The 56,463-nt window shown below is 63.7% G+C and carries 50 protein-coding genes (2 of these 50 only partly in view); 29 read left to right on the top strand and 21 right to left on the bottom strand.

What is annotated here, in order from left to right:
* Positions 1–382, top strand: the 3' portion of a protein-coding gene (locus L6637_RS17025; RefSeq protein ID WP_237871455.1) for a molybdate ABC transporter substrate-binding protein. Its footprint begins 380 nt before the window's first position; the window shows 382 of its 762 coding nt (coding positions 381–762); the start codon falls outside the window, past its left edge; the stop codon is at positions 380–382.
* Between the two features lie 314 nt (positions 383–696).
* Positions 697–2,508, top strand: coding sequence for a methyl-accepting chemotaxis protein (locus L6637_RS17020; RefSeq protein ID WP_237871453.1), 1,812 nt, complete (start codon positions 697–699; stop codon positions 2,506–2,508).
* A gap of 126 nt (positions 2,509–2,634) precedes the next feature.
* Here L6637_RS17020 and L6637_RS17015 read toward each other — a convergent pair whose 3' ends face one another.
* The 4 genes from L6637_RS17015 to L6637_RS17000 all read right to left on the bottom strand — a co-directional run bounded on the left by L6637_RS17015 (position 2,635) and on the right by L6637_RS17000 (position 7,609).
* A complete protein-coding gene (locus tag L6637_RS17015; protein WP_237871451.1) occupies positions 2,635–4,455 on the bottom strand; it encodes an ArnT family glycosyltransferase in 1,821 nt (606 codons plus the stop codon).
* A gap of 62 nt (positions 4,456–4,517) precedes the next feature.
* A complete protein-coding gene (locus L6637_RS17010; RefSeq protein ID WP_237871449.1) occupies positions 4,518–5,009 on the bottom strand; it encodes a DUF2059 domain-containing protein in 492 nt (163 codons plus the stop codon).
* Between the two features lie 23 nt (positions 5,010–5,032).
* Positions 5,033–6,244: an OpgC domain-containing protein gene (locus L6637_RS17005; protein WP_237865803.1), complete on the bottom strand. Its 1,212-nt coding sequence runs from the start codon at positions 6,242–6,244 to the stop codon at positions 5,033–5,035.
* A gap of 33 nt (positions 6,245–6,277) precedes the next feature.
* Positions 6,278–7,609, bottom strand: a complete 1,332-nt coding sequence (locus tag L6637_RS17000; protein WP_237871447.1) for an OpgC domain-containing protein — start codon at positions 7,607–7,609, stop codon at positions 6,278–6,280.
* Positions 7,610–8,147: 538 nt separating this feature from the next.
* Between L6637_RS17000 and L6637_RS16995 the strand changes: the two genes are divergently transcribed.
* Complete coding sequence (locus L6637_RS16995; RefSeq protein WP_237871445.1) at positions 8,148–10,415, top strand: cation:proton antiporter domain-containing protein; 2,268 nt, start codon at positions 8,148–8,150, stop codon at positions 10,413–10,415.
* Between the two features lie 275 nt (positions 10,416–10,690).
* Here L6637_RS16995 and L6637_RS16990 read toward each other — a convergent pair whose 3' ends face one another.
* Complete coding sequence (locus L6637_RS16990) at positions 10,691–13,846, bottom strand: efflux RND transporter permease subunit (protein WP_237871443.1); 3,156 nt, start codon at positions 13,844–13,846, stop codon at positions 10,691–10,693.
* 12 nt (positions 13,847–13,858) lie between these two features.
* Positions 13,859–15,052, bottom strand: a complete 1,194-nt coding sequence (locus L6637_RS16985) for an efflux RND transporter periplasmic adaptor subunit (RefSeq protein ID WP_237871441.1) — start codon at positions 15,050–15,052, stop codon at positions 13,859–13,861.
* A gap of 253 nt (positions 15,053–15,305) precedes the next feature.
* Between L6637_RS16985 and L6637_RS16980 the strand changes: the two genes are divergently transcribed.
* From L6637_RS16980 to L6637_RS16970, 3 genes are all read left to right on the top strand, one after another.
* Positions 15,306–16,097 (top strand): ABC transporter substrate-binding protein, encoded by a 792-nt coding sequence (locus L6637_RS16980; protein WP_237871439.1) that lies wholly within the window; start codon positions 15,306–15,308, stop codon positions 16,095–16,097.
* Between the two features lie 186 nt (positions 16,098–16,283).
* Entirely contained in the window at positions 16,284–17,987 is a 1,704-nt protein-coding gene (locus tag L6637_RS16975) for a phospholipase C (RefSeq protein WP_237871437.1), read from the top strand.
* A gap of 17 nt (positions 17,988–18,004) precedes the next feature.
* Positions 18,005–19,348 (top strand): cytochrome-c peroxidase, encoded by a 1,344-nt coding sequence (locus tag L6637_RS16970; RefSeq protein WP_237871435.1) that lies wholly within the window; start codon positions 18,005–18,007, stop codon positions 19,346–19,348.
* Between the two features lie 20 nt (positions 19,349–19,368).
* Here the strand turns inward: L6637_RS16970 and L6637_RS16965 are convergent, their stop codons facing one another.
* From L6637_RS16965 to L6637_RS16950, 4 genes are all read right to left on the bottom strand, one after another.
* The gene (locus L6637_RS16965) at positions 19,369–20,010 is read right to left on the bottom strand and encodes a glutathione S-transferase family protein (protein WP_237865811.1); all 642 of its coding nucleotides are present in this window, start codon (positions 20,008–20,010) and stop codon (positions 19,369–19,371) included.
* 47 nt (positions 20,011–20,057) lie between these two features.
* Complete coding sequence (locus tag L6637_RS16960) at positions 20,058–21,131, bottom strand: hypothetical protein (RefSeq protein WP_237871433.1); 1,074 nt, start codon at positions 21,129–21,131, stop codon at positions 20,058–20,060.
* A gap of 92 nt (positions 21,132–21,223) precedes the next feature.
* A complete protein-coding gene (locus L6637_RS16955) occupies positions 21,224–22,717 on the bottom strand; it encodes a flavin-containing monooxygenase (RefSeq protein ID WP_237871431.1) in 1,494 nt (497 codons plus the stop codon).
* 106 nt (positions 22,718–22,823) lie between these two features.
* Entirely contained in the window at positions 22,824–23,273 is a 450-nt protein-coding gene (locus L6637_RS16950; protein WP_194479904.1) for a cupin domain-containing protein, read from the bottom strand.
* 186 nt (positions 23,274–23,459) lie between these two features.
* Here L6637_RS16950 and L6637_RS16945 point away from each other — a divergent pair, with 186 nt between their 5' ends.
* Positions 23,460–24,485, top strand: a complete 1,026-nt coding sequence (locus tag L6637_RS16945; protein ID WP_237865938.1) for an AraC family transcriptional regulator — start codon at positions 23,460–23,462, stop codon at positions 24,483–24,485.
* A gap of 18 nt (positions 24,486–24,503) precedes the next feature.
* On the opposite strand, the gene L6637_RS16940 is transcribed toward L6637_RS16945, so the two are convergent.
* Together L6637_RS16940 and L6637_RS16935 are read right to left on the bottom strand one after the other, a co-directional pair.
* Positions 24,504–26,366 carry an ATP-binding protein gene (locus tag L6637_RS16940; protein WP_237871429.1) on the bottom strand — a complete coding sequence of 621 codons (1,863 nt, stop codon included), beginning with the start codon at positions 26,364–26,366 and terminating at the stop codon, positions 24,504–24,506.
* A 166-nt stretch (positions 26,367–26,532) separates the two neighbouring features.
* Positions 26,533–27,165 (bottom strand): helix-turn-helix domain-containing protein, encoded by a 633-nt coding sequence (locus tag L6637_RS16935; RefSeq protein ID WP_237871427.1) that lies wholly within the window; start codon positions 27,163–27,165, stop codon positions 26,533–26,535.
* 204 nt (positions 27,166–27,369) lie between these two features.
* Here L6637_RS16935 and L6637_RS16930 point away from each other — a divergent pair, with 204 nt between their 5' ends.
* The 7 genes from L6637_RS16930 to L6637_RS16900 all read left to right on the top strand — a co-directional run bounded on the left by L6637_RS16930 (position 27,370) and on the right by L6637_RS16900 (position 36,246).
* Positions 27,370–29,061, top strand: coding sequence for a peptide ABC transporter substrate-binding protein (locus L6637_RS16930; protein WP_237871425.1), 1,692 nt, complete (start codon positions 27,370–27,372; stop codon positions 29,059–29,061).
* Between the two features lie 27 nt (positions 29,062–29,088).
* The gene (locus L6637_RS16925) at positions 29,089–30,039 is read left to right on the top strand and encodes an ABC transporter permease (RefSeq protein WP_237871423.1); all 951 of its coding nucleotides are present in this window, start codon (positions 29,089–29,091) and stop codon (positions 30,037–30,039) included.
* A gap of 4 nt (positions 30,040–30,043) precedes the next feature.
* Positions 30,044–30,919, top strand: a complete 876-nt coding sequence (locus L6637_RS16920) for an ABC transporter permease (RefSeq protein WP_237871421.1) — start codon at positions 30,044–30,046, stop codon at positions 30,917–30,919.
* Positions 30,920–30,953: 34 nt separating this feature from the next.
* Entirely contained in the window at positions 30,954–32,282 is a 1,329-nt protein-coding gene (locus L6637_RS16915; protein ID WP_237871419.1) for an NAD(P)/FAD-dependent oxidoreductase, read from the top strand.
* A 7-nt stretch (positions 32,283–32,289) separates the two neighbouring features.
* The gene (locus L6637_RS16910; protein WP_237871417.1) at positions 32,290–33,216 is read left to right on the top strand and encodes a 2-hydroxyacid dehydrogenase; all 927 of its coding nucleotides are present in this window, start codon (positions 32,290–32,292) and stop codon (positions 33,214–33,216) included.
* Between the two features lie 8 nt (positions 33,217–33,224).
* Positions 33,225–35,093 carry an ABC transporter ATP-binding protein gene (locus L6637_RS16905; protein WP_237865821.1) on the top strand — a complete coding sequence of 623 codons (1,869 nt, stop codon included), beginning with the start codon at positions 33,225–33,227 and terminating at the stop codon, positions 35,091–35,093.
* Between the two features lie 223 nt (positions 35,094–35,316).
* Positions 35,317–36,246 (top strand): helix-turn-helix domain-containing protein, encoded by a 930-nt coding sequence (locus L6637_RS16900; RefSeq protein WP_237865822.1) that lies wholly within the window; start codon positions 35,317–35,319, stop codon positions 36,244–36,246.
* A gap of 41 nt (positions 36,247–36,287) precedes the next feature.
* On the opposite strand, the gene L6637_RS16895 is transcribed toward L6637_RS16900, so the two are convergent.
* Positions 36,288–37,511, bottom strand: a complete 1,224-nt coding sequence (locus L6637_RS16895; protein ID WP_237865823.1) for a polyhydroxyalkanoate depolymerase — start codon at positions 37,509–37,511, stop codon at positions 36,288–36,290.
* 121 nt (positions 37,512–37,632) lie between these two features.
* On the opposite strand from L6637_RS16895, the gene L6637_RS16890 reads away from it, so the two are divergent.
* Positions 37,633–38,289 (top strand): glutathione S-transferase family protein, encoded by a 657-nt coding sequence (locus L6637_RS16890; RefSeq protein WP_237865824.1) that lies wholly within the window; start codon positions 37,633–37,635, stop codon positions 38,287–38,289.
* Between the two features lie 278 nt (positions 38,290–38,567).
* Here the strand turns inward: L6637_RS16890 and L6637_RS16885 are convergent, their stop codons facing one another.
* Positions 38,568–38,792, bottom strand: coding sequence for a hypothetical protein (locus tag L6637_RS16885; RefSeq protein ID WP_237865825.1), 225 nt, complete (start codon positions 38,790–38,792; stop codon positions 38,568–38,570).
* A 186-nt stretch (positions 38,793–38,978) separates the two neighbouring features.
* Between L6637_RS16885 and L6637_RS16880 the strand changes: the two genes are divergently transcribed.
* From L6637_RS16880 to L6637_RS16855, 6 genes are all read left to right on the top strand, one after another.
* Positions 38,979–39,326, top strand: coding sequence for a hypothetical protein (locus L6637_RS16880; RefSeq protein ID WP_237871415.1), 348 nt, complete (start codon positions 38,979–38,981; stop codon positions 39,324–39,326).
* A gap of 213 nt (positions 39,327–39,539) precedes the next feature.
* Entirely contained in the window at positions 39,540–40,397 is an 858-nt protein-coding gene (locus L6637_RS16875; protein ID WP_237871413.1) for an AraC family transcriptional regulator, read from the top strand.
* Between the two features lie 136 nt (positions 40,398–40,533).
* Positions 40,534–41,460 carry an SMP-30/gluconolactonase/LRE family protein gene (locus L6637_RS16870; protein WP_237871412.1) on the top strand — a complete coding sequence of 309 codons (927 nt, stop codon included), beginning with the start codon at positions 40,534–40,536 and terminating at the stop codon, positions 41,458–41,460.
* Between the two features lie 111 nt (positions 41,461–41,571).
* Positions 41,572–42,165 carry a GNAT family N-acetyltransferase gene (locus L6637_RS16865; RefSeq protein WP_237871411.1) on the top strand — a complete coding sequence of 198 codons (594 nt, stop codon included), beginning with the start codon at positions 41,572–41,574 and terminating at the stop codon, positions 42,163–42,165.
* A 16-nt stretch (positions 42,166–42,181) separates the two neighbouring features.
* Positions 42,182–43,828 carry a GMC family oxidoreductase gene (locus L6637_RS16860; RefSeq protein ID WP_237865830.1) on the top strand — a complete coding sequence of 549 codons (1,647 nt, stop codon included), beginning with the start codon at positions 42,182–42,184 and terminating at the stop codon, positions 43,826–43,828.
* Positions 43,829–43,925: 97 nt separating this feature from the next.
* Positions 43,926–44,231: a hypothetical protein gene (locus tag L6637_RS16855; RefSeq protein ID WP_237865831.1), complete on the top strand. Its 306-nt coding sequence runs from the start codon at positions 43,926–43,928 to the stop codon at positions 44,229–44,231.
* A gap of 219 nt (positions 44,232–44,450) precedes the next feature.
* Here L6637_RS16855 and L6637_RS16850 read toward each other — a convergent pair whose 3' ends face one another.
* Together L6637_RS16850 and L6637_RS16845 are read right to left on the bottom strand one after the other, a co-directional pair.
* Positions 44,451–45,293, bottom strand: a complete 843-nt coding sequence (locus L6637_RS16850; RefSeq protein ID WP_237871410.1) for an AAA family ATPase — start codon at positions 45,291–45,293, stop codon at positions 44,451–44,453.
* A gap of 105 nt (positions 45,294–45,398) precedes the next feature.
* Complete coding sequence (locus L6637_RS16845; protein WP_237871409.1) at positions 45,399–45,644, bottom strand: GlsB/YeaQ/YmgE family stress response membrane protein; 246 nt, start codon at positions 45,642–45,644, stop codon at positions 45,399–45,401.
* 123 nt (positions 45,645–45,767) lie between these two features.
* Between L6637_RS16845 and L6637_RS16840 the strand changes: the two genes are divergently transcribed.
* From L6637_RS16840 to sseA, 3 genes are all read left to right on the top strand, one after another.
* Positions 45,768–46,943, top strand: a complete 1,176-nt coding sequence (locus L6637_RS16840; RefSeq protein ID WP_237871407.1) for a vWA domain-containing protein — start codon at positions 45,768–45,770, stop codon at positions 46,941–46,943.
* 128 nt (positions 46,944–47,071) lie between these two features.
* Positions 47,072–47,485 carry a rhodanese-like domain-containing protein gene (locus tag L6637_RS16835; RefSeq protein ID WP_061027208.1) on the top strand — a complete coding sequence of 138 codons (414 nt, stop codon included), beginning with the start codon at positions 47,072–47,074 and terminating at the stop codon, positions 47,483–47,485.
* A gap of 125 nt (positions 47,486–47,610) precedes the next feature.
* Positions 47,611–48,462 carry a 3-mercaptopyruvate sulfurtransferase gene (sseA, locus tag L6637_RS16830; protein WP_237865833.1) on the top strand — a complete coding sequence of 284 codons (852 nt, stop codon included), beginning with the start codon at positions 47,611–47,613 and terminating at the stop codon, positions 48,460–48,462.
* Between the two features lie 18 nt (positions 48,463–48,480).
* On the opposite strand, the gene L6637_RS16825 is transcribed toward sseA, so the two are convergent.
* Positions 48,481–49,281: a hypothetical protein gene (locus tag L6637_RS16825; protein WP_237871405.1), complete on the bottom strand. Its 801-nt coding sequence runs from the start codon at positions 49,279–49,281 to the stop codon at positions 48,481–48,483.
* Between the two features lie 45 nt (positions 49,282–49,326).
* Between L6637_RS16825 and L6637_RS16820 the strand changes: the two genes are divergently transcribed.
* On the top strand, positions 49,327–49,503 hold the full coding sequence (locus tag L6637_RS16820) for a hypothetical protein (protein WP_237865835.1): 177 nt from the start codon (positions 49,327–49,329) through the stop codon (positions 49,501–49,503).
* Between the two features lie 142 nt (positions 49,504–49,645).
* Positions 49,646–50,803: a L,D-transpeptidase gene (locus L6637_RS16815; protein WP_237871403.1), complete on the top strand. Its 1,158-nt coding sequence runs from the start codon at positions 49,646–49,648 to the stop codon at positions 50,801–50,803.
* A 72-nt stretch (positions 50,804–50,875) separates the two neighbouring features.
* Here the strand turns inward: L6637_RS16815 and L6637_RS16810 are convergent, their stop codons facing one another.
* Both L6637_RS16810 and L6637_RS16805 read right to left on the bottom strand, forming a co-directional pair.
* Positions 50,876–51,838, bottom strand: a complete 963-nt coding sequence (locus tag L6637_RS16810; protein WP_237865837.1) for a D-2-hydroxyacid dehydrogenase family protein — start codon at positions 51,836–51,838, stop codon at positions 50,876–50,878.
* Positions 51,839–51,970: 132 nt separating this feature from the next.
* Positions 51,971–52,180, bottom strand: coding sequence for a hypothetical protein (locus tag L6637_RS16805; protein ID WP_194466555.1), 210 nt, complete (start codon positions 52,178–52,180; stop codon positions 51,971–51,973).
* Between the two features lie 236 nt (positions 52,181–52,416).
* On the opposite strand from L6637_RS16805, the gene ettA reads away from it, so the two are divergent.
* Together ettA and L6637_RS16795 are read left to right on the top strand one after the other, a co-directional pair.
* Positions 52,417–54,066 carry an energy-dependent translational throttle protein EttA gene (ettA, locus tag L6637_RS16800; protein WP_237865838.1) on the top strand — a complete coding sequence of 550 codons (1,650 nt, stop codon included), beginning with the start codon at positions 52,417–52,419 and terminating at the stop codon, positions 54,064–54,066.
* Positions 54,067–54,073: 7 nt separating this feature from the next.
* Positions 54,074–55,300: a lytic murein transglycosylase gene (locus tag L6637_RS16795; protein WP_237871401.1), complete on the top strand. Its 1,227-nt coding sequence runs from the start codon at positions 54,074–54,076 to the stop codon at positions 55,298–55,300.
* A 76-nt stretch (positions 55,301–55,376) separates the two neighbouring features.
* On the opposite strand, the gene L6637_RS16790 is transcribed toward L6637_RS16795, so the two are convergent.
* Entirely contained in the window at positions 55,377–55,661 is a 285-nt protein-coding gene (locus L6637_RS16790) for a hypothetical protein (RefSeq protein WP_188108359.1), read from the bottom strand.
* Positions 55,662–55,900: 239 nt separating this feature from the next.
* Positions 55,901–56,227 carry a hypothetical protein gene (locus L6637_RS16785; protein WP_237865840.1) on the bottom strand — a complete coding sequence of 109 codons (327 nt, stop codon included), beginning with the start codon at positions 56,225–56,227 and terminating at the stop codon, positions 55,901–55,903.
* A gap of 136 nt (positions 56,228–56,363) precedes the next feature.
* Here L6637_RS16785 and L6637_RS16780 point away from each other — a divergent pair, with 136 nt between their 5' ends.
* A protein-coding gene (locus tag L6637_RS16780; protein ID WP_237865841.1) for a hypothetical protein crosses the window boundary here: on the top strand, positions 56,364–56,463 show its 5' portion. It continues 206 nt past the right edge of the window; 100 of the gene's 306 nt are visible here — the first part of the coding sequence; the start codon lies at positions 56,364–56,366; the stop codon falls past the right edge of the window.

Raw genomic sequence — 56,463 nt, 5'->3', positions numbered from 1 at the left:
TAAGGCTGCGCTGCTCGATGCACGGTCGATTGCGACACTGCCGGCAAGCGCCGCAGGTGCGCAAGTGATGAAAGCATTCGAGCGACTTGGTGTCGCCGTGGCAATCAAGGGCAAGCTTCAGGCAAAAGCGGCACCAGCCGAAATCGTTGCGGCAGTTGAAAAGGGCGAAGCTGAGCTAGGCGTGTTCTTGCTAAATGTGCTCACCGCCCCTGGACTAGACGTCGTCGGCCCATTCCCTGCGGACCTGCAGCAGGAAGTTGTCTTTACGGGTGCTGCTGCCGCGGACACAAAGCAAGGAGATGCCGCAAAAGCGCTGCTCGGGTATCTCAAGTCGCCAGAAGCGAGCGCCATCATTAAAGCGAAGGGAATGACGCCGGGCTGAAAGCATTGAACCCTCCGAGATTGAGGTTGGAAAACGCAAAGCGAAAATGGTGAGGAACCATGGCAGCCGGCCCGAGAAGGTCCGGTGTGGGTCAAAACCGGCAATACTCTGATTGAGCAGAAAAGTTCTGCTTAGACCCCAGAGCCGGCGTCTGCGCCTTTGCGAGTGTGCGCCGCGTCTGCTCATTCTCAGAAGAGTTATGCGCGCAGTTTGAAAGCCTCGGCAGATAGCCAGGGCCTAATTTTTATCTCGGATCGCGCGAAGCATAGTCGTAGCTTTTCGCTCCGGTCGTCGATGCAAGATGCGACTGGCCGATGCAAATTTCGCATAACATTTTGCGGATGGCGCCGCGTTCGGCGCTGTCGTTGAAAGTCCTCGTCAAGCTTTCGATTGCAAGCTTCGGCATTCATTGCAACGACAAGGGATTTCGCATGAAGAAGGTCAAGATCGCGTGGCGGTTGGGCATGCTCACGCTCGGCAGCGTACTCGCGATGATGGTTCTCGTTGGCGTGTCCCTGGTCCAGCTGCGCGATCAGATGGAGGCCGAGAGGACGCGGGCGCTGCGCGGCGCCGTGGACGTGGTCGCATCGCAGATCGCGGCCTATCAGCAGGACGTCCTGTCCGGCCGGATGAGCCGCGGCGATGTGATTGGCAGGGTCCGGGAGATCGTCGCGAAGTCGCGATATGACGGCAACAACTACTTCTTCGTCTATGACTGGGACGGGCTCAATCTCGCCGATGGCGGCACGCCTGAAAACGTCGGCAAGAACCTGATCGACAAGGGCGACGTCAATGGACATCTATTCCGGCGCGAGATCGTCGATCTCGCGCACACCGCCGGCGCCGGGACCGTGACTTATCATTTCCCCCGCAACGGCCAGCCGCAGCCCCTGCGTAAACAGGCCTTCGTCAGGGCGCTCCCGGACCTGAAGATGATGGTCATAAGCGGCATGTATGTCGACGATCTCGACGATTCGTTCAGGGGCGCGGCGCTGCGGCTCGGGGGGCTCGCGCTGCTGGTCGTGCTCATCAGCGTGGCGTTTGCGGTGTTGATCGCAGGAACGATCTCCCGGCCGTTGCGGCGTCTGGAGGAGCGGCTGCGCAAGATCGTGTCCGGTGAGATCGAGGGCGACATTCCGGGGCTGGACCGGGGGGACGAGATCGGCGCCATGGCCGCGGCGGTCGCCGTCTTGCGTGACCATTCGGCCGATCGATTGGAGCTCCAGGCGTCCCAGGCGAAGCTCAAGATGCAGGCTGAGAGCGAGCTGAAAGGCGTTCTGGCGCGCGCCGCCTCGTCCTTCGAGGAGTCGGTCGTTGGATCCGTGGATGAGGTCGTGGAGGCCGCCGGCCACATCGCCGATGCGATTCAGGAGTTGGAACGGTTCAATGCCGACAACATGCTGTGCAGCCGCACGGCTTCTGAATCCGCAGGCGGCATTGCCGGCAGCGTGCAGGCCATGGCTGCCGGGGTCGAGCAGCTCGATGCCTCCACCCGCAACATCAATGGACGGGCCCAGGAAGCAAGCCAGGTGGCTGACGTTGCCAGCGGCCGCGCGACCCAGGCCGGATTGATGGTGGAGAGCATGGTGCAGGCCGCGACAAAGATCGGAAGCGTCGTGGAATTGATCAGCGATATCGCCGGCCAGACCAATTTGCTGGCGCTCAACGCGACCATCGAGGCGGCGCGCGCGGGCGAAGCGGGCCGCGGCTTTGCAGTGGTGGCGGCGGAGGTCAAGACCCTCGCGACGCAAACGGCACGCGCGACGGAAGACATCTCCTCCCAGGTGCTCGGCATCCAGTCGGCGACGCAGGCGGCGGCCGGCGAAATCGCTGCGATCGTCGCCGTGATCAGCGATATCAGGGAGCAGAGCGCGACGATCGCCAGAGCGGTCCAGGAACAGAGCGGCGCCACCAGCGACATCAACCGCGCGGCCCGCAGCGCCGCGGAAGGCGCCGAGCATCTCCAGAGGTCGGTCGAGGATGTCTGCTCGAAGGCCGCCACGGGGCAGTCGATCGCGCAGGGCGCGGGCTCGCGCGCGGAGGCGCTGCGAAGCCGGTTCGGCGATTTGAACGAAGCGGCGCTGGGATTCGTCCGGCGGCTCCAGGCTCTGCAGTCGGCGGCGTAGGGCTCTCGCCAGCCGCTCATGAGCCAATGATGACATTATGGCGGTGTTGCACGCGTATGCGGGCCCGTGCCTGCTGGCGATTGCAGCCGCCATCATCCTGCCGCGCGGGATCCGGACGCCGGCGGGTCAGAACGCCTGACCGGAAGACGATAGCTGTCGAAATTCTCGCGCGATCTCGTTCGCAGCGGGAATCTGACGCGTGAGCGGCGATGAGACGTCTGTCGTTGGGTGCTTCACGATGGCCCGCCTGTCTTTCACATAGGCGATGGGAACGCCCATCCTTTCCACGCGGCCGATGATCGCGCCATCCAGGTCGCGATCGCAGTTCATGTGCGTCGGGGCGATGAAGAATTCCGATTCGTCCCATTCGGACCGGAAGTCCCAACGCAATTGCGGAAGCGTGACGGTGTGATCGAACGCTGGACGTTCTCCACACACAGCGACCGAATAGATCGTCGGCGATTTGATGTCGCCGGGCGGTGTCGTTTCGCGGACGAAGGTCTCGAGCATACGGATCGCTTCCGGCATGCTGTTGAACCAGTAGTCAAGGTCATAGCGACGGAATGCGCCCGGAAGGCCTCCGACCATCGCGTTGTAGGATAGATTCTCGTAGGGATGAAGCCTTGCCAGCAGGACCCCTTCCGAGAGGAAAGACGCGCACATCGCTGCAAGGGCCGCCCAGGCCAGTCGTCGGCTTCGCACGGCAATTGCATCGAGGAAATCGCTCAGGCCCACGCCGGCCAGCACGGCCAAGGGAGGAAGCACAAAGAGAAAATGACGCATGCCGCTGAACGCAGGGCCATGAACGAGGGCCTGGCATCCCAGGGGAAGCAGAATCATAGTCGACAGCAATGCAAGTTCGCGCCAGCGGTGCGAGCCTTTCTTGAGGGGAAGCCAAAGAAGCGAAGTCATCCCCAGCGCGGCACCCGCCTGGGTGATCAGCGGCACGCGGATGAAGAGATAGAAGGGAACATAGGCGCGCGGCACCTTGGCCATCTCGTACACGTGCCCGGCAAAGAGCGTGCGGATCGCATACTGAAATTCCGAGAAGGCAAACAGGCCGCGAATGGGATTGAGCGGCGACAGCGCAGCCCATGGCCAGGCCAGGATCATCAGCAGGTAGGCGCCTGCCATGGCGGGGCATGTCTTCAACACGGAGTTAGCCACGAAGGTCAGGCGCGCCCCGCAGCTTTCCGTCCAGGGCAGATAGATCAGGATTGCAATTCCGAGGTAGACAAACACCAGCAATCCGTAGCTACGCAGCCCGAGAGCTGCTCCGGCAAGACAGCCGAAGACCACAAGGTCAACGGCGCGCGGCGCCGGCAGTTGGCGCGCCAGGCGGAGAAGGACGAGCGTCGCTCCGGACATGGCCGCTGCAAATGGAATGTCCTTGGTATGGTTGAACATGGCGCCGTACCAGGCGCCGCAGAGCGCAAGCGCAATCGTCGCAATAAAGCCCGCGCGCGGTCCGGCGATCAATCGCGCGGCGGCGCCACTGAGGGCGATGCCGGCGAGGCCCGTAGCGGCGCAGAGGATGTGCCGCAATTCGTAGATATCGATGGGGATAACCTGGCCGAGCGCGATTGCCGTGACGTCGAACAGACCTCCATAGAGATACAGGTTATCGAAGCTGAAGAGATCGCGTACCCGCAATCCACTCCGATAGTAAGCAATGATCAATTCACCGTAGTGATGCTGGACGCCCTCGTCATTGGAGATCGCGTAATCCTTCGCCGTGAAGCACACGAGGACAGCCAGGGCCGTGAGAAACGCCAGGGCCAAGAAATCGAAGGTGTTCGAAGGGATGCTGCTGCGCGCAGGGCGCTCGCCAAGCCCCTTCAGTGCGTCATCGACGAAAGCACGGTCGTCCGCTGCTTTTGATCCAACTCTCGACAACACATGATCGGATCTCATGTGCGCCCCGCTCGCCTGCAAGGCGAGCCGCAAGGCCGTTTCCCGGCGGCGGCATCTTGTTCGCTGCGTGCTGAGTTATCCGTCACGACCGATTCCTAGAGTTTGTGGCCTTTGTCCCGCAGCAACCGGGTCATCTGCGCCTTGATCTCGTCGGTCGCTTCGCGCGAGATTTCATCGCCGATCTGTCGGCCGATCTCCGAGAGCTCGTGCGATTTCCCGGTGTACTTCTGGCCGACCGCGCTGCCATAGAACGCCTCGATCGCGTGCAGTTCATCCGCGGAGAAATTCGCCGCATAGGCCGCCGCAGCACGCTCGATCATCGAATTGCTGTATTTCGACTGGCCGGCTTCCAGGATCGCCGGCACTGCGGCGTCGAAGTCGCGCTCGATCTCGGGACGGTCCTGAGACAAAACCGGTCGAAGGCTGAACAGAATACCCGGAAGCAAGACCTTGTATTGATCGGTCACCCGCAGCGTCGTGACGAGGCGCCGAGCCGCGTCCATTGCGGCGGGTGATGGGTCGTCTGCCCGCGCTAAACCCATTGTGAACAGGATGGCGCAAACAATGATCGTCAGTACCTTGTACATGCCTGTCTCCTCCTCGAATCTACTCACGCGGCACTCGGCTGAGTGCGAGCCACGGGCGCGACCTCCTGTTGGAGTTTAGTGGCCAAGCGCTCATCGCCGCCGGCGTCCACAAAGAGATTCCGGACCCGCTGCGCACGATCCAGAAGCCAGGCGACAGCGGTCATGATGACCATTCCGCCGATGCTGAGCAGAATTTGCTCGACCACCTGGTGCTTCCACTGAACCAGCATCCAATGCACCCCGAACGACAGGAAGACGCCGAGGCAGAACAGCGGCAGCGAATGCTGCCCGCACAACACCAGCGGTCGCAGCCATTTCGACTTCAGTCCTTCCCAATCCGGGTTGAGATAACGCGAGACGATGACTGCCAGCGCAAGGAAGTGCGTGAACCGGAGCATGTCGAGGTCGGTCTTGTCGATCGGATAGATCAGCTTGATCATCCATTTCGGGATCAACGACTCCAGAAATGCGCTGTGCCAGGTCATCACGATCACCAGCGCAAAAGCGATCCAGCCGATCGCGACTGCGAAGACGATGCGCGACTGAATGAATTTGCTGATTTGAGCGACCGCGCCGCACCCGCACCAGGCGCCGAAAAAAAACATCAATTGCCAGGCGAACGGATTGAAATACCAGGTCGCCCCTTTCGGATAGGACGGCAGGTTCCAGTCGAAATAGCGAGCGAGCAGGTACAGCACGATCGAACCTGCCAAGGTCAGATTCGGGCGTCGCACGAGGCACCACACCACGAACGGCGAAACGAGCACCAGGGAGATGTAAAGCGGCAGGACGTCCAGATCGACAGGCTTGTATTGCAACGTGAGCGCCTTGCCTATCAGCTCGTCGGGATGCGCGAGGAAGTTGGCGACGTTGAACTCATCCTTGTACATGGGATTGTCCCACTTCCTTGCCGCACGGGCGATCTGTGCCGTGAAGGCGAGGAACAGCAGGATGTGAGCAACGTACATTTGCCAGGCGCGCAGCCACAGCCGCTTCAACGCCGGAAGAAACTGGCCCGCGGCCACGATCGGGACGTAAATGAACCCGAGGAGATAACCGGAGATGAATACGAAGAACTCGGCTGCGTCGCTGAAGCCGTAATTGCGCAGCGTGAGCCAGGCCACCACGTCGTCCGGAATGTGGTCGAGAAAGATCATCCAGAGGCCGAGACCGCGCAGAAGATCGAGCCTCAAGTCCCGTTCTACGACGAAAAGATCCGTGCTCTCTTTTGCCATGTCAGCCTGTCCGATTCGTTGAGTGGGCCATCATTAAGAACTTTGCGCGATCAGCTTGGGAATATCCGCCTTGGCGCGTTCGTGCCCCGACATCGCCCATTTGTACCAGGTGAATACCCTTGCTACGCCGTACAGGATCAAGATGCCGCCGGCGCCGACCGCCGCGTGCAGCACAAAACCCGCATCAAGCTCGATGAGCAGGGCGTAGCCTGCGAATGACAGCGCAACGCCGAGCGCAAAAATTTGAAGAGAATACTGTCCGCAAAGGATGAGAGGGCGCGCCCAGGCCGATCGTAGCCCCGTCCAATCGCCCGGCACGAAGCGTAGTGCGACGACGGCCAGCGCCAGGAAATGGGCAAACCTCAGAACGTCGAAATCGGTCTTGTTTATCGGATAGATTAGTCGCGCGACCCAGCCGGGGATCAGGCGCTCCAGGGGCGGAAAATACCACGTCATAGTCACAAAGAAAGCAGCGCAGAGATAGGCGACGGCCAGCCACAACACCGATCGGGAATTGAGGATCGGCGATAGTCGCTTGCCTCCTCCAAGCGCGCACCAGGCGCCGAACACGAACAGCAGCTGCCATCCATACGGATTGAACGACCAGAAGCCGTCTGGATAGGTCGACAAATGCAAGTCGTATCGAAGCATGAGCACATACAGTCCGGCCGACAGGGCGAGCGGCAGATCCCCGTGCAATCTAGCGAGCAGCAGCACCAAGGGTAGAACAGCCATCAGAACGACATAGAGCGGCAGGACATCCATGTTCAGCGGGCGGAATCGCAACAGCAGCGCCTGGATCATTTCGGAGCCAGGTTGCTTGAAGAATTCTCCGACCTCCATCTCCTGGATGTAGAACGCCGGCTTCTCGGAAACCGCAGTAGCGAAAGCGATCTCAGCCATCAGAACCAGGAAGAGCAGAAGATGCGCGGTGTAGATTTGCCAGACCCGCCGCAGCACACGTGCTGTCCCGATCACGAAGCCAGCCTCGAAGGTCGCGCGACCGTAGACCAAAGCTGCGGTGAAGCCGGAGATGAAGATGAACACTTCGGCCGCATCGCTGAACCCGTAGTTGCGTATCGTGACCCAGGCCAGGAGGTCGGGTGAAACGTGATCGACATAAATGAGCCAGAGGGCCAGGCCGCGGAAGAAGTCGAGTCGTAATTCTCGCTCGCCTTTGGCGACGGCAAAGCTCGGTGTTGGGAGGGACTGCGACGAAGCCGGCGCAACGCCATGCCGCTTTGATTTGGGGTAACCTCTGGCGAACCAGGCGGCGAGCCAGATCAATCGGCGGTACTGGGGGCGACTCGTCACCCCAATTTCGGCCCGCACGCCAAGGATACCAAGAATCGGCAAGCGCCTCATTGGTCCCCCTCCCTTTTCCGACGGAAGTCTAACCTCCGCTCCGGAACAAGAACATCGAAGATGCGATGCCTCCATTGAGAAGTCGACACTACCGAATACCTCTCACAACGAACGCTGCGCGTGGGGGCTGGATAATCGGTACGGAGAGACCTCTCCAATACCTTGGTTCTATGGGTTCGTTAGCCGATCGGCATTGGAGCTGACCGAGAAGGGCTGCCAAGCTAACGATCGAGGGATGCACGCGTTTGGCCGTTCATGGCACCCTGCTTCGCTGGGCTCCAAGGTCGGGGAATGTGCCGGCATCCCGCGCCATGCCATTCCTGCATTCCGCCGGTGTTTTGCCCGACGAAGCAAAGTCATTCTCGGCAAAGCAAAATTTTATCCGGATTCTTCCAAGCCAATCGTTGTAGTGGATGGGTTGTTTTCGCTCTTTTGTCTCCGCCACTCACCCCGCCGCGGAACCCGCCTCGCTCTCCGAGGGTTTTAACCTTGTCGCCCCGGCACTTCGCCGGCGCAGCAAACGGGGGAAGACGCCTGCATGCAGTGGAGCCTGCTCCGACCGGTCGGCCTTGTCCCCGCGACGCTTGTCCTCACCAGCATGGCCGCCAGCGCCGAGGGCGGCAAATCGGCAAGTCCCTCCGAATTCCTGCTGGTGACGCAGATCGTGCTGCTGATCGCGGTGGGGCGAGGCCTCGGCGAGATCATGCAGCGGATCGGCCAGCCCTCGGTGATCGGCGAGTTGCTCGCGGGCATTCTGCTCGGGCCATCGCTGTTCGGCTGGATCTGGCCGGACGCGCAAACCGCGATCTTCCCGAAAATGCCCGAGCAGAAGGCGATGCTCGACGGCATCGCGCAGTTCGGCATTTTGCTGCTGCTCCTGCTCACGGGCATGGAGACCGATCTCAAGCTGGTGAAGAAGGTGGGCAAGGCAGCGATCGCGATCTCGATCGCCGGCATCCTCGTGCCCTTCGCCTGCGGCTTCGCGCTCGGCGAATTCCTGCCCGATGCGCTGCTGCCGAAGCCCGAGCAGCGCCTTGTGGCCTCGCTGTTCATGGGCACGGCGCTGTCGATCTCCTCCGTGAAGATCGTCGCGGTGGTGGTGCGCGAGATGAACTTCATGCGCCGCAATGTCGGACAGATCATTGTCGCGACCGCCGTGATCGACGACACCATCGGCTGGATCATCATTGCCGTCATCTTCAGCCTGGCCTCGCAAGGCACGCTGGATCTCGCCTCGGTGGCGAAAGCGGTGCTGGGCACGCTCGTCTTCCTCGCGGTCAGCTTCACGATCGGCCGTCGCCTGGTGTTCCAGCTCATTCGTTGGGCCAATGACAACCTCGTCAGCGTCGCTGCCGTCATCACCGTGATCCTGCTGCTGATGGGCGTGATGGCACTGATCACGCATGCGATCGGCGTCCACACCGTGCTCGGGGCCTTCGTCGCTGGCATCCTGGTCGGGGAGTCGCCAATCCTGACCCGACAGATCGACGAGCGCCTGCGCGGGTTGATCTCGAGCTTCTTCATGCCGGTGTTTTTTGGTCTCGCCGGCCTCAGCGCCGATCTCTCGGTGCTGCGCGATCCCAATCTCTTGCTGCTCACTGGCCTCCTCGTCGTGATCGCCAGCGTCGGCAAGTTCGGCGGTGCCTTTGTCGGCGGCACTCTGGGCGGGCTGAGCACGCGGGAATCGCTGGCGCTCGCGAGCGGAATGAATGCGCGCGGCTCGACCGAGGTCATCATCGCCACCATCGGCCTTTCCATCGGCGTGCTCAGCCAGAACCTATTCACGATGATCGTCACCATGGCGATCGTGACCACGATGGCGATGCCGCCGATGCTGCGCGCGGCGCTGGCCAAGCTTCCGATGAACAAGGAGGAAAAGGAGCGGTTGGAGCGGGAAGAGTTCGAGAAGCGCGGCTTCGTCGCCAATCTCGAACGTCCGCTGCTTGCCGTGGACGAAAGCGTCAATGCCACCTTTGCCTCGCACATCGTCGGATTGATCGCCGGCATGCGCGGCCTGCCGATCACTGTGCTGCATATCGGCAAGCGGGCCGGGGAGCAGGAGAGGGGCCGCGACGAGGAGGCGAGCCATGAAGCCGTGGTGAAGAAGGCCGCCGAGACCGTCTCCACCAATGGTGACGGTGAGGTGGGCAGCATCGATGTCGTCACCCGCGCCAGGCGCGCCGAGCTCGGCGAGACCATCACCGAGGAGGCGCGCAAGGGTTTTGATCTTCTCGTCGTCGGCGTCGACAAGGTCACTGCTGCCAAAGACCGCTTTGATCGCAAGATCGAGGACATCGCAGCAAAATTCGACGGCCCGCTCGCGATCGTCGCGGCCAGAGGCAAGCATCTGAAGCAGCCGATGCCGGATAGGCTCAACATCCTCGTCCCGGTCTCCGGCAGCGGCGTCTCCAAGCGTGGCGCGGAGGTCGCGGTCGCGCTGACGCAGGCCGGATCAGGCTCGCTCCGGGTGATCTATGTCGCGACGACCCGCGACAAGGGCGCGCAGCGCGGTGCTTCGCGTGGTCTCGGCCAGGAGGCGGGTGTCCTCAAGGATGCCAGCGATCTCGCCGCCCGCTACGAGGTCGACATCACTACGACGCTGCGCGTCAACCGGGCGCCGCAGGCTGCGATCCTGCGCGAGATCGACACCACCGATGTCGATCTCGTCGTCATGGGCGTCGACCGTATCCAAGCCGATCACCTCTCCTTCGGCGGCGTTGCGGACGCCGTGCTCAGGCAGTCGAAGGTCTCGGTGCTGCTGGTTTCCAGCGGCGAGGCGCGGCAGGCGCCGAGCGAGAAGGGGTGAGCGGGTACTGCATCCTCCGTCATTACGAGGAGCTCGCGACAAAATTGCGTAGCAATTTTGCGCTGATGCGACGAAGCAATCCAGACTGCTTCCACGGAGAGACTCTGGATTGCTTCGCTGCGCTCGCAATGACGGGGTGAGTGGGTAGGGACACCTCACGCACGCCCCCATGATGCCATTATGCCGGTGTTTTGCCCGACGGCGCAAGCAATTTTCGGCAAAATCGAATATCTCGCGCTTTTTCAACCCCATGTCTACTGTGCATGGGGTTGTTTTTAGGACTTCACCTCCGCCGCGGCCACCGCCTTCGGTGCCTTCTTCGAGGCGCGCCAGTTCTCGAACCGCTGCACCACCACGAAGAAGGCCGGCACGAACAGCACGGCCAGGCAGGTCGAGGCCAGCATGCCCGAGAACACGGTGATGCCGATAGACTTGCGCGCGCTGGCGCCGGCGCCGGTCGCGATCACCAGCGGCACCACGCCGAGGATGAAGGCGAACGATGTCATCAGGATCGGGCGGAAGCGGGCGCGCGCCGCCTCGATCGCGGATTCGATGACCGGCTTGCCGTCGCGGCCGTGCAGCTCGAGCCCGACCTCGACGATCAGGATCGCGTTCTTGGCCGACAGCGCGATCAAGAGGATTAGGCCGATCTGGCAATAGAGGTTGTTGTCGATCTTGAGGGCCGAGAGGATCAGCATCGGCCCGAGCAGCGACAGCGGCACGGCGAGGATCACCGAGATCGGCGCGTACCAGCTCTCATACTGGCCGGCGAGCACGAGATAGACCAGCAGCATGGCAAGGCCGAACACCCAGTAGATCTGGTTGGAGACCGCCTTCTCCTGGTAGGACATCGCGGTCCATTCGAAACCGGTACCCGGCGGCAGCGTCTTGTCGCCGATCTCCTCCATCAGCTCCAGCGCCTGGCCAGACGAATAGCCCTGCGCCGGCAGGCCGACGATGGTGGAGGACGGATAGAGATTGTAGAGGCTGATCAGCGAGGGTCCCGTCACGGGCGTGATGGTGGCGACGGTGCCGATCGGGATCATGTCGCCGTTCTGGTTGCGCACCTGCATGTTGGCGATGTCGCGCTCGGTGACGCGGAAGGCCGGATCGGCCTGGGTGTAGACCTGGAACACGCGGCCGAACTTGTTGAACTGGTTGACGAAGGACGAGCCGAGATAGGTCGACAACGCCGAGAACACGGCATCCGTCGTGACGTGCAGCGTCTGGGTCTTGACGCGGTCGATCTCGACATTGAATTGCGGGACCGCCGAGCGGAACGAGGACGAGACACGCTGCAGCGCGCTCTGGCTCTGGGCGTTGGAGACCATCGCGCCGGTGATGGCCTGCAGCTTGGCGAAATCGCTGTTGCCGTCACGGAGTTCGACCTGCATCGAGAAGCCGGCCGCATTGCCAATGCCCTGGATCGGCGGCGGCGGCAGCACCAGCGTGCGCGCCTCCATGATGTTGGCGACCTTGTCATTGAGGCCATAGACCAGCGAGCGCAGATCCTCGCCTTTGCCGCGTGCCGACCAGTCCTTCAGGATGATGTAGGCGACGCCCGCATTGGCAAGGCTCGCGCTGTTGTCGAGGGCGGAGATGCCGGCGATGGTGATGACCTGCTGGACGCCGGGCGTGTCCTTGATGAGGTCGGCTGCCTTGTCGAGCACCTTCTGGGTTCGCTCCAGCGAGGCGCCATCGGGCAGCTGCACGGCTGCGATCAAATAGCCCTGGTCCTCGATCGGCAGGAAGCCGGTCGGCACCCGCGACAGGCCGTAGCCGCTGAGCCCGATCACAAGGAGTGCGAACGCGACAGAGATCGTTGCGTGCTTCACCAGAAACGTGATCAGCCGCGTGTAGCCCCGCTCGACCCTGTCATAGACGGCGTTGAAGCCGCGGTAGAAGAAGTTGCGTTGCTCCGGCGGCACCGTCGGCCGCAGCCACAGCGCGCATTGCGTCGGCTTCAAGGTGGCCGCGTTGATGGCGGACAACAGCGCGGTTGCCGCAATCACCAGCGCGAACTGCGAATAGATCCGCCCGGTGAGGCCGGCGAGGAACGAAGCGGGCAGGAACACCGAGATCAGCACCAGGGTGATGCCGACGATCGGCGCGAACAGCTGGTCCATCGCCCTGATCGCGGCGTCGTGCCCGTTCATGCCCTGCTCGATATTGTGGGCGGCGCCTTCCACCACGACGATAGCATCGTCGACGACGATGCCGATCGCGAGCACGATCGCAAACAGCGTCGACATGTTGATGGTGAAACCGAGAGCCGCCATCGCGGCAAAGGCGCCGATGATGGTGACAGGCACCGTGGTCGCCGGCACCAGCATCGCGCGCCAGTCCTGCAGGAACACGAGGATCACGACCAGCACGAGGAGGCCGGCCTCGATCAGGGTCATGTAGACCTCATGCACCGAGGCATCGACGAATTTGGTGGTATCGAATGGCGTGTCGTACTTGATTCCTTCCGGAAAGCGCTTGGCGAGCTCGACCATCTTCTTCTCGACGGCCTGTTCGACTTGAAGCGCGTTGGCGCCGGGCGACTGGAACACGCCGATGCCGGTGGCGGGCTGCCTGTTGAGGGAGAAGATCTGGCTGTAGGTCTGCGCGCCGAGCTCGACCCAGCCGACGTCGCGCACGCGCGTGACGTCGCCGCTTGCGCCCGTCTTGACGATGATGTTCTCGAACTGGCCGGTGTCGTCGAGCCGGCCGTTGACGTTGAGCGTGTACTGGAACGCCTGTCCCGGCGGCGTCGGCGGCGCGCCGACCTGTCCGGCCGAGACCTGCTGGCTCTGCTGCTGGATCGCCTGGATGACATCCTGCGGCACGAGCCCGCGCGCCTGCAGCTTGTTCGGATCGAGCCAGATCCGCATCGAATACTGGCCGGCGCCGAACACCGTGACGTTGCCGACGCCGGGCAGGCGGGACAGCTCGTCGCGGATGTTGATGGTGGCGTAGTTGCTGAGGTAAAGGCTGTCGAACCGGGAATCCGGCGAGGTCAGCGTCACGAACAGCAGGATCGACGTCGATTTTTTCTGGACGGTAACGCCCTGATTCTGCACCGACTGCGGCAGCTGCGACAGCGCGCTGGAGACGCGGTTCTGTACCAGCACCTGCGCGAAGTTCAGATCCGTTCCGATCTTGAAGGTCACGGTCAGCGTGTAGGTGCCGTCGGAGCCGCTGTAGGACTGCATGTAGAGCATGTCCTCGACGCCGTTGACCTGCTGCTCGATCGGCAGCGCGACGGTGTCGATCACGGTCTTGGCGCTGGCGCCGGGATAGCGGGTCGTCACCTGCACTGTCGGCGGAACCACATCAGGATATTGCGCGATCGCGAGGTTGAACAGCGCCACGCCGCCGATCAGGATCATCAGGAGCGCGATGACGTTCGACAGGACCGGCCGCTCGATGAAGAATTTGGAGATCATGGGCCGGCGCTCCTACTTGGCAGACGCCTGCGGCTGCTCGATCTTGGTCTGTTGCGGGTCGATCTTCTGGCCCGGGATCACGCGCAGCAGCCCCGAAATGACCACGCGGTCGTCGGGCTGCAGGCCGCTCTCGATCACGCGCAGGCCATTGTCGGTCGGGCCGATCTGCACCTTGCGCTGTTCGACGACGTTGTCCTTGTTGACCACCAGCAGATAGCGGCCGCCCTGGTCGCTGCCGAGCGCGGTGTCGGGGACGAGCAGGGCGTTCTTGTCCTGGTCGAAGGGGACGCGGACCCGGACGAAATAGCCGGGGAGCAGCACCCGCTTGTCGTTGGGGACGACGCCGCGCACGGCGAGCGTGCCGGTCGATGTGTTGAGGGTCGGCGCGACATAGTCGAGCTTGCCCTCATGCGGATAGCCGGTCTCGGTCTGGAGGCCGACCTCGATCGGAAATTGCTTGAGGTCGGCGGGGGTCAGTCCGCGGCGTTGCGCCTCGGCGCGAATGCGCAGCACGTCTTGCTCGTTGACGGTGAAGTTGACCCAGATCGGGTCCATGGCAACAATGGTCGCAAGCTGCGTCGGGGAGGAGGCGCCGACGAGCTCCCCGATCGAGACCAGATGCGCGCTGACGATGCCGTCGAAAGGCGCGCTCACTTTAGTGTAGCTGTAGTTGAGCTCCGCGATCTTGGTGTTGGCCTGGGCCTGCTGGAGGTTGGCCTGGGCGTTGTCGCGAGTCGATGTCGAGGTGTCGAGCGTCGCCTGCGAGACTGCCTGGCGCTGCACGAGGTCGACCTGCCGCTTGTAGTCGGCCTCAGCCTGCTTGAGCGAGGCCTGCGCGCCGGCCTCGGCTGCCTGTGCCTGCTCCAGCTTCAGCTTGTAGGTCTCGGGCTCGATCGTGAACAGCTGGGTGCCCTGCTTGACGAAGGTGCCATCGGTGTAGTCGATCGTTTGCAGAAAACCCTGCACGCGCGCGACGAGATCGACGCTCTTGATCGGCGCGGTGTTGCCGGTGGCTTCGACATAGCGCGTGACGGGGCGCTGTATGGGTGTGGCGACGTCCACCTTCGGCGGCGGCGGCGCCACGTAGGCGTTCTTGTCCTCGCAGCCGGCCAACGCAATCACGGCCGCCGAGGCGGCCAGGGCCCGCCCGATATGTCTCCACGCGCGATGAAATCTTGCGGGAAGAGCGGGATTCGCTGAGGTCATTCGGTGGTCCCCGATGATTGTCTGTCGGTGCGGCAGGCTACCAACAAATGCCCGGCCGTGGAACACCATAGCCATGGTAGTCACAGCCCTTGCACTGCAAACAGCGGCGAGGCCTTTGACAGTTCTGCCATGACAAATCGCTTTTCACCGAGCGCATGATCGACCAGAATTATGTCAAAGGCCGCACGCCCAGGCGCGAGGACCGACTTCAGGCAATCGGGCGACACAAGAGGAAACGCGAGGAGACAATGACATGCCAACGCCATTCTGGTCGGCCTGCGCGGTCCTTGCTCTTGCCGCTGTGGTCGCTGTGCCCGCGCTAGCCGATGGCCTGAAAGACGAGATCGCGCCGACCGGCAAGCTGCGGGTCGCGATCGCGATCAGCCCGGCGGGTGGAGCGTCCTGGTCGACCAAGACCGAAGCCGGCTATGCCGGCGTGCCCGTCGATCTCGGCAAGGAGATGGCCGCGCAGCTCGGCGTGCCCGTCGACTACGTCGCATACCAGAATTCCGGACAGATCACCGATGCGGCTGGCAAGGGTGCCTGGGACGTCACCTGGTTGCCGAAAGATCCCGAGCGCGAGATCCGGATGATGTTCGGTCCGATCTACGAGGTCGCGGACGCCACATACATCGTCAAGGTGGGTTCGGCGGTCACCAATTTCGCCACGCTCGACCAACCCGGCATCAAGGTCGCAGCGGTCAACGCGACGACGACGATGCGCGGCGCTGTTGCGCATCTGAAGAATGCGAAGGTCACGGGTTATCAGACCTACGACGAAATCTTCGGCCTTCTGAAGAGCGGCGAGATCGATGCCTTCGCGCTATCGCGCGACCAGCTCAACAAGATGGCGCAAAAGCTCCCGGGGACAAAGGTGCTGGACGAGACGTTCAAGAAGACGGTCACCGCCGTTGCCGTCCCGCTCGGCCATAGCCAGGCTCTGGCGTTCGCCACCAAATTCATGAACGAGGCGGTGACGAACGGCACCCTGCGCAAGGCCTACGATAATAACGGGCTGAAGGACACGCCGATCCGCACCGAATAGGCCCGGCCACATTGGATTTCGACCCGGCGCCTCGTTGTTGGACCTTGGATTACAACTGCCAAATCTTTCCTGGTCCCGTCCGCTTTTTTGTCCCAGTTCCTACCCGACGCGTCTCTTGCGTCAAACTGACACAGCTCTGTCACTCGTGATCGTTAGGGTCGCCCGTCACTCCTTCGGGGCACAAAAATGAAAACCAGATTTTTGACGACGGCTGCGATTTTCGCGGCCGCGACGACACTTGCGTGCAGCATTCCGGTGTTCGCCGACGACTTCGACCGGGATCACGATGGCGATCATCGCCATCCGCATCACATCCATACGGAAACGCCGATCAAGCATCTCGTGATCATCTTCAACGAGAACCGCTCCTTCGACCATTATTTCGCGACTTATCCGAATGCGGCCAATCCGTCGGGCTCGATTCCCTTTGTGCCAAAGCCGCATACGCCGAAGGTCAACAACCTCGTCAACGCCAATCTCCTGGTGAACAATCCGAACACCAATCCGGCCAACGGCACCGGCGCAACCGATCCGTTCCGGCTCGATCGCACCCAGGCCAATACGCGCTCGCAGAATCACGCCTATACGCCCGAGCAGCAGGCCGTCGACAACGGCAAGGAAGACCTGTTCCCGAAATTCACCGGCCGCGGCACCGCCGGCGGCGCCGGCGCATTCGGCACCAACGGGCAGGTGATGGGATATTTCGACGGCAACACCACCACGGCTCTCTGGAACTACGCCCAGCATTTCGCCATGAGCGACAATGCCTGGACTGACACGTTTGGCCCGTCGACCCCGGGTGCGCTCGAAGTGGTCGCGGGTCAGACCAACGGTGCCGTGAACATCGTCGGCACGTCGACGCAGACCGTTCCCGATGGTCAGGGCGGCTTGACTCTGATCGGCGACACCGATCCCGGCAACGACGTCTGCTCGAGCACGACCAGCACGGTCCTGATGAATGGCAAGAACATCGGCGATCTGCTCAATGACGAGCACATCAGCTGGGGCAGCTTCATGGGCGGCTTCGATCTGACGCTCAAGAACGCCAACGGTACGACTGGTTGTGCCCGCAGCACCTTGACCACCGTCGTGGGCGCCGCCACTGCGGATTACATCCCGCACCACGCCTGGTTTCAGTACTACAAGTCGACCGCCAACTGGACTCATGCGCGGCCGAGCTCGGTGCACGCGATCGGTCATACCTATGCGGATGCCCACAAGACCCTCGATCCGGCCAACCACGCCTACGATCTCGAGGACTTCTTTGCTGCGGTGAAGGCGGGTCATCTCCCGGCCGTCTCCTACATCAAGATGCCGGCCTATCAGGACGGTCATGCCGGATATTCCGACCCGCTCGACGAGCAGGCCGGCAATGTCGAGTTGATCAACTTCCTGCAGAAGCAGCCGGAATGGCGCGAGACTGCCGTCATCATCACCTATGACGACTCCGACGGCTGGTACGACCACCAATACCTCACGCCGAAGAGCGCCTCCTATGATCCGACTGCCGATCAGGTCAACGGTCCGGGCCTGTGCGGCCTCGGCTCGGCCAAGCAGCCGGCACCGAACGGCCTCAACGGCAAGCCGGTGAACGGTCGCTGCGGTCCGGGCACCCGCATTCCCTTCATCGTGGTCTCGCCCTACGCCAAGACCAACCACGTGAGCCGCACTTACATCTCGCAGGCTTCCGTCGTGCGGTTCATCGAGGATAACTGGCTGCACGGCAAGCGTCTGGGTGGCGGCTCGTTCGATGCGACCTCGGGATCGATCATGGACCTGTTCGACTTCGATCAGGATCATAGCCACGACTTCCGCAACGACGCGCTGTTCCTCGATCCGACCGCCGGCACGGTCATCGTCAGCCCGCCGGACGAACACCACCACCACTAGTCTGACGGGACGTCAGAATGAACCGCCGCACTTTGTGGCTCCTCGGCGCCGGCCTGCTCTCGCTGGCCGGCGCCGTCATTGCGGCCGAGCCGCATGGACCGGCCGAGGCGACACCATCGGGCCTCAACCCGAATCCGGTTCATCTCTACCGCCCTCCTGTCGAGCCGCTCTCAGCGATGGCGCAGCTCGGCAAGGCGATTTTCTTCGACGCATCGTTGTCCTCGTCCGGCGCGCTGTCCTGTGCATCCTGCCACAGCCCGGACCACGCTTACGGCCCGCCCAATGACGGTCCGGTGATGCTCGGCGGCGCCAACCTGTCGCGGCAAGGCGCACGCGCCGTTCCGTCGCTGACCTATCTGGAGCGCCACCCGAATTTCAGCATCGGCCCCGAAAAAGCCGACGACGACAACGTGGTTGATCTCGCGCAGATGGCGGCGCTCGGCCAGAGTGCCGTGCGCACGACCAAGACCGCGGGCGGTACCGGCGCGTCGGCGAACATTGTGCCGCAAGGGGGGCTGTTCTGGGACGGTCGCGCCGACACGTTGCAGGAGCAGGCGCTCTTCCCGCTGCTCGATCCCAACGAGATGGACGGCGGTAGTGTCGAGATCGTGGCCGACAAGCTGCGCAACGCGCCTTACGCCCAGCGCTTCGTCGAGTTGTTCGGCGCCGGCGTGATGAGAAATCAGCGGCTGCTGATTGCGGAGGCGATGTTCGCCGTCGCGCGCTATCAGGTGGAAGAGCAGAGCTTCCATCCGTACAGCAGCAAGTATGATGACTGGCTCGAGGGCAAGACGCGGCTCTCTGAGAGTGAGTTGCGTGGCCTGCAATTGTTCAACGATCCCGACAAGGCGAATTGTGCCGGTTGCCACACCTCGGCGCCGTCCCGCGATGGCCTGCCGCCGCTCTTCACCGATCACCAATACGAGGTGCTCGGCGCGCCGCGCAATGCCGCGCTGGCCGGCAACGGGGATCCCGGCTATTTCGACCTCGGTGTCTGCGGCCCGCATCGCACAGATATGGCCGAGCAGACGCAATATTGCGGCATGTTCCTGACGCCGACGTTGCGCAACACCGCGACACGTCGCGCCTTCTTCCATAATGGCGTCTTCAAGACACTCGAGCAGGTGCTCGATTTCTACAATTTCCGCGACACAAATCCGGAGAAGGTATTTCCGCGCGCTGTCGACGGCACAGTGCGGAAATATGATGACCTGCCTGAAAGATATCACGCCAATGTCGATGTCACCGATCCGCCCTTCGATCGCCATCTCGGCGACAAGCCGGCGATGACAGAGCAGGACGAGGCCGACATCATCGCGTTCCTGAAAACGCTGACGGACGGCTACAAGGTGGAGAACTAGCGCTCTTCCCGATGGCGCGACTATAATCCCGGTGATCTCGCCGCCCAAGCCTTGGTGGCCTGGCAGCTTTCCATTGCTCGGGCGTAGGCAGGGCGTGCCGTCGTGCGGGCGAGATAGTCCCGCTCGACCGGACCGGGGACGTAGTTGCCCGTTCGCAGGCCGAGCAGGAGGGCGTAGCTCACCGAGATATCGGCCGCAGTGAATCGGTCGCCGGCCAGATAGGGGCAATCTGCGAGGCGGCGGATGACCAACCCCAGCCGGGTCTCGAAGGTTTCGGCTGCCCAGCGGGTCACCCGGGCATTTCGCTCGGCTTCGGGCGCCAGGTTGCGACCGACGAGGACTGTATTCATCGGCCCTGCGAGCCCGGCCTCGCCCATATGGAGAAATTGCAGATAGGCCGCGAAGGCGGGATCATCAGGGGCGACGGCAAGCGAAGCCGAGCCGTGGCGGGCGAGCAGATATTCAAGAATCGCAATCGATTCGACCATGATCGTCTCGCCGTCCTGCAGTGCGGGAATGAAGCCGGCGGGGTTGATGGCGAGGAAATCGCGATCGTTCTCGACTGCGAGCAGATCGACCGGGCGCAGCCGATAAGCCAATCCTAGTTCCTCAAGCAGCCAAACAACACGGAAGCCACGACCTTCGCCATAGACGGTGAGCATGGTTGAACGTTCCTGGATTGGGCTGGATATACTAGCTCGCAGACGACCTAGCGGGGTCTGATCTCCGCATATTTCACCATAGCCTTGTCGAACTTCCGCTTGAACAGCCACATCGCGCCCAAGATCTCGCGGAAGCTGGCCGAGCTTCGCGCCCGGTCGACCTTGCCGATGGCGAAGATGCTGTTGTTGCGTAAGTGTTTCATGATGGTGGAATTGGACACCCTATAGTTCAACAGGTCGCCCGACTTCAGTGCGGACCGCGTCGGTGTCGGGATGATCTGGATCAGCTCGAACAGCTTCATCTGCTCGATCGGATCGGGCAGCGTCTTCACGATCGCTGGGATTTCGGCAAATAGCTCCGCATGCGCGTTCATGAGGCCGTTGCGGACGTTGGTCCAATGATTGAAACGGCGGTCGGTGCCGCGGGATCGCGCCTCTTCCTTGTCGTCGCGCGCGTTCAATGCGGGATCGGCGGCCGCGATCGTGCCCTTGATCGCCTCCCATTTGCGCTGGCCGTTGCGGTCCTCGGACGGGCCGGTCTGCAGGCTTCCCATATATGTGTTCGAGCGTGCGTTGCGGACGTTTTGCTTGCCGTTGGTCTCGGCATAGAAGAGCCCCAGGCTGATGCGGCCCGCGGCCTCGGCGTCAGCGGGTGCGAGCCCTTTGGCGCGTGCAATCGCGGCGCCGAGATCAACGACGTCCTTGAACGGTGTCGGCGAATTCTGAGCGCTCGCGGGTGGCGCCTCCATGATCTCGAAGACGTCGGCATATTCGTCGACCAGCGGCTCGATCGCGGCGTCGAAATAGGCCGGGGGGATCCCGAACTTGTTCGGCTTGCCGATCCGCGACGGCATGGCGTCGGTCAGATCCTTATAGGTGCTGATGACCGCGACGCGCGCAAGATAGAGCGCCTGGCCCGGCAGGTTCGGCAGTGGCTGCTTCGTCTCGATCTGGTGGCGCCGCTCGGCCAGGATCGACTTGAAATCGCCGAGCGCGTGCTCGTAGGCGGCGAGCGCCTCCGACTGCGCCGGCGTCGGTGCTTGCGCCTGGCTCGCGATGGGTGTCGCGAGGATCAGCCCAAGCACCGCCACGGCTGTCGCGGCGTGACATTGTCGTCCCATGGCGGGTTCCCATGCGCAGGAGATTCGTCGGCCATGGGATCGTAAACGTCAAACCCGCGATCTGGCGAGCCCGCAAATCGGGCCCTCCGATCTCATCCCGCCGCCCGGTACTCCGGCGCTGACGTCAGGAATTTGGCATAGGCATCAGCGTCGGGCGGCTGGAAGTGTCCCTTGAGCCCGCCGCGCTTCTGCGTCTTTGCCCCGATGTCGGCCATCAGCTCGTCGAAATGGCGGTAGTGATAGGGCGCAACGCACAGGCCGCCATAGACGGCGGCGGCCGGCCGCTCCACGCGCTTGAAGTGCAGCATCATCTCGATGTTGTCGCGCATCTCTCGCTCCGTCGGCTGCCGCGCCAGTTGCCCGTCGGCATAGCGCACCAGCCAGTTGGCGGCGAGATCGGCACACAGCACGGTGCAGAACGACGAATTGAAGCCGACGAAGCCGAGGTCGGGCAAATCGGGGTTGGCGATCAGGCGATAGAGCCGATACTGCCCATCCGCATCGACCAGCTTCTGCTGATAGGCCTCGGGGAGGAAGGGCACGCCGAGCTTGTAGCCGATCGCGAGCACGGCGACATCGGCACCGATGCGCTCGCCGCCGCTCATCACGATGTTGTCGCCGTCATAATGATCGAACGTGCCGAACACCGCCTTGATCCGGCCATCGGCGACCATTGGGTAGAAGCCCGGCGTTGCGATCGGCACCGAGCAGTTGACGCCATCCTCGATCCGTTCTTTCGGCACCATCTTGCACTTGTTCAGCTTGAGCTGCGCCTTCAACAGGCTCTCGAGCCCGCGCCAGTTCGCCCAGATCAGCGGGGCGGCGAGACGGTACCCGAGCCGTGACATCGCACCGATGCCCCAGCCCGGAAACATCTCCTCCTGCGCGCGGATGTAGAGGATGCGCTTGAAGTTCACGAGCCCGCCGATGAAATAGGGGATGCGCCAGACCGGCTCGCGCATCACGATGGTGACCTCGCGCGCGCCTGATTTCACCGCGTTCACGGCAATGTCGGTCGCCGATTTCGAGCCGCCGAGCACGACGACGCGGCGGCCTTTCGCCAGCGCGGGATCGCCGTATTTCGACGAGTGCAGGATTTTCCCGCCCCGTGCCAGAAAGCCGTCCTCGCCCGGGCAATGCAGTTCGCGCGGCTCGTTGAACTGCCCGGTGCAAACAGCGATGAAATCGAAGTCCTCGCTGGTGGCAGCGGCATCCTTGCCCGATAGCGCGAGCGTCCAACCCGGTCGGCCGTCGGCGCGCCGCGCCATGCCGGAAACCGACGTATTGACGCGCAGCATGCGGTCGAGACCGAAGCTTTTCGCATAGTCGGCGAGATAAGCATGGACCTGCGGCCCGGTCGGCCATTCCGGATAGGCTTCCGGCATGGCGCGATCGGTGTAGCGGTAGAGATCCTTGGGGCTTTGCGTCTGCACCTCCGGATAGGAGCGCGCCGGCTCCCAGACGCCGCCGAGATCGGCACTGCGTTCGACGATGGTGACGCGGTGGCCGCGGGCTGAGAAGGCTTTCGCTGTGGCGAGGCCGGAGACGCCGGCGCCGATCACGCAGACATGCTTGGGGCTGACCATGGGATGGCTCGCAATCGATGTGTTTTGCGCGCGAGCAACTTCGTTCGGCCGCAAGGTGTGGCCGGCGGAGCTGCAAGCAGATGAAAGCGGACGAGAAGGCGGGCGCCTAGTCGTTGGCCTCGGGCGGCAGGAAGTCGACCTCGTGTAGCGCCGAGATGCGCACGACCTCGGCCGGGTCAGTCAGATTGTGGAGCTGGTTGAACAGCGCCTCCAGCTTCTGCATCGGCGAGACCCAGAACAGCGCGCGACACGGCTTGTCGGACTTGTTGAAATAGCCGTGCGGGATGCCGCGGGGCATGCGCACGAGGTCGCCGGCATGGGCCTTGACCCAGACGCCGTCGAGCTTGAGGTCGAGCGTGCCTTCCTGCACCAGGATGAATTCGTCCTGGGTCGGGTGGATGTGCACCGGCACGAACTGGCCGGGATCGCTGTTGGTTTCGAAGGCGAAGGTGGAGTCGGTGACGGCCTTGGGGAAGTAGACCTGGCCAAGGATGTTCCAGGTTTTCCCGCCATAGCCCGTGCCGTTCGCGGTAATGCCCTTTTCGAGTGCAGTCATGGCTCGCCTCCTGTTGGATACCGGCAAGGGTGGAGCTTCAGCCACGCGCAAGCACCTGTCTATCCGCTAAACGAATCCGGCACGGCTGTTGCCATGCAGCACGACGATTTTGCGACACGGCCCTTTTCGCACCCCGGGAACTATTATAGGCTTAAAGCAATTCCGCGACGCGAAGCGTGGTCGATGATGTCCGCAGCCGTGCTGGAAATGAGCGCCAGGCCACCCGCAACCGAACGGCTTGCGGCCTTCGCCCGCGTCACCACTGATGATGTCGATGAAGCGGCCGAGCAGATCGGTCGCATCTTCTGCCCGCATGATCTGAAGCCGGCGCAAGCCCGCGCTTCCGGATTTTCGGCCCGGCACAATTGCGCCGCGTTCGACGGCTTTTCCATCAACTACGTGGCCTATGGTGGGACCGTCAGCATCGATCCCGGCTGTCTCGATCGCTTCTTCCTTGTCCAGATCCCGCTCACGGGAAGCGCCCATATTCATGCTGGTGCCAGCGGATTCGACGCCGCGCCTGGCAAGACTGCCTCGCTGCTGTCGCCGACCATCGCGACGCAGATGACGTGGCGTGACTGTGCGCAAGCGATCTTGCTGCTCGATCGCCGCATGGTGGAGCAGCGTGCCGCGGCGCTGTCGGGCAGGGCGGCCGCTGCGGTCGAGTTCGATCCCGTGATCGACCTGGGCGGGCCCTCGGGCCGCCATCTGCAAGCCAGCCTGGCCGAGCTGATGATGCTTGCCGAACGGCTGGGGCCGTCCGGCAGGCTTTCACCGCTGGCGATGGCTGATTGGCGCGAGCTGCTGCTCGATCATCTGCTCAATGGCCAGCGGCATGGCCTGTCGGATTCGATCACAACGTTCTCGGGTCAAGCCGAGCGTCTGCCGCGCGCGCTTCGCGCTGCGCGGGACTATCTTGCGGACAATGCCGGCGAGCCGCTCGATCTTGCGCAGCTGGCCTGTGTGTCCGGCATCGGCATCCGTGCGCTTCAACTCGGCTTCCGCCGTCACTTCGGGATGTCGATCTCGGAGATGCTGCTCGATATCAGGCTCGCCGGTCTTCACACCCGGCTCGCGCAGGCGTCGCCGGATGCATCCATCACCGACATCGCCTTCGATCTCGGCTTCACCCATCTCGGCCGCATGGCCGGAGCCTATCGCGAAAAATTCGGCGAGACTCCGTCGGCAAGGCTGCGGCGGCGGATGAGCTAGCGAGAGGTGCCGGGTGATCTATTTTCGTGATCGCGTGGCGCTGTCTTCGGCGGCCTGCCTGCGCAAGAACCCCTCGACGTCAGCCTGCACCGAATAAGGTGTCGGGATCGCATCGCCCACGGCATCGACGGCGGTGTCGAGCGAGCGGCGCAGCATGCGTGCGAGCTCGGCCTTGCGGTAGGGCTTTGTCAGGAGTGGCGCGCCCGTGGTGGCGCTTCCCGGCGCGTGCTGGGCCTCCTGGGCATAGCCTGAGGTGAACAGCACCCGCAGCGAGGGCCGTGCAGCCACCATCTGGTCCGCGAGCTCGCGACCGTTGATGCCGCCGGCCATCACGATGTCGGTGAACAGCAGGTCGAACGGCGTGCCGCTGGCCGCAATTGCAAGGGCTTCGGTCGCGCTGGCGGCGGGAATGACCTTGTAGCCCAGGCTTTCGAGCTGGACAGTGACGTATTGGCGGACGTCGCGGTCGTCCTCGACGCAGAGAATGGTCTCCGTTCCGCCCACGACCTTGCGCGCGTCATAGCTTGCGGGACGCAATGCGCTGGTCTCTGCCTTCGGCAGATAGATCGTGAAGGTCGTGCCGCGGCCTTCCTCGGATTTGACCTTGATGCCGCCACCGGACTGCTTGACGAAGCCGAACACCATGCTGAGCCCGAGACCGGTGCCTTTGCCGACCTCCTTGGTCGAGAAGAACGGATCGAAGATCCGCTCGACGTGCGCCTGCGAAATCCCCGTGCCGGTATCGGTGATCTCGATCTCGACATAGTCGCCGGCGTAGCCGGCGCCGACCGCAACGGCCTCGCGCACGCCGAACACCACATTGCGCGTCGTCAGCGTCAGGCGGCCACCCTCCGGCATCGCATCGCGGGCGTTGATCGCGAGATTGAGCAGCGCCGCGCTGAGCTGCCCGCGGTCGGCGTAGGCGAGCCAAATATTGCCGTCGAGCTTCCTGATGATCTCGATCTTCTTGTCGAACGTCGCCAGCAGCAGCTTGGAGAGCTCTTCGAGCAAATCGTTGACGTCGATCTCGGCCGGCTGCAGCGCCTGCTTGCGCGCAAACGACAGCAGGCTCGAGGTCAGCGCGGCGCCGCGGTCGGCGGCCTCGCTGATCAGCTTGGTGATGGTGGCGAGCGGCGGATTGTCCTTCACGGCCTCGGCCAGGATCTCGATCGTGCCCGTGATGACAGTGAGCATGTTGTTGAACTCGTGCGCGATGCCGCCGGTGAGCTGGCCGACCGCCTCCATCTTCTGGGACTGGATCAGCTGCTCCTCGGCTGCGCGCCTCTGCGTCACGTCCTTGACGAAAACGTTGATGACGGTGCGGTCGCCAATGCGGAGCGCGGTGCTCGACGCCTCGATCAGGATCTCGTCGCCGGTCCGGTGCAGGATGGTCGCCTCGAAACGAATGCCGATCGGTGTATCGGACAGTTCCGGCAGGATGCGCATCATGCGCTGCCGGAACCCGGCGCGGAGCGGCTCGGCGACGAGCAACTCGACGACGTCGGCGCCGAGGGCTTCCGTCCGCGACCAGCCGGTCAGGGCCTCGGCCTGCAGGCTCCACTCCAGGACAATGCCGGTTTCGTCGGTCTGCACGAAGGCGTCGAGCGCGGTCCTGATGACGGCTTGCGTCATCTGCGCGCTGTCCGCGCGCGCCTGTGCCTGCTCGGCCAGTTGGTCGGTGTCGCTTTTCTGCTGTGACTTCGCGATGCTGCGCGCGCAGATGTGCGCGAGCAGCACCGCAACGGCGCCGCTCGCAAGCAGGGCAATAATCTGAGCAGCGCCGAAGCCGTTGCCGGCCATCGCATGCGCTACGAAGAGAGCCACGGCGGTCACGACGGCCTGCGCGGCCATCGCAAGAGTCAGAAGCCCCCTGAGTTTCATGCTCTCACACCACCGACGTCTGCCGCGGACCCCCAAGAGGCCGCCACCGGGCCTGCCAAGGGGTCTCCAAGTCCGCCCTGTCAAAGGAGTCCGACTCCCTGTGAGCTACAGACTCCCTGCGGCGGCGTCGAGGGCATTTTCCGGCGGTATGGGGCGCGGGCCTGCTTCAGCCGGCCGGGGGATCGGTCTGGCGTAGCGTCGTGACCCAGATCACGCGCGCCGCCTGCTGGGTCGGGTTGTCGAACATGTGCGGCACGACGCTCGGAAAGCGAAAGCTGTCGCCGGCTTCCAGCACATGGGCCTGGTTGTCGAGCCAGAGCCGCAGGCTGCCGGAGAGGACGTAGCCCGCCTTCTCGCCGATATGCTGGAGGAAGTCGGTCCCTGAGGAGGCGCCGGGATTGAGCGTGAGCTCGTAGAGCTCCATCTGACCCTTGCCTTCCGGCGTCAGCGCCTCCTTGACGACGCCGCTCGCGGTGAGGCGCAGCAGGCGGCGGTTGTACTTGCGCACGATGTAGCGCTGCACATCAGCGGGATCGCTGGTCTCGAAGAAATAGGAGATCGGCACGTCGAGCGCGATCGAGAGCAGGCGCAGCGTGCGGATCGAGGGCATCGCGCGTGCGCGTTCGAGCTGGCTGATCATGCCATTGGAGAGACCGGTCTTGTTGGCGACGTCCTGGATCGAGAGACCGGCGCGCTGGCGCAGCAGCCGCACGGTCTCGCCGAGACGCGCATCGATCGCATCATCGGTCCCGACCGCCGGGGCGTCCTTCGGGCGATCAGTTTCGCCGCGACCATCCATGTCGCTCTCTCCAAGCATTCCCGCGCTGCCGGCATGGCCGGCTGCGATGTGAAAAGGTCGCGCATCCTAGCAATGCGATTGACAGCTGTATTTAGTCATGATGAAATTTTAGCTGAAAAATTTAGAAGCACTAAAGCCCACTCCTGTCCCTTGCCGGGGTCTGGGGCGCGGGAGAGGTGCCGCGTGCGGGAACGGAGACTGGTCATGGCAGACAGCACCGGCAAGTTCGGCGTTGGCGGATTGCATCATCTCGGCCTTGCAAATCGCCGGCAATTCTTCCAGCTCAGCGTAGGCGCCGCGGCGGGATGGACGCTGTCAGGCAGCGCCTTTGCGCAGACCGAACGCCCGGGCACTCCGCCGGACAAGCCGCGCGGGCAGGTGATCGCCGCGCTGTCGCAGGAACCGACCGTCTTTCATCCCCTGATGCCCGGCATCGAAGTCGACCAGGGCGTCTGGTGGCAGGTTTTCTCGCCGCTCTGGTTCATCGATCCCGACGGCAAGTTCGTGCCCGACCTCGCGCGCGAAGTCCCGACGGTCGAGAATGGCGGCCTTTCGGCCGATGGCCTGACCTGGAAGATCAAGCTGCGCAAGGACGTGAAATGGCACGACGGCACGGTCTTCACGGCCGACGACGTCAAGTTCTCGCTCGACCTGATCAACAATCCCGACTTCCGTGTTCGCAACCGTGTCGGCCACAGCCTCGTCAAGGACGTCATGATCATCGCGCCTGACGAGATCCACTGGCGAATGGAAGCTCCCTATTCGCCCTACATGTCGATCCTGTCGCTCACCTTCATCGTGCCCAAGCACATCCTGGAGAAGGTGCCCGATCCGAATTCGTCGCCGTTCCACAACGCGCCCGTCGGCACCGGGCCGTTCCGCTGGGGCGAGCGCGTGCCCGGCGACCACATTCAGGTCAACGCCTATGCCGGCTATCACGGCAAAGGGCCTTACGTCGAACGCGTGGTCTTCAAGTACATTCCTAGCCTGACTGTCCTCTATACCCAGTTCCGCACCGGCCAGGTCGATTACACCGGCCTGCAGGGCATCCTGCCGAACTTCGTGCAGGAGGCGAAAGCGCTGAAAGCGAGCAAGATCTTCGTCTCGTCGACGTCGTCAGTGGAGCACATCGCGCCCAATCTGGAGTTCGGTCCCTTCGCCGACCACGCGGTGCGCGAGGCGCTCTATCTCGCCATCAACAAGCAGGCGATCATCGATGCGCTGAACTACGGCCTGCCGATGCCGACCGAGAGTTTCGTGCCGCAGGAGGCCTGGTCGTTCCAGCAGGGCCTGCCGCAGCATAAATACGATCCGGCCAAGGCCAATGCGTTGCTCGATGCGGCAGGCTGGGTGCGCGGCTCCGGCGGCGTCCGCGAGAAGGGCGGCGTGAAGCTCGAATTCACCAATTCGACCACATCAGGCAATGCCGTGCGCGAGCAGACCCAGCAGCTCCTGATCCAGGACTGGCGCGCGATCGGCGCCAGCATGCGCGTCAACAACATGCCGGCCGCCGTGATCTGGGGCGATTTCTGGCAGCAGTCGAAGTTCAACTCGGTGATCGTCGGCGTGAACTTCATGCTGGGCAGCGATCCCGATGTGACGCCGCGGTTCGGCTCCGGTGCGATTCCGGCCAAGGGCGGCCGTGGTTACAACACCTACCAATACCAGAGCGCTGAGGCTGATCGTCTTCTTGCCGAAGGCGCCAGGCAGTTCGATCTCGAACAGCGCAAGAAGACCTATGGCGACCTGCAGAAGCTGATCCGTAACGACCTTGCGATCCTGCCGCTGTTCCAGGGCTTCATCGCCGAGGGCGTGAAGGAGGGGCTGCAAGGCTTCCGTCCCAACATCAACACGTCGACCAATTGCTGGAACATCCGCGAATGGTACTGGGCCTGACGCCTCAGGCTGGCTGGATCGCCTGAGATGGCCCGTTACGTCCTCAACCGGCTGGCGCAGGCAGTGATGCTGCTGGTGATCGTCTCCGCGATCGGCTTCGCTCTGCTGCATCTGGCGCCGGGCGGTCCGCTGTCGCAATTCGCAGCCTCCGCGCAGATGACGCAGGAGGATCTCGACCGCGTCTCCAAGCAGCTCGGGCTCGATCGCCCGCTGCCGATCCAGTATCTCGACTGGTTCCTCCGCATGCTCAGGGGCGATTGGGGCAAGTCCTATCGCGACGGCGAGGCGGTGCTGTCGGTGATCTCCTCCCATCTCGGCGCGACGCTGGAGCTGATGGTCACGGCGACGATTGTCGCCGTGCTACTCGGCTGCTGGATCGGGATATTGGGCGCGCTCCGGCGCTACTCGCTGTTCGATTCGCTCGCGACTGTCGGCGCCATGATCGCGCTGTCGATCCCGACTTTCTGGTTCGGTCTCGTCACCATCTACGTCTTCTCGGTGACTCTTGGCTGGCTGCCGGCGGGCAATCGCGAGACCGTCGGCGATGGCTCTTTCCTCGACCTGCTGCATCATCTGATCGCGCCGGCGTTGGTGCTGGGACTGGTCGAGACCGCGATGTGGGGCCGCTTCATGCGCTCCTCCATGCTCGAGGTGATCAACCAGGATTACATCCGCACCGCGCGCGCCAAGGGCATGCCGGAATGGCGCATCCTCACCGTCCACGCCTTGCGCAACGCGCTGCTGCCGATGATCACGGTCGCGGGCCTGCAATTCCCGACGCTGCTCGGCGGCGCGCTGGTGGCCGAGACCGTGTTCACCTGGCCTGGCATGGGCCGGCTGTTCCTGGATTCCATCGGCTATCGCGATTATCCCGTGGTGATGGGCATCCTGATGTTCTCGGCGATCATGGTGCTGATCGGCTCGCTGATTGCCGACATCCTCTATGCCGTCGTCGATCCGCGCATCCGGGTGGGCTGAAGCGATGGCGACTGCAGTCTTGTCCACCGCTCATCCCACACCCGGCCAGGGCGCGTGGCGACGCTTCCGCCGGCACCGGCTTGCGCTGGCAGGCGGGGTGACCATTCTGGTGCTCGTCCTCGGCTCGGCGTTCGGCCCCTATCTGCTCCCGTTCGATGACACCTATATCGACATCTTGAAGCGGTTCGCGCCGCCGCTCTCGGGCGCGCATATCCTCGGCACCGACGAACTCGGACGCGACGTGCTGGCGCGGTTGATGATGGGCGCACGAGTCTCGCTGTCGATCGGCTTCGTCGCGATGGTGATCGCGATGGTCGTCGGCATCGTCGTCGGCGCCTTTGCCGGCTTCTATGGCGGCGTCGTCGGCGCGGTGCTGATGCGGCTGGTCGACGCCGTGCTGTGCTTTCCGACCATCTTCCTGCTGCTGGCGCTGGCGGCGCTCACCGAACCGGGTTTCGTCACCACCACCGCGCTGATCGCGGCAACCGCCTGGATGTGGGTGGCCCGCGTCGTCGAGGCCCAGGTGCGCTCGCTGCGGGAGCGCGAGTTCGCGGTGGCCGCGCTCGCCTTCGGCTCGTCGAACCTGCGGATCATGTTCCGCGAGCTCGTGCCCAATGCGATGGCGCCGATCCTGGTGGCTGCGACGCTTAACGTCGCCAAGGCGATCCTGCTGGAATCCTATCTCAGCTATCTCGGCTACGGCATTCAGCCGCCGGCCGCGAGCCTCGGCAACATGCTCAACAATGCGCAGATCTATCTCACCAGCGCGCCTTGGCTTGCGATCGCGCCCGGTGTCGTCATCACGCTGGCGGTGACGAGCTTCAACTTCCTCGGTGACGGCCTGCGCGATGCGCTCGATCCGCGGATGAATATCTCATGACCAAAAGACACGAACCGACGCCCAGGAGTGCCTCATGTCCCCGCCGCTCAACCGTATAAACAGCGACGAACGCCTGCCGCCGCAGGCGGATGTCGTCGTCATCGGCGGCGGCGTTATCGGCGTCTCTGCGGCTTATCATCTGGCCAAGAAGGGCCTGTCGGTCGCGTTGGTCGAGAAGGGGCATGTCGGCGGCGAGCAGTCGAGCCGCAATTGGGGCTGGTGCCGCCAGCAGGGCCGCGCGCGCGAGGAAATTCCGCTCGCACGCGAAGCGCTGCGGCTGTGGGAAGACATGCAGAACGACGCCGGCGTCGATGCCGGCTTCCGCCGCACCGGCGTGCTGTTTCTGACCAAGAACAAGGACGAACTTGCAAGTTGGGAGCGCTGGGCCGCGGTCGCACGCGAGATGCAGGTGCATTCGACAGTGTTGACGCCGGCTGAGGTCGCCGAGCGTATGCCGGGGAATACCGACAAATGGGTCGGCGGTCTGCATACGCCGAGCGACGGCCGCGCCGAGCCGTCGATGGCGGTGCCTGCGCTGGCCACCGCCGCGCGCAAGCATGGCGTCACAATTCACCAGGGCTGCGCCGCGCGCGGGCTGGAGACGACAGGCGGAAAGGTCAGCGCCGTCGTCACCGAGAAGGGCACGATCAAAGCGCACGCCGTGCTGCTGTCGGGCGGCGCGTGGTCATCGCTATTCTGCCGCCGCCACGGCATCGAGCTGCCGATCGGTCTCGTCAACGCTACGGCATGCCGGACCACGCCGGCGCCGGAGATCACGTCCGGCGCGCTGGGCACCGATCTCTACTGCATCCGCCGCCGCCTCGACGGCGGGTTCACGCTGGCCCTGCGCAACCGCGGCACGGTGGAGCTGTCGCCCGATTTGTTCCGCTATGCGCGCACTTTCTGGCCGACTTATCAGCATCGCAAGGGCGGGCTGAAGCTGTCGTTCGGCAAGTCGTTCTTCGACCAGATCATGCGCGGCACCGGCTGGAGCTTTGACAAGCCGTCGCCGTTCGAGACCGAGCGCGTGCGCGATCCCGCGCCCGACATGTCGCTGGTCAACGCGGCCCTGGCCTCGCTGATCAAGGCGAATCCGGAATTGAAGGACATCGAGATTGCGGAGGCCTGGGGCGGCACCATCGACTGCACGCCGGATACGATCCCGGTGATCTCGCCGATCGACGCATTACCGGGCTTCTTCCTTGCCACGGGCTTCTCCGGCCATGGCTTCGGCATCGGCCCCGCCGCCGGCAAGCTCGCCGCCGACATCGTCACCAATGCGACGCCGCTGGTCGATCCCGCCGCCTACAGCCACAAGCGCATGATCGATGGCCGGCGGCTCGCGCCGGTCAGCCCATTCTGAGGGCGGCATGACGGTTCTCTACAAGGCCAATCTGTTGCGCGGCGCGGAGTGGGCGCGCCTCTTCACGGAGCGCGCCCCTGACGTGCCGTTCCGGCTGTGGCCCGACATAGGCAATCCCTCTGAGGTTCGCTATCTCGTGGCATGGGTGCCGCCCGATAATATCGCAACGACGTTTCCCAATCTCGAACTGGTGTTCTCGGTCGGCGCGGGCGTCGACCAGTTCGACACCACAAAGGTTCCGGCACACATTCCGCTGGTCCGCATGCTGGAGCCCGGCATCGCCGAGACCATGGTGGAATACGTCACCATCGCCGTGCTCAGCTTGCATCGCGATCTCCTGCACTTCATCAACCAGCAGAAGGAGCAGGTCTGGCGCGAGATCCGGATCACGCCGGCGAAGCGTCGTCGTGTCGGCGTGATGGGACTCGGCCAGCTTGGTCAGGCTGTGCTCGATCGCCTCAAGGCATTCGGCTTTCCGCTGCTCGGCTGGAATCGTTCGCCGCGCGAGATCGAGGGGGTCACCTGTTACGCCGGCGCCGACACTCTGCCAGACTTCCTCTCGCGGGCCGACATTCTCGTCTGTCTGCTGCCACTAACTGACGAAACCCGCGGCATCCTCAACGCGGATTTGTTCGCGCGCCTGCCGCGTGGGGCAGGGCTCGTCAATGTCGGGCGCGGCCCGCATCTGGTTGAGACCGATTTCCTCGCCGCGCTCGACAACGGTGCGTTGTCCGGCGCCGTGCTCGACGTTACCGATCCCGAGCCGCTGCCGGCGAAGCATCCGTTTTGGAGCCATCCACGCATCCTGCTGACGCCGCACAATGCCAGCATGACGAGCCCGGATTCCGCTGTCGATTTCGTGCTCGACGTCATAGCGCGCCACCGCCGCGGCGAAGCGCTGCCGGGGCTGGTCGACCGTAGCCGCGGTTACTAGGGATTCGCATGAGCATCGGTGCAACGAGATCTGATCGAGTCGTCGCGGACGCACAGACGCCGGTGCTGTCGGTCGCGGGCCTGACCACGTCGTTCCTGCGCGAGCGGGAATGGATCCCGGTCGTCCGCAGCGTCTCCTTCGACATCGCGCCGCGCGAGACCGTGGCAATCGTCGGCGAGTCAGGCTCCGGCAAGAGCGTCACCGCGCTCTCGATCATGCGGCTCATTCCCAAAGAGAGCGGCCGCATCGAGGGCCGCATCGCGCTTGCCGGCCGCGATCTGCTGACACTCCCTGAAACGAGCATGAAGGACATCCGCGGCAATGACGTCGCGATGATCTTCCAGGAGCCGATGATGAGTCTCAATCCGGTGCTCACCATCGGTTTCCAGATCGCGGAGGCGTTGATCCAGCATCGCGGCTTGTCGCGTGCTGCGGCCGAGGCCGAGACCATCCGCTTGCTCGATCGCGTCCGCATTCCTGCGGCAAAGTCGCGTTTCCACGAGCATCCGCACCGCTTCTCCGGCGGCATGCGCCAGCGCGTCATGATCGCGATGGCGCTTGCCTGCAAGCCCAGGCTTCTGATCGCGGACGAGCCGACCACCGCGCTCGACGTCACCATCCAGGCCCAGATCCTGGAATTGTTGAAGGAGCTTCAGCAGGAGGAGGGGATGTCGATCCTCTTCATTACCCACGACATGGGCGTGGTCGCTGAGATCGCCGACCGCACAGTCGTGATGTATGGCGGGCAGGCCGTGGAGACGGATGCGACCGCGCGCATCTTTGCCGCGCCCTCGCATCCCTACACCCGCGCGCTGCTCGCGGCCGTGCCGCGGCTCGGTTCGATGGACGGGCGTCCGCGGCCGATGCGCTTCCCCATCGTCGACAAGGTCACGGGCACCTCGGACGAGCCGGCTGAAACACCCGATACCGTCTCGACCGCGGAACGTCCGTTGCTGGAGGTGTCAAACCTCACCACGCGCTTTCCGATCCGCTCAGGCCTGTTCGGCAAGGTCTCGGGCCGGGTCCATGCGGTCGAGAATATCTCCTTCACTTTACGTGCCGGCGAAACGCTGGCGCTGGTTGGCGAGTCCGGTTGCGGCAAGTCGACCACCGGCCGCTCCATTCTCAAGCTCACCGAGCCCGACAGCGGCACCGTTCTGATCGACGGCCAGGACGTGCTCGCCATGAGTGGCCGCACATTGCGCGATTTCCGCAAGCACATGCAGATCGTGTTTCAGGATCCTTTCGCCAGCCTCAATCCGCGCATGTCGGTGGGCACGGCGATTGCCGCGCCGCTGCTGGCCAACGGCCTCGCCACGGCCCCGCAAGCGCGCGACAAGGTTGCGGACCTGCTCGTGCGTGTTGGCCTCTCCGCCGATATGGCCGCGCGCTTTCCGCACGAATTCTCCGGCGGCCAGCGCCAGCGTATCTGCATCGCGCGCGCGCTCGCGCTCGGACCGAAACTGATCGTCGCGGACGAGGCCGTCTCCGCGCTCGACGTCTCGGTCAAGGCGCAGGTCGTGAACTTGATGCTCGATCTCCAGGCCAGCATGGGCCTCGCCTATCTCTTCATTTCCCACGACATCGCCGTGGTCGAGCGCATGAGCCACCGCGTTGCCGTGATGTATCTCGGCGAGATCGTCGAGATCGGTCCGCGCGCGTCCGTGTTCGGCGATCCGCAGCACCCCTATACGAAGAAGCTGATGGCCGCCGTCCCTGTCCCTGATCCGTCCCGCCGCGGAAGCAAGCGCGAGGTCGCCAACGACGAGATCAGGAGCCCGGTGCGCGCGCCGGACTACCAGCCGCCGGCCCGGCAATATCGCGAGGTCTCACCCGGCCATGTCGTGCAGGTCTGGGGCGAGGAATGGTCGGCGTAGCTTCGAAGGCTTTTCGAGAACGCACGACGATGACGTGCCTACACGTTCCTGCCGCTGCTGTTCGTGATACCTTCCGGGCAGATCGCGCTGAATTCACAATGAATTCACCGCAAAGCGATTGAGCGTGACCGCCTGCTAGCTGGACCGCGGGCGGTCGATCTTGATAATGCATCGACGCGCAGAGGCTGGCGAAGACACGCCTTCCGCGGGTGGATTTTCTGAGATGACACAAGCTGGCGTCTACGGGCAGAGGCTCGGGCGTGGCCTTCATGTGAGGGACGCGCCGGTGCTTGTCACGCGTTCGCTGCGCAGCGCAGCACTCGCGGTCACGGAGGTGCGCAACGACGCCCCGGTGCCGAAATTTTCGGGCTCGCTGCCTGCGGAAGATGCCTATCTCGTCAGCCTGAAGATCCGCGATTACCCGGATTGCGAATGCTGGGAGAATGGTCGCTTCGTCACCAAGGCGAATGTCCGTGCAGGTGCCACCTATCTCTATGACCTCAAACGCGATCCGCGCTATGTGATCGACAAGCCATTTCACTCGCTGTTCTTCTATCTGCCGCGCTCCGCGCTCAATGACATAGCAACGCAGCCCGGCGCATCGCGCGTTGAAGAGCTCAACTACAGCCCCGGTGTCGGCCATGATGATGAGGTTGTCCGCCATATCGGCGCAACCTTGCTGGCGGGTTTCCGCCGGCCTGACGAGCCCAATCAGCTTTTCGTCGATCACATGTTGCTCGCGTTTACCGCGCATGTCGGTCTGACTTATGGTGGGCTGAAGCCTGTCGTCGAGCCCGGCCGGGGCGGCCTCGCGCCATGGCAGGTGAAGCGCGCATGCGAGCGGCTCGACTCCGATCTCTCAGGCGGCCTCATGCTGCAGCAGATTGCGGCGGAGCTCGGTCTTTCAGTCAGTCACTTCTCGCGCGCCTTCCGGATCTCCACCGGCCTGCCGCCGCACCAATGGCTGCTGCGCCAGCGCGTGGAGGCCGCCAAGCAGATGATGGCGGTTCGCGGCCTTCCGTTGTCCGAGATCGCGATCTCGGCGGGCTTTGCCAATCAAAGCCATTTCACGCGGGTTTTCTCGCAAATGGTCGGCGTCAGCCCGGGCGCGTGGCGCCGCGAGACGTCTGGCGGGCCGGCGACGGAGGCCTGATCAGCGCATTTGTCGGCGAGCCGGTAGCGCGGCCAGGCGCCTCACGCATTCACGTGCACGAAATCCCGCAGCAGCGGATAGATCTCGTTGTTCCAGCGCTTGCCGGAGAATACGCCGTAATGGCCGACGCCGGCCTGCATGTGGTGGACGCGGCGATAGGCGCGCACGCCGGTGCAGAGGTCTTGCGCGGCAAGCGTCTGGCCGATCGAGCAGATGTCGTCCCTCTCGCCCTCGACCGTCATCAGACCCATGCGGCTGACGGCCCTGGTGTCGACGGGGCGGCCGCGATGCATCAGCTTGCCCAGTGGCAGCAGGTGCTCCTGGAATACGTCGCGCACGGTCTCGATGTAGAATTCGGCCGGCAGATCCATCACCGCGAAATATTCGTCGTAGAAGGTCTTGATGGTCGCAGCCTTCTCCTTCTCGCCCTTGGCAATGTGGTTGGCGAGATCCATGTGCTGCTTGATGTGTCGCTCGAGATTCATCGAGACGAAGGCCGTGAGCTGCACGAAGCCGGGATAGACTTTGCGGAACGCACCGCGGCACTGCACCGGCACGTAGTTGATCAAGTTGCGCTCGAACCATTCGATCGGCTTGCTCTTGGCGAACTCGTTGACCTTGGTCGGCTGGATCCGCGTGTCGATCGGCCCCGCCATCAGCGTCAGCGTCGCGGGGCGCGAGGGATGGTTGCCCTCGCACATGATCGCCGCGGCCGCGAGCGCCGAGACCGACGGCTGACAGATCGCCACCATGTGCGGCCGCGGGCCGAGCTGCCCCAGGAAGTCGATCAGATGCTCGGTGTAGTCGTCGAGCCCGAAACGACCCTCGCTGCGCGGGATGTCGCGCGGATTGTGCCAATCGGTGATATAGACATCGTGGTCCTGCAGCAGCGTCTTCACCGTGCCGCGCAAGAGCGTGGCGAAATGGCCGGACATCGGCGCCACCAGCAGCATGCGCGGCTGCTCGCTCACGCCGTCCTTCTTGAAATGCAGCAGCGAGCCGAACGGCGTGGCGTAGGCGATCTCCTCGGTCACGCCGACCTCGCGATTGCCCATCGTGACACTGTTGATGCCGTAAGCCGGGCGGTCATAGGTGAGGGTGGAGCGCGAGATCAGCTCCAGCGCCGCGGAGAGCCGGCCGACCACCTGGTCCGACATGCCCTGCGGTACCAGATGGAGGAATTTGAGCGCGGAGGAGGCGCCCGCCCGCAACGGTGCCGTCAAATCCATCTGGTTCTGAAAAGCCTGATAATACATCGACATCATACTTAAGCGCCCGCCTATCCGCTGCCGCCATGCAATATCGGAGCCAGACGAGAGCGGCCCGTCCTTGGAATTGGCACGTCGCTTGCTGCGCACTTGGTCGGAAACGTGAGGGAAGGGCCCTATGGCGAAGGCGACACTGACCATCAGCAGCAAGAACTACTCGTCCTGGTCGCTGCGTGGCTGGCTGCTGGCGAAGTTCTCCGGGCTCGATTTCGAGGAGATCATCACCGCGCCTGATGACGCGTCGGCGCGCGCCGAAATCCTCTTGCTGTCGTCCTCGATCCTAGTGCCCTGCCTGCGGCACGAGGGCGCGACGGTCTGGGATACGCTCGCCATCGCCGAATATCTCAACGAGGTGATGCCGTCAGCCGGGCTGCTGCCTGATGATCGCGTCCAGCGTGCGCATTGCCGCTCGATCTCAGGCGAAATCCATTCCGGCTTCACCACGCTGCGCGCCTCGCTGCCGGTGAACCTGAAGGGGCACTTCCCCGGTTTCAAGATCTGGTCGCGCGCACAGGCCGACATCGACCGGGTCTGGTTCATCTGGCGCGATTGCCTGGAGAAGTCGGGCGGCCCGTTCCTGTTCGGCGACAAGCGCACCATGGCCGATGCGATGTACGCTCCCGTGGTGACGCGCTTCGTCACCTACGACGTCAAGCTCGACCCGCTTCTGAAGACCTATGCCGACACCATCATGGGCATGCCCGAGATGAAGGAATGGATCGCGGCCGCCAAGGACGAGCCGGCCGAGATCGAGGAGCTCGAGGTCGAATATTAGGCAGGCGCCGTCAGGCCTTGCCTGTTTCCGGAGCGGACGCGGCCAGCGCCCGCACCTGCCTCTATCTCTTTGCGAATATTAACTTTTGAAGCCGGTCATCGGCAGCGCGATCTTGCGCGCTGCGCAGATATTGTGCGTGCCGGCGCAACCATGTCGACATCTAGCCGTGAACAGCAGCGTACGAAGCTATCGGGCTGATTCGGACGTGATTCGTTCGGGCCGCGTTCCGTTCGTTAAGGCAGAGCGCGGCCCCGTTGCATTTTGAGACACGCGCGCCGTCAGGCCGCGCCGGAATGCTTCACGCGCGGCACGCGCCAGCCGATGACGGTGGCCTCTACCGGAACGCCGGCCGCGTGGTTCTGCCAGCGTCCCTCGACGTAGCGGCAGGCAAAGGGCAACTGATACGTTCCGCTGTGGTCCTCACACAGCACTTCGACGGGCACGCCAGGTGGCGGTTCTCCGGTGCCATCGAATTCCGCCAGACGTCTATCGCGCGTTGCCATTCCAAAAATCTCCCCTAATCAAAGCCGCGGAAAGAGCGCCCACTTCTTCCGCGCGCGGTTTAGTGCTCCCCTGTCCAAAGGGAACACGCCAAGCTCAACGCGAGAATGCGGTGCGAGTGTGGTAGCCTCACGCGGCTCTGCGCAATCGGCGCACATTGCCGTGATCGATTTTAATGAGGAACCTTGATGTTGCGCCGGATCGCTGCCGTCTCTTTCGTCGTGTTACCGCTCGTCGCGCACACGCAGGTCGCGGCGCAGGACGTTCCCGGCATCGAGATCTGCACCGTCGAGAAGACCATGGAGCGGCGAACCAGCTGTCTGCAGAGCAATGTCGATTTCCTGCAGAAGACCATCACCAAGCTCAATCTCGATCATCAGCAGAAGCTGGATGCCGCCATCAGGCAGATCGATGCGCTGAAGGTGACGCTCGCCGGCTTGCAGAAAACCATCGGCGATCTCCAGGCCGCGCAGGCAAGGCAGGCGGAGGATCTGAAGAAGAAGCAGGATGCGCCGCCGCCGAAGGATGCGAAGTAGGTGCCGTAGGGTGGGTTAGCTGAGCAGATGCACAAAGCGCATCTGCCCGGCGTAACCCACCTCTATCGTTTCCGAGGAGACAGAAGTGGTGGATTACGCCTTCGGCTAATCCACCCTACGAGTTCAGCGCCTGCGGCCCGACCGCAATCCTGATCAAGCAAGGCGCGGGGCGAAGACGCATCATCCCCCCGCTTCGAACGAGAGCCTTAACCCGTGAACCCAGCCCAGCGCGCGCTCTGGTACATCGAAAGCCATCTGGCCGAGCCGATGACGCTCGACGAGATCGCTGCGATCGGCGGCGTGTCGCGGTTCCACATGGTGCGCGCGTTTGCCGCAGCCACCGGCTTCCCGGTGATGCGCTACGTGCGCGCGCGGCGGCTGAGTGAGGCGGCGCGCAGTCTCGCGAAGGGCGCGCCGGACATTCTCAGCGTCGCGCTGGAGGCAGACTACGGCTCGCACGAAGCATTCACCCGCGCGTTCCGCGACCAGTTCGGCACCACGCCCGAAACGGTGCGAGCGGCGACGTGCACCCACCAGCTCAGGCTTCAGGAGCCGATCCTCATGGACTCCACGATCTCAAGCAATCTCAAAGCTCCGCGTTTCGAAACCGCCAAGGCCTTCCTCGTGGCCGGCATTGCCGAGCGCATCTCCTGCGACAATGGCGCCATCATCCCCGGCATGTGGGCGCGCTTCCACCAGCAGGTCGCCGACATTCCCGAGCGCGTCGGCCAAGGGAAAAATGAAGAGAAAAATCGAGTCGCCTACGGCGTCTGCTGCAACGGCGACGATTCCGGCAACTTCGATTACATCGCCGGCGTCGAGGTTCGCGATTTTTCCGATCTGCCACGCGGCTTCGGCCGCATCCGCATACCCGAGCAGCGCTATGCGGTGTTCACCCACAGCGACCACGTCGCCTCGATCCGTCGCACCGTCAACGCGATCTGGAATCAATGGCTGCCGGCATCTAGCTACAAGGCCGCGGACGCCCCGAATTTCGAGCGCTATGACGAGAAGTTCGATCCCGTCACCGGCAATGGCGGCTTCGAGATTTGGGTGCCGGTGAAGGAGTAACGCTGCAACGCTGGCATACCATCCCGCTTGCTTGGCAAGGGGGACCTACTTTGTCATAACCGCTGGCAAAACTTGCCAGCGGGGCCCGTGCCGGACATCCCGAGCAAGCCATAACAAGCTGCCGGGAGGTCCCACCATGTCCAACATCCGCGTTCTCGCCACCGACCTCGAATTTCCCGAAGGCCCCGTGGTGATGCCGGATGGTTCGGTCGTGTTGGTGGAAATCCGTGGCCAGCGTCTGACCCGCGTCTATCCCGATGGCCGCAAGGAGATCGTCGCGAAGGTCCCCGGCGGCCCGAACGGCGCCGCGCTCGGCCCCGACGGCAAGATCTACGTCTGCAACAATGGCGGCTTCTCCTGGATTCCGACCGGCAAGATGATCATGCCGGGGCCGCAGCCCGAGGATTATCTCGGTGGCTCGATCCAGCGCGTCGATCTGCAAACGGGCAAGATCGAGACCGTCGTCACCAAATGCGGCGAGCACGATCTGCGCGGGCCGAACGATCTTGTATTCGACAAGCACGGCGGCCTCTGGTTCTCCGATCTCGGCAAGCGCCGTCCCCGCGAGATGGATGTCGGCGGCATGTATTATCTCAAGCCCGGCATGAAGGAGATCGTCGAAGTCGTGCACGGCGTGCTGCCGGCCAACGGCATCGGCCTGTCGCCGGACGAGAACACCGTCTACATCGCGGAGACGCCGACGGCCCGGCTCTGGGCCTATGAGCTCTCGGCGCCCGGCATGCTGAAGCCGCGCGAGGTGATCTATCGCGGCGAGCGCGGCAAGCCGATCTGCGGCCTTGGCGGCTACCAGATGTTCGACTCGCTCGCGGTGGAGGCGAATGGCAATGTCTGTGTCGCCACCCTGGTTTCGGGGTGCATCTCGGTGATCGCGCCCGATGGGACCCTGGTCGAGCAGGTCCCGACCGGCGACCGCGTCACCACCAACATCGCCTTCGGCGGCCCCGAGCTGAAGACCGCCTATGTCACGCTGTCCGGCAAGGGCGAGCTGATCGCCATGGACTGGCCGCGCGGCGGTTTGCCCCTCAATTTCCTAAACAAGTAAACGGTGCTAGTGACCGTCATTGCGAGCGCAGCGAAGCAATCCAGGAATGCGTCCGCGGTGACAATCTGGATTGCTTCGCTGCGCTCGCAATGACAACGGAGAGTCTCTCAAATGCCCTGGCCTGATCCCATCACCCTGCGTGGACAGCACGCCCGTCTGGAGCCGCTGGCGAAAGAACATCTTCCGGCACTGACGGAGGCCGTGAAGGACGGCGAGCTGTCGAAGCTCTGGTACACCGCGATCCCGTTGCCTGAGAACATGGGCAAGGAGATCGACCGCCGCCTCGGCCTTCAGGCCGCAGGCTCGATGCTGCCGTTCACGGTGTTCGATGCCGGCGGCAACATCGTCGGCATGACGACCTACATGAACATCGATGCCAACAACCGTCGCGTCGAGATCGGCTCGACCTGGTATGGCAAGAGCGCGCAGCGCGGCCCACTCAACACCCAGTGCAAGCTGCTCCTGCTCCAGCACGCCTTCGAGACGCTGAACTGCATTGCGGTCGAATTCCGCACGCATTTCTTCAACCACCAGAGCCGCCGCGCCATCGAGCGTCTCGGCGCCAAGCAGGACGGCATCTTGCGCAGCCATCAAGTCGCGCCGAACGGCACGCTGCGCGACACCGTCGTGTACAGCATCACGGCGGCAGAATGGCCGACGGTGAAGGCGCATCTCAACTACCAACTCAACGAAAAGCCGCGCTAGGGGCGGCCGGGGCACCATGGATAGATTTGACTACGTGATCATCGGCGCGGGCTCGGCCGGTTGCATCCTTACCTCCAGGCTCAGCGAAGATCCTGATATCAGCGTCTGCGTGCTCGAGGCGGGCCCGAACGACTGGCACCCCTACATCCATCTGCCGGCGGGTTTCATCAAGACCTTCCACATGAAGAGCATCAACTGGGCCTACCAGCAGGAGGTCGGGCCCTACACCGGCGGGCGCAGCATCTACGCGCCGCGCGGCAAGACGCTGGGCGGCTCGTCCTCGATCAACGGCCACATCTACAACCGCGGCCAGCGCATGGATTTCGACACCTGGGCGCAGATGGGCAATCGCGGCTGGGGCTATGCCGACGTGCTGCCCTACTTCAAGCGCCTGGAGAAGCGGGTCGGCGAGGGCGACAACAATTTTCGCGGGCGCGACGGCAATCTCACCGTCACCACCATGGACTGGCGCGATCCGCTTTGCGAAGCCTTCATGGAAGGCGCGGTCTCGCTCGGCATTCCCCGCAACCCCGACTATAACGGCGCCAAGCAGGAAGGCGTCTCCTACTGCCAGCGCACCATCGACAAGGGCCTGCGCGTGTCAGGCTCGACCGCGTTCCTCAAGCCCGCGATGAAGCGGCCCAACGTGCATGTGCACACCCATGCGCATGCGACCGAGATCATCTTCGAAGGCAAGCGCGCCGTCGGCGTGCGCTACACCAGGGGCGGCCGCGGCGGCACGCCGGTGGAGGTGCGTGCCAACAAGGAAGTGATCCTCTCCGGCGGCACCTATAATTCGCCGCAGCTCCTGCAGCTCTCCGGCATCGGGTCGCCCGATCTGCTGAACGCCCATGGCATCCAAGTGCGCCACGCGCTGCCGGTCGGCGAAGGCCTGCAGGATCATTACGCCCCACGCACGGTCGCGCGCGTCAAGGACATCAAGACCATCAACGAGCTTCGTCGTGGCTTCTCGCTCTGGATCGAAGCGCTGAAATGGGCGACGGCGCGCAAGGGCCTGCTCTCGCTGTCGCCGACCATGGTCTATTGCTTCTGGCACTCCGGCGAGAGCGCTGACTCATCCGACCTCCAGCTCACCTTCACGCCGGCAAGCTACAAGGAAGGTGTGCAGGGCCAGCTCGAAGACGAGCCCGGCATGACGGTGGCCTCCTGGCAGCAGCGCCCGGAGAGCCGCGGCTATGTCCGCATCCGCTCCAATGATCCGTTCGCGCCGCCGATCATCCAGACCAACTATCTCGACGACGAGCTCGACCGCCGCGTCATCGTCGGCGGCATGAAGCTCGCCCGGCGCCTTTTGAAGAGCGCGCCACTCTCGCCTTACTACGCCTACGAGGATTTCCCCGGCCCGAACGTTAACACCGACGACGAATTTTTGCATGCGGCGACCGAGCGTGGCACCACCACCTTCCACCCCGGCTGCACCTGCCGCATGGGCCCGGCCGACAGCACGTGGGCAGTGGTCGACGACCAGCTCCGCGTTCACGGGCTGGAGGGCCTCCGCGTCATCGACGCCTCGGTGATGCCGCGCATGATTTCGGCGAATTTGAACGCAGCCACGATGATGATCGCGGATCGTGCCTCGGACCTCATCCGCGGCAAGGCGCCGATGGAAGCCGCGCGGATTCCGGACGCGGCGGTGGCGTGAGGGTGTCTTCGCCTCTCCCCACTTGCCGGGAAAGGCCGGATCGCATCGGAGATGCGATCCGGGTGAGGGCGAGTCTCCGCGAGTCGGGAGACAGCCGATGGACATCGGTGCGATCGTCGAACAGCTGGAAACCGAATGGGATACGAATGGCTTCTTCGATCGTGTCCGCAACGGTGATTATGACGCCGTCCGGCGGCAAGCCGTCCTCGCAACCCTGCGTATGATCAGTATTGGCGATGAAGAGACGGTACCAAAGCGCTTGGTATCCTTGCTTTGGTATCTGCCGTCCTTTCTGGTTTGGCAGACCAAACGGATCTCTGAGAGAGGTGGTGATCGTATCGCCTACGAGCGTTTTGTGACCGAGGTTCTCAATACTCTGCAAGAGGTTCTTGGTGTTCCCTAGGGCGATCCGCGTAGGGTGGGTTAGCGTAGCGTAACCCACCACTGCTGCCGATGCGGAAACGAAAGAGTGAGTTACGCTACGCTGACCCACCCTCCGAGCATTAGCGGCCCTCGAAGGGCGATCGCCCCTCTACATCTTGGCCCTCCATCCTTCGAGGCCTGCGGTGCGGTGCTGTGCCCCACACTGCTCGCACCTCAGGATGACGGGAGAGGCAGTGGCTTACACTTCCCGCCGGCTCAAGAACGCCAACCGCTCGAACAGATGCACGTCCTGCTCGTTCTTGAGCAGCGCGCCGTGCAGCGGCGGGATCAGCTTGCGCGGGTCGCGTTCGCGCAGCTGCTCGACGCTCATGTCCTCGTTGAGCAGCAGCTTGAGCCAGTCCAGAAGCTCCGACGTCGACGGCTTCTTCTTCAAGCCGGGCACCTCGCGCACCTCGAAGAAGATGCGCAGCGCTTCCTCGACCAGGCGCTTCTTGATGCCGGGGAAGTGGACGTCGACGATGCGGCCCATCGTGTCGGCGTCGGGAAACTTGATGTAATGGAAGAAGCAGCGGCGCAGGAAGGCGTCCGGCAGCTCCTTCTCGTTGTTGGAGGTGATCATCATGATCGGGCGCTGCTTGGCCTTGATCGCCTCGCCGGTCTCGTAGACATGGAATTCCATGCGGTCGAGCTCGAGCAGGAGATCGTTCGGGAATTCGATGTCGGCCTTGTCGATCTCGTCGATCAAGAGCACCGGGCGCTGCTCGGCGGTGAAGGCCTCCCACAACTTGCCGCGCTTGATGTAGTTCTTGATGTCGGAGACGCGCGCGTCGCCGAGCTGGCTGTCGCGCAGGCGCGACACCGCATCGTACTCGTAGAGGCCCTGCTGCGCCTTGGTAGTGGACTTGATGTGCCAGGTCAGCAGCGGTGCGTTCAACGCCTTCGCCACTTCCTCCGCCAGCACCGTCTTGCCGGTGCCGGGCTCGCCCTTGATGAGGAGCGGGCGCTCCAGCACGATCGAGGCATTGACGGCGACCTTGAGATCGTCGGTCGCAACATAGTCCTTGGTGCCGGTAAATTTCATTGCGCGTCCTTGTTGGTCGTCATCCCAGGCATTGCCAATTTCTTGGCTCTGGTCGCGACATGGGAACGGCCGCGCATGGCGGCCGTTCCTGGTTCGGTCAGGCTTTCAGGCCCGTCTTATCAGCGAAAGGATGACCAGCACAATCACCGCGCCGATCGTGGCATCCACGATGGCGCCGATCGTGCCGGTGGCGAGCTCGATGTGCAGCTGGGGCAGCACCCAGCTCGCCACCAGCGCGCCGATGATGCCGATGACGATGTTGCCGATCAGCCCAAATCCCGCCCCGTGGACAATCTTGCCGGCAAGCCAGCCGGCGATGGCGCCAATGATGAGCGCCGCGAGAATACCCATGACAAACGTCCCCAAAACAACCCGTTGAGGCGGTCAATTCTAGAGCAAAAAGCCTCCCGGTCCAGCGTCCCACGCCGGCCTCCGCCCCTTGACGTCCGTCCCCCGACGGGCAATCTGTCACCCATGTTCCTGCAATTCTTTACGTCTCTGCGCGATGCGCAGGTCCCTGTGACGCTGCGCGAATACCTCACGCTGCTGGAGGCGCTCGACGCTGACCTGTCGGACTATTCGGTCGAGAATTTCTACTATCTGTCGCGCACCTCGTTGGTGAAGGACGAGCGAAATCTCGACAAGTTCGACCGCGTCTTCGGCACGGTGTTCAAGGGGCTGGAAAGCCTGCTCGACGCCATGGAGAAGGCGGAGATTCCCGAGGAGTGGCTGAAGAAGCTCGCCGAGAAATATCTCAGCGAGGAAGAGAAGAAGCAGATCGAGGCCATGGGCTGGGACAAGCTCATGGAGACCTTGAAGAAGCGCCTCGAGGAACAGAAGGGCCGACATCAGGGCGGCTCGAAATGGATCGGCACTGCCGGCACCTCGCCGTTTGGCGCGCACGGCTACAATCCTGAAGGCGTCCGCATCGGCCAGGAGAAGAACCGCAACAACCGCGCCGTGAAGGTATGGGACAAGCGCGAGTTCAAGGACCTCGACGGCAATGTCGAGCTCGGTATCCGCAACATCAAGGTGGCGCTGCGGCGCCTGCGCAAATTCGCGCGCACCGGCGCGCCCGATGAGCTCGATCTCGACGCCACCATTCGCGAGACCGCCAATCACGGCTATCTCGACGTCCACATGCGGCCCGAGCGGCGCAATGCGGTGAAGCTCCTGGTGTTCTTCGACATCGGCGGCTCCATGGACTCGCATATCGAGCAGGTCGAGGAGCTGTTCTCGGCGGCGAAGAGCGAGTTCAAGCACATGGAGTATTTCTACTTCCACAACTGCCTCTATGAAGGCGTGTGGAAGCAGAACAAGCGCCGCTTTACCGATCGCACGCCGACTTGGGACGTGCTGCACAAATATCCGCACGACTACAAGGTCGTGTTCGTCGGCGACGCCTCGATGTCGCCTTACGAGATCATGGTGCCCGGCGGCTCGGTCGAGCACGTCAACGAGGAACCCGGCTCGGTCTGGCTCGACCGCATCATCCGCACCTATCCGCATACGGTGTGGCTCAATCCGGTCGCGCAGAAGCACTGGGACTATTCGGAATCGACCACCATCATCAAACGCATTTTTGCAAACCGCATGTATCCGATCACGATCGAGGGTCTGGAACATGCGATGAAGGAACTGACGCACTAGCTTCTTGTCATTCCGGGGCGATGCGAAGCATCGAGCCCGGGAATCCATCGGGCCGCAGTGCGTGTAGAGAAATGGATTCCGGGCTCGCGCTACGCGCGCCCCGGAATGACAACAAGAGGGAGACCCATATGCCTCAGACCATCACCCGCGGAATCAAGGCGCTGATCGACGAGGCCAATGCCGAGATCGAGACACTCTCGGCCAAGGACGCCATCGAGATCTCCAAGAACGGCGACGTCGTCATCGTCGACATCAGAGATCCCCGCGAGATCGAGCGCGAGGGCCGCATCCCCGGCGCGTTCTCCTGCACCCGCGGCATGCTCGAGTTCTGGATCGATCCGCAGAGCCCGTACGCAAAGCCGATCTTCCAGGAGGACAAGAAGTTCGTCTTCCATTGCGCCGGCGGACTGCGCTCTGCGCTCGCGGCCAAGACCGCGCAGGATATGGGCCTGAAGCCCGTCGCCCACATCGCCGGCGGCTACGCCGCCTGGCGCGATGCCGGCGGCCCGACGGAAGCGTGGGAGCCGAAGAAGAAGGGGTAACCCTTCTCGTCATTCCGGGGCGCGACGAAGTCGCGAACCCGGAATCCATTCATCCACCGCCCCCGCTGCACGATGAAATCTGGATTCGTGCTGCGCACGCCCCGGAATGACAAGGAATACTCCGTATGGCCACCGATCCCCTCGTCTCCACCGAATGGCTCGCCGCCCATATCAACGACGCCAACGTCAAGGTGCTCGACGCCAGCTTCAAGCTCCCGGGCGTGCTGCCCCTGCCGAAGGATGATTATCTCGCCGCGCATCTGCCGGGCGCGGTGTTCTTCGACGTCGACGCGGTGTCCGACCATTCCAATCCGTTGCCGCATATGTATCCCAGCGCCGAGCAGTTCGGCCGCGACGTCGGTAATCTCGGCATCGGAAACAGCGACACGGTGGTGCTCTACGACGCCGGCGGTTGGGTCGCGGCGCCCCGCGCTTGGTGGATGTTCCTGGCCTTCGGCCACAGCAATGTCCGCATCCTCAATGGCGGCCTGAAGAAGTGGCGCGCCGAGGGACGCTCTGTGGAGAGCGGCGAGGTCAAGCCGAAGGCCGCGACCTTCAAGGCGAGCTACGATCCGAAGCGCGTGCGCAGCATGCAGCAGCTGGTCGCGAACGTTGAAAGCCGCGCCGAGCAGGTGATCGACGCCCGCGCTGCCGACCGCTTCGAAGGCCGCGCCCCCGAGCCGCGCGAGGGTATCCGCTCGGGCCACATCCCCGGCGCGCGCAACGTGCCATACGTCAAACTGTTCGATGCCGCGACCGGCGTGATGAAGCCGCTCGAAGACCTGCGCGCTGCCTTCACTGGTGCCGGTGTGAAGCTCGACGCCCCGATCGTGACCAGCTGCGGCTCCGGCGTCTCCGCCGGCGTGCTGACGCTCGCGCTCTATCGCCTCGGGATCACCGACACCGCGCTCTATGACGGCTCGTGGTCGGAATGGGGCCAGGAGGGCGGCCCGGCGATCGCGAGCGGGCCGGCGTAAAGAGAGTTGGAGTAAGTCTCAGCGCGTTCGCGCAGCCGTCGTGGCGAGCGTCTGCTGTTGCTGGCCGAACGGATCGAGCGCCTGGTTGACCTGCTGAGGCGGCGGCGCGCGCCGCACGATGCGGTGACGCTTCCTCGGCTTGTGCGCGCGCGGCTTGCTGTCTTGCGTCGCGCGGCCCGCCTTGGGCTTCGCCGGCGCAAGCTCGTTCAGCGCCGCCACCCGGGCGGCTGCGATGTCGCTCACGCGCGAGGCCAGTGCCGGCGTTGCAGTTCGCGGCACATCGGTGGCGGACGTCGCCGGAGCCGACGGCGGGGTGGTAATTGAAACGGTCGTGTCGGCCGGCGTGAGCGTGTCGGTTGGCGCGGGTGCCGCGGCCTCGCTCCTGGCCGGCTCAACAGCCGGCGCTTCGGTGGCGGACGGAGCCGTCTCGACAGCCGGCGCGACGGCGACGAGCTGAGGCTCAGGCTGGGCTTGTAGCGTCACCGCGGCCATCTGCTCGGGCCCGGTCTCGACCGCGGGCTGCCCAATGCTCGGTACCTGATTGGTCAGAACCTGATTGCTCGAGACCTGGTCCGGCATCGCCGGCGCCGCCTCGTTGGCGACGGGCGCGGCGGGCTCGACGCGCAGGGCCGCGAGCACTGGCTGGGCCGGCTCGGGGCTTTGTGCGAACACTTGCTCCTGCGGGCCGTTCCGCCAGGAGGGGTTGCTGACATACTGCTCGTGGCTCGCCCGCACGAGTGCGGCGGCGCCTAGGCCGAACACCAGGATGGAGGTAGACAGCAGGATCGCGGCAAGCAGGAAGCGAAAGCCGGGAAGCATTGACGGGTTGCGAATTTCCGCCCCGGCAGCGTGTGGCCAGGGCCCATGAGCCATCTGAACGCGGTGACGGTACTGAACGCCGCCTTCGCCACGCGGGGATTCGAGCTCAAATCGTGGCGAATCAGGCTGATTCGACCATATCGCAACGTCTTCGCGCCGTTCCGTAAAAATCGGGGTGTTGACTCCGGCAATCTACGGCGCAATGCGATTTTCACCCCGTGATGCAACGGAGCAACTGTGTGCGATTGCATCACAAATCGCACAATCGGCACATATCAGCCTGTTATGTCTTGAATGTGCCGCTATCTTCGGTCATCTGGCCGTCGACGGCTCGGACGGGGCCCGGGACACCACAAGAGCGATGATGATCAAACATTTTCTGACGATATGCGCTGCCGCAACAGTCGCTGCGGCGGGAACCTCGCTTGCACAGGCCCAGAGCTATCCGGTTCAGCAGGCGCCAAGCTACGGCGCCCCGGCCGAATACCGGCCCGGTGACCGCACCCCGAATTTCGACTCTCTGGAAGACGACGACGCGATGCCGCAGGCCTCGCTGCCGCCGCCCGGTCCGGCTGACGATCCGCGCTACGCTCGCCCTGCAGGCCCGCCGGTCTACTCTGCAGCCCCGCCGCAGGGCCCGGTGATGTCGCCGGATGATCCGCGTTACGGCCGTCCGGCCGGTGCTCCGCCGGTTTATTCCGCCGCTCCGCCGCAGGGGCCGGTGATGTCGCCCGACGACCCCCGCTACGGCCGTCCCGCCGCTCCGCCGGCAGTGATCTACGCTGATCGCCCGGGCCAGGCGCCCGCCAGCGATGGCATGCGTCCGCCGGAAGCCGTCAGTGGCCCCGCCGCGACTGGCGCGGTCCCGCAGCAGGGCGCCGATGGCCGGCCGATGTCGGTCGCCGCGCTGCCGCCCGAGGAGCAGCCTGACGCGGCCCCGGCGCAGCTGGCGCCGAACCTGCGCCGCCAGGAGGTCGCGTTCCAGACCAAGGAGCCGGCCGGCACTATCGTGGTCGATACGCCGAACACCTATCTCTATTACGTCCTCGGCAATGGCCGGGCGATCCGCTACGGCGTTCGCGTCGGCCGCGACGGCTTCACCTGGACCGGCGTGCAGAAGATCACCCGCAAGGCCGAGTGGCCGGATTGGCATCCGCCGGCGGAAATGATCGAGCGCCAGCCCTATCTGCCGCGCTTCATGGCCGGCGGCGAAGGCAATCCGCTCGGTGCCCGCGCGATGTATCTCGGCTCGACCGTGTACCGCATCCACGGCACCAACCAGCCCTCGACGATCGGCAAGTTCGTCTCCTCCGGCTGCATCGGCATGCTGAACGAGGACGTGTCTGACCTCTTCGACCGCGCCAAGGTCGGCACCCGCGTGGTGGTGATGCCGGGCAATCCGCCGCAGGCAACCGCGTCGGCCGCGCCCGGTCCGGCTCCGATGGCTGCCCAGGCTGGCCCGGTCCCCGGCACGCAGCCGACGGTCGTGCCGCCGCTGCCCGCGCCTGTCACCGTGCGCTAAGCGCTTCAAGACAACTGGAATTGAGAAGGGCGTGCCATCGGCACGCCCTTCGTCGTTTGAGATCTGCGTCGATCAGGCCAGCTTCCGCGGCATCTCGTTGCCCTTGGTGAAAGCGTCGATCGCCTCGACCATCTGGCCATAATGGATGCGCAATCCGTCCTCGGTGGCGTAGCCGAGATGCGGCGTCAGCACGAGATTGTCGAGCTTGCGGAAGGGATGATCGAGCGGCAATGGCTCGACCGAGAACACGTCAAGGCCGGCACCGGCGATCCTGCGCTGCTGCAACGCCTCCAACAGCGCAGCTTCATCAACAATGGGTCCGCGCGCGGTGTTGACGAGGAACGCGGTTGGCTTCATCCGTGCAAGATCTGCGCGGCTGACGAGGCCGCGCGAGCGATCGCTCAGCACCACATGGATGGTGATGATGTCGGCCTTGGCAAACAGCTCCTCCTTGGTGGCGTAGCCGACGCCGGCGGCCGCGCACTTCTCCGGGGTGAGGTTCGGGCTCCAGGCGATCACGTTCATGCCGAACGCCTTGGCAATGCCGGCCATCTTGGTGCCGAGCTTGCCCAGCCCAACGACGCCGAGCGTCAGGCCTTCGATCTCGACGCCGGCAAAGGTCTGCCAGGGCTCGCCCGCATGCATGCGCGCATTCTCGCGGCCGATGCCGCGAGTCAGTTCGAGGATCAGGCCCATGGTGAGCGGCGCGGTCGGGTCGCGCGAATATTGCGTGCCTGCGAGCGCTATGCCCTTCGCCTTCACGGCCTCCATGTCGATCGCGGCATTGCGCATGCCCGACGTGAGCAGCAGCTTCAGCTTGGGCAGCTTGTCGAACAGGCTTCTGGGGAACGCCGTGCGCTCGCGCATCGCGCAGATGATCTCGAAGTCAGCGAGCGCGCTGGCCGCGGCCTGCTCCGAGGCGAAGGGATGGCTGAACACAGTGGTGTCGATCCGGTCGGATAGTTTCGACCAGTCGGCGACGTCGAGGGCGAGGTTGAAATAGTCGTCGAGAATTGCACAGCGCAGCCGCGTCATCAGCGTCAATCCATGGCGAGAGGTGACAGCGCCGGGCGGGGCGCCATTGTCGGAACCGGGCCATGGTTGCGCGCAATCAGCCTCGCGCGCAAGCAGTCTGGGTCTTCAAAAATCCGACAGGGACGGGGCGATTCAGCGCGGCTTCAACCGGATCGGCGCATCCATGCCGTGCTTGGCCCGCCAGGCGGGACCGGGGCCGCGCATGTAATGCAATTCGGGCCGGTAGGGGTTGAAGGCGGTGGCGAAGAAGCGCTTCCAGAAACCCTTGATCTCCAGGACGAGCGCGTTGGCGCGACCGGCTTCTGCCGGAACGGGAAGGGAATGAGTCTCGATCAGAGCCATGATGTGGGCCTCGCTGTACTCCCCGTTCATTCTGAGCAGGGGGCGCTGTTACCGCGCGAAACCGAGCTTTGGCCTGATTGATTAAAAGATGGTTTCAATTGTCCGGATATGGGTCCGGATGGTGTCCGACCAGTATTCATCCGTGGTGAACGGAGGGAAAACATTGCCCTTTGGAGGCGGGATCGCTACATCGCTGGCTAAGCAAATCTCCTCAAATTGAAGGTTTCACGGGACCGATGGCGCGCCAGTTCATCTATTTCATGCAGGGCCTGACCAAGAGCTACCCGACCCGGAAGGTGCTCGATAATATCCACCTCAGCTTTTACCCGGACGCCAAGATCGGCGTTCTCGGCGTCAACGGCTCGGGTAAGTCGACCCTGCTCAAGATCATGGCGGGCCTCGACAAGGAATATACCGGCGAGGCCTGGGTCGCCGAGGGCGCCCGCGTCGGCTATCTCGAGCAGGAGCCGCACCTGGATCCTGCGCTCTCCGTCCGCGAGAACGTCATGCTAGGCGTCGCCAAGCAGAAGGCGATCCTCGACCGCTACAACGAGCTCGCCGTCAACTATTCGGACGAGACCGCCGATGAGATGACCAAGCTGCAGGACGAGATCGAGGCCCAGGGCCTCTGGGATCTCGACAGCAAGGTCGACCAGGCCATGGACGCGCTGCGCTGCCCGCCCGACGACGCCGATGTGACGAAACTCTCCGGCGGTGAGCGCCGCCGCGTCGCGTTGTGCCGTCTTTTGCTCGACCAGCCTGACCTCCTGCTGCTGGACGAACCGACCAACCATCTCGACGCCGAATCCGTGTCGTGGCTGGAAGGCCATTTGCGCAATTATCCTGGCGCGATCCTGATCGTCACCCACGATCGCTACTTCCTCGACAACGTCACCGGCTGGATCCTCGAGCTCGATCGCGGCCGCGGCATTCCCTACGAGGGCAATTACTCGTCCTGGCTGGTGCAGAAGCAGAAGCGCCTCGAGCAGGAAGGCCGCGAAGACGCCGCGCATCAGAAGACGCTCGCCCGCGAGCAGGAATGGGTCGCGTCTTCGCCCAAGGCACGCCAGGCCAAGTCCAAGGCGCGCTACCAGCGCTATGAGGAACTGCTCAAGCAGGCGAGCGAGAAGCAGAGCCAGACCGCGCAGATCATCATTCCCGTGGCCGAGCGGCTCGGCGCCAACGTGGTCGATTTCGAAGGCCTCAGCAAAGGCTTTGGCGATCGGCTCCTCATCGACAATCTCACCTTCAAGCTGCCGCCCGGCGGCATCGTCGGTGTCATCGGTCCCAACGGCGCTGGCAAGACCACGCTGTTCAGGATGATCACGGGGCAGGATAAGCCCGACAAGGGCACGATCACGATCGGCGAGACCGTGCATCTCGGCTATGTCGACCAGTCGCGCGACGCGCTCGACGGCAAGAAGACCGTCTGGGAGGAGATCTCCGGCGGCAACGAACTGATCCTGCTCGGCAAGAAGGAAGTGAACTCGCGCGGCTATTGCTCGTCGTTCAACTTCAAGGGCGCCGACCAGCAGAAGAAGGTCGGCGCGCTCTCCGGCGGTGAACGCAACCGCGTCCATCTCGCCAAGATGCTGAAGTCCGGCGCCAACGTTCTGCTGCTCGACGAACCGACCAACGACCTCGACGTCGACACGCTCCGCGCGCTTGAAGAGGCACTGGAGGATTTCGCCGGCTGCGCCGTCATCATCAGCCACGATCGCTGGTTCCTCGACCGCATCGCGACCCACATCCTGGCCTTCGAGGGCGACAGCCACGTCGAATGGTTCGAAGGTAACTTCCAGGACTACGAGAAGGACAAGATGCGCCGGCTCGGCCAGGACAGCATCATTCCGCACCGCGTGAAGTACAAGAAGCTGACGCGGTGATCTCGGCATGATGTGGCGGGCGCTCATCGCTGCTGTGACTGTGCTCACCTGCGGATGGTCGTCCGCCCACGCCGCCGACGCTGCGTTCACGCAGTTCATCGCTTCGCTCTGGCCGGAAGCGCAAGAGGCCGGCGTGTCGCGCGCAACGTTCGATCAACAGACGCGCGGGCTCGAACCGGACTACAAGCTGCCTGACTTGATCCTGCCGGGACGCCCCGCGACCGGCGCGCCGTCGCAGGCCGAGTTCGTGCAGGTGCCGGCCGACTACGTCAGGGAAGCCTCGATTGCCAATCTTGCGGGCGAGGGGCGGCGGCTGCTGCAAAAATACAGTGCTGCGCTGGCGAAAATCGAGAAGAGCTCCGGCGTGCCTGCGACCGTCATGCTCGCGATCTGGGGACGCGAGACCGATTACGGCCGCTATAAATTGCCTTACGATCTCGTCCGCGTGCTGGCGACGCAGGCCTATGTCGGCCGGCGCAAGGATACCTATCGCAACGAGTTCATCCTCGCGCTGAAGATCCTCGGCGAGGGCGTGGTCGCGCGCAAGGACATGACCTCGTCCTGGGCCGGTGCCACGGGACTGACGCAGTTCCTGCCGTCCGAATATTACAAGCACGGCGTCGATTTCGACGGCGATGGCCGCATCGACATCTGGCACTCGGTGCCGGATGCGCTGGCCTCGGCTGCGCAGCAGCTCGTTAACAAGGGCTGGCAGAGCGGCGTGCGCTGGGCCTACGAGGTGCAGGCACCGGCGAAGGTGGATTGCACCGTCGGTGTGCCTGAGGTGACCAAGCCGATCGGCCAGTGGTTGCGTGAAGGCTTTGTGCCGGTGCGCGGACAGAAACTGAGTGCCGCAGAGCAGGCCCAGCCGGCCTCGCTGCTTCAGCCGGAGGGTATCTATGGTCCGGCATTCCTGACGACGAAGAATTACTTCGTCATCAAGGAATACAATTTCTCCGACCTCTACGTGCTGTTCGTCGGCCATCTCAGCGACCGCATGACGAGCCCATTGCCGTTCGCGACGCCTTGGTCGGCGTCGAAGCAATTGCGCACGAGGGATGTGGAGGCGATGCAGCGCGGGCTCACCCGCGTTGGTTTGTACAAGGACAAGATCGACGGCAAGGCCGGCATGCAGACGCGCGCCGCGCTCGGCGCTTATCAGAAATCGGCGGGGCTCAAGGTCGATTGCTGGCCGAGCGAAGAGGTGCTGCGCTCGATCCAGGCAGCACGCTAGCAACCAAAGAAAAAGCCCGGCCGATGGTCTCGGCCGGGCTTCGATCGCAGCGCTTGGTCAGCGCCGAGCGATCAGATCAGTAGCAAACGCGAACCGGGCGAATGACCCAGCCGTAGCCGTCCCAATAGCGTTGACGCTGCCAGTAGCAGGGCGGCGGGGGCGGGCCCGGCTCGGCGACGTAAACCGGACCACCATAGGCGGGACGGCTCGACGCGATGGCGCCGCCGATGATCGCGCCGCCGAGCAGGCCGGCAGCAATGCCGACGCCGACACCGTCATGGGCCTGGGCGGACGGCGTGGCGGTCACCAGCGAACCGGCGATCGTCGCAACCGTGAGGGCGGCAACAATAGTCTTCTTCATGCTCTTGGCTCTCCTGGGAGAAGGACGTCCCTTGTTAGGAGCGTCCGGGGTTCAAAGGTTCACGCACACGCTGATGGAATTGGCCTTGCAGCTAGGAAGCGCGCAAATGGTCAATCCACGGTAAACGCACACGGAGCTGTGACGAGAAAAAGCGGTCTTTTTCGGGCCTTGAGATGAACGGCGCATCCGTAGTGAACCGGCCCGACCGAAACCGCTCAAGCGATCCGGTCTAATGCGCCTCAGCCACAGACTCGGACGCGGCGGACGCGCCAGGCGTAGCCGTCCCAGAAGCGCTGCTTCTGCCAGACGCAGCCATTGCCGTAATAGTCGTCGGCGACGTAGCCGGGACCCGGCGCGTAATAACGGGGCGGATAGTAGCCGGGGCCATAGCCGTAACCCGGGCCAGGTCCGTAATAATACGGAGACGCCAGGGCGCCACCGACGATAGCGCCACCAATGATGCCGGCGGCGACGCCCGCCGCGACACCGCGCTGCGCATGAGCCGGCGTTCCAGCGGTCAGGACCAGGGTGGCGGCAGCAGCGACTGCCAATAGCGTCTTCTTCATCGGCTCGACCTTTCACAGGACCGCATAAACTCTTCGAGCCAAAGTTCCATATTTCGCTTGAATGATCAATGAACGGCGCGTTGGGCGGATGCGACCAATTGGTTGAGACAGAGGCTTGCAAGCCCGGGAGACAACGATGAACGCCCTGACCAATGCCCTGATCGCCCTCGGCGCCGTTGGCGTGGTGGGTTATGCCCTGATGACCCATCTGCAGAACCGCGCTCCGCGGCCGCGCG

The organism is Bradyrhizobium zhengyangense, from assembly GCF_022012435.1.
GTDB classification, from domain to species: domain Bacteria; phylum Pseudomonadota; class Alphaproteobacteria; order Rhizobiales; family Xanthobacteraceae; genus Bradyrhizobium; species Bradyrhizobium zhengyangense.
Note: the sequence above shows the minus strand (reverse complement) of the source record. Positions and strands in the feature narration are given on the sequence as shown.

What these genes read in the sequence shown, in the direction of transcription:
- L6637_RS17020 (WP_237871453.1), top strand. Translation starts at nt 697, where the DNA reads ATGCAAATTTCGCATAACATTTTGCGGATGGCGCCGCGTTCGGCGCTG.
- L6637_RS17010 (WP_237871449.1), bottom strand. Translation starts at nt 5,009, where the DNA reads ATGTACAAGGTACTGACGATCATTGTTTGCGCCATCCTGTTCACAATG.
- L6637_RS17005 (WP_237865803.1), bottom strand. Translation starts at nt 6,244, where the DNA reads ATGGCAAAAGAGAGCACGGATCTTTTCGTCGTAGAACGGGACTTGAGG.
- L6637_RS17000 (WP_237871447.1), bottom strand. Translation starts at nt 7,609, where the DNA reads ATGAGGCGCTTGCCGATTCTTGGTATCCTTGGCGTGCGGGCCGAAATT.
- L6637_RS16995 (WP_237871445.1), top strand. Translation starts at nt 8,148, where the DNA reads ATGCAGTGGAGCCTGCTCCGACCGGTCGGCCTTGTCCCCGCGACGCTT.
- L6637_RS16990 (WP_237871443.1), bottom strand. Translation starts at nt 13,846, where the DNA reads ATGATCTCCAAATTCTTCATCGAGCGGCCGGTCCTGTCGAACGTCATC.
- L6637_RS16985 (WP_237871441.1), bottom strand. Translation starts at nt 15,052, where the DNA reads ATGACCTCAGCGAATCCCGCTCTTCCCGCAAGATTTCATCGCGCGTGG.
- L6637_RS16980 (WP_237871439.1), top strand. Translation starts at nt 15,306, where the DNA reads ATGCCAACGCCATTCTGGTCGGCCTGCGCGGTCCTTGCTCTTGCCGCT.
- L6637_RS16975 (WP_237871437.1), top strand. Translation starts at nt 16,284, where the DNA reads ATGAAAACCAGATTTTTGACGACGGCTGCGATTTTCGCGGCCGCGACG.
- L6637_RS16970 (WP_237871435.1), top strand. Translation starts at nt 18,005, where the DNA reads ATGAACCGCCGCACTTTGTGGCTCCTCGGCGCCGGCCTGCTCTCGCTG.
- L6637_RS16965 (WP_237865811.1), bottom strand. Translation starts at nt 20,010, where the DNA reads ATGCTCACCGTCTATGGCGAAGGTCGTGGCTTCCGTGTTGTTTGGCTG.
- L6637_RS16960 (WP_237871433.1), bottom strand. Translation starts at nt 21,131, where the DNA reads ATGGGACGACAATGTCACGCCGCGACAGCCGTGGCGGTGCTTGGGCTG.
- L6637_RS16955 (WP_237871431.1), bottom strand. Translation starts at nt 22,717, where the DNA reads ATGGTCAGCCCCAAGCATGTCTGCGTGATCGGCGCCGGCGTCTCCGGC.
- L6637_RS16950 (WP_194479904.1), bottom strand. Translation starts at nt 23,273, where the DNA reads ATGACTGCACTCGAAAAGGGCATTACCGCGAACGGCACGGGCTATGGC.
- L6637_RS16945 (WP_237865938.1), top strand. Translation starts at nt 23,460, where the DNA reads ATGTCCGCAGCCGTGCTGGAAATGAGCGCCAGGCCACCCGCAACCGAA.
- L6637_RS16940 (WP_237871429.1), bottom strand. Translation starts at nt 26,366, where the DNA reads ATGAAACTCAGGGGGCTTCTGACTCTTGCGATGGCCGCGCAGGCCGTC.
- L6637_RS16935 (WP_237871427.1), bottom strand. Translation starts at nt 27,165, where the DNA reads ATGGATGGTCGCGGCGAAACTGATCGCCCGAAGGACGCCCCGGCGGTC.
- L6637_RS16930 (WP_237871425.1), top strand. Translation starts at nt 27,370, where the DNA reads ATGGCAGACAGCACCGGCAAGTTCGGCGTTGGCGGATTGCATCATCTC.
- L6637_RS16925 (WP_237871423.1), top strand. Translation starts at nt 29,089, where the DNA reads ATGGCCCGTTACGTCCTCAACCGGCTGGCGCAGGCAGTGATGCTGCTG.
- L6637_RS16920 (WP_237871421.1), top strand. Translation starts at nt 30,044, where the DNA reads ATGGCGACTGCAGTCTTGTCCACCGCTCATCCCACACCCGGCCAGGGC.
- L6637_RS16915 (WP_237871419.1), top strand. Translation starts at nt 30,954, where the DNA reads ATGTCCCCGCCGCTCAACCGTATAAACAGCGACGAACGCCTGCCGCCG.
- L6637_RS16910 (WP_237871417.1), top strand. Translation starts at nt 32,290, where the DNA reads ATGACGGTTCTCTACAAGGCCAATCTGTTGCGCGGCGCGGAGTGGGCG.
- L6637_RS16905 (WP_237865821.1), top strand. Translation starts at nt 33,225, where the DNA reads ATGAGCATCGGTGCAACGAGATCTGATCGAGTCGTCGCGGACGCACAG.
- L6637_RS16900 (WP_237865822.1), top strand. Translation starts at nt 35,317, where the DNA reads ATGACACAAGCTGGCGTCTACGGGCAGAGGCTCGGGCGTGGCCTTCAT.
- L6637_RS16895 (WP_237865823.1), bottom strand. Translation starts at nt 37,511, where the DNA reads ATGATGTCGATGTATTATCAGGCTTTTCAGAACCAGATGGATTTGACG.
- L6637_RS16890 (WP_237865824.1), top strand. Translation starts at nt 37,633, where the DNA reads ATGGCGAAGGCGACACTGACCATCAGCAGCAAGAACTACTCGTCCTGG.
- L6637_RS16885 (WP_237865825.1), bottom strand. Translation starts at nt 38,792, where the DNA reads ATGGCAACGCGCGATAGACGTCTGGCGGAATTCGATGGCACCGGAGAA.
- L6637_RS16880 (WP_237871415.1), top strand. Translation starts at nt 38,979, where the DNA reads ATGTTGCGCCGGATCGCTGCCGTCTCTTTCGTCGTGTTACCGCTCGTC.
- L6637_RS16870 (WP_237871412.1), top strand. Translation starts at nt 40,534, where the DNA reads ATGTCCAACATCCGCGTTCTCGCCACCGACCTCGAATTTCCCGAAGGC.
- L6637_RS16865 (WP_237871411.1), top strand. Translation starts at nt 41,572, where the DNA reads ATGCCCTGGCCTGATCCCATCACCCTGCGTGGACAGCACGCCCGTCTG.
- L6637_RS16860 (WP_237865830.1), top strand. Translation starts at nt 42,182, where the DNA reads ATGGATAGATTTGACTACGTGATCATCGGCGCGGGCTCGGCCGGTTGC.
- L6637_RS16855 (WP_237865831.1), top strand. Translation starts at nt 43,926, where the DNA reads ATGGACATCGGTGCGATCGTCGAACAGCTGGAAACCGAATGGGATACG.
- L6637_RS16850 (WP_237871410.1), bottom strand. Translation starts at nt 45,293, where the DNA reads ATGAAATTTACCGGCACCAAGGACTATGTTGCGACCGACGATCTCAAG.
- L6637_RS16845 (WP_237871409.1), bottom strand. Translation starts at nt 45,644, where the DNA reads ATGGGTATTCTCGCGGCGCTCATCATTGGCGCCATCGCCGGCTGGCTT.
- L6637_RS16840 (WP_237871407.1), top strand. Translation starts at nt 45,768, where the DNA reads ATGTTCCTGCAATTCTTTACGTCTCTGCGCGATGCGCAGGTCCCTGTG.
- L6637_RS16835 (WP_061027208.1), top strand. Translation starts at nt 47,072, where the DNA reads ATGCCTCAGACCATCACCCGCGGAATCAAGGCGCTGATCGACGAGGCC.
- sseA (WP_237865833.1), top strand. Translation starts at nt 47,611, where the DNA reads ATGGCCACCGATCCCCTCGTCTCCACCGAATGGCTCGCCGCCCATATC.
- L6637_RS16825 (WP_237871405.1), bottom strand. Translation starts at nt 49,281, where the DNA reads ATGCTTCCCGGCTTTCGCTTCCTGCTTGCCGCGATCCTGCTGTCTACC.
- L6637_RS16820 (WP_237865835.1), top strand. Translation starts at nt 49,327, where the DNA reads ATGAGCCATCTGAACGCGGTGACGGTACTGAACGCCGCCTTCGCCACG.
- L6637_RS16815 (WP_237871403.1), top strand. Translation starts at nt 49,646, where the DNA reads ATGATCAAACATTTTCTGACGATATGCGCTGCCGCAACAGTCGCTGCG.
- L6637_RS16810 (WP_237865837.1), bottom strand. Translation starts at nt 51,838, where the DNA reads ATGACGCGGCTGCGCTGTGCAATTCTCGACGACTATTTCAACCTCGCC.
- L6637_RS16805 (WP_194466555.1), bottom strand. Translation starts at nt 52,180, where the DNA reads ATGGCTCTGATCGAGACTCATTCCCTTCCCGTTCCGGCAGAAGCCGGT.
- ettA (WP_237865838.1), top strand. Translation starts at nt 52,417, where the DNA reads ATGGCGCGCCAGTTCATCTATTTCATGCAGGGCCTGACCAAGAGCTAC.
- L6637_RS16795 (WP_237871401.1), top strand. Translation starts at nt 54,074, where the DNA reads ATGATGTGGCGGGCGCTCATCGCTGCTGTGACTGTGCTCACCTGCGGA.
- L6637_RS16790 (WP_188108359.1), bottom strand. Translation starts at nt 55,661, where the DNA reads ATGAAGAAGACTATTGTTGCCGCCCTCACGGTTGCGACGATCGCCGGT.
- L6637_RS16785 (WP_237865840.1), bottom strand. Translation starts at nt 56,227, where the DNA reads ATGAAGAAGACGCTATTGGCAGTCGCTGCTGCCGCCACCCTGGTCCTG.